This window comes from Nonomuraea monospora (genome assembly GCF_039531895.1).
Classification (GTDB): Bacteria; Actinomycetota; Actinomycetes; order Streptosporangiales; family Streptosporangiaceae; genus Nonomuraea; species Nonomuraea monospora.
The window spans coordinates 57,291-114,084 of sequence record NZ_BAAAQX010000026.1; the positions used below are offsets into that span (position 1 = coordinate 57,291).

Sequence of the window (56,794 nt, forward strand, 5' to 3'; positions counted from 1 at the left end):
CGTCGGTCGAGACGTGCACGAACCGGCTGACGCCGTGCCGCAGCGCCGCCTCCAGCAGCGTCTGCGTGCCGAGCACGTTGGTCCTGACGAAGTCGGTGGCGCTGATGATCGACCGGTCCACGTGCGTCTCGGCGGCGAAGTGCACGACGACGTCCTGTCCCGCCGTCACCTCGTCGACGACGAGCGGGTCGGCGGTGTCGCCGTGCACGAAGCGCAGCCCGGGGTGGCCGGCGACGGGGTCGAGGTTGGCCAGGTTGCCGGAGTAGGTGAGCTTGTCCAGGACGGTGACCCGGGTGCCCGGCTCGTCGCGCAACGTCGCCCTGACGAACTCCGAGCCGATGAAACCGGCACCGCCGGTGACCAGGATCCGCACTTGTCCGTCTCCTCTGAGGAATGAAGGTCGCCGGTCACCTGGCGGCGGCGGTCAACCGCTCCAGGCCGGCGACGATGTCGGTCGGACTCGGCGTGGCCAGCCAGTCCTCGTGGATGCCCTGCGCGCCCTTCTGGAAGGAGGGCTCGTCGAGCACGCGCCGCAGCTCCGCGCGGATGTCCGCGGCGGACTGCGTCTGGTGGTTCAGCCGGACGCCTGCGCCGCGTTCTGTCACGTACCGGGACGTGCGGCCGGCGGTGAGCTGCTTCTGGCACTTCAGGTCCCAGTCGATGCCGCCCTCGACGGGGGTGCCGACGATGCGGCTCGGCTCGTCGGTGTCGCAGATGAGCTGCGGCACGCCGGCGGCGGAGGCCGCCACGAACGTGCCGATGGAGCCGTGGTGGATGATCGCCGAGCAGGTCGGCAGGAGCTGGTCGAGCGGCACGTACTCCAGCACGCGCACGTTGTCCGGTGGCGGGCCCGGCAGGTCGAGGAGCTGGTTGGCGTCCAGCGTGGCGATCACCTCGATGTCCAGGCCGCCGACCGCCTCCATCAGCTTGGCCAGGCGGCCCCAGTCGCCCTTGAAGAACGACCGCATGGACACGCCGAGCGACAGGGCGACGCGGGGGCGGGACGGCGGCCTGCGCAGCCAGTCCGCCATGAGGCCGCCGCCGGTGTAGGGGACGTACCGGGCAGGCAGGCGCGTGACGCCGGTGGGCAGGCGCATGCCGGCCGGGAACGGGTCCACGGTCCAGTGGCCGAGCAGCAGTTCCTCGTCCACCTGCTGGCCGTAGCGCTCCGCCAGCGGTTCGATGACCCCGATGAGGGGGTTGCGCTCGCCGCTTCCCGCGTACTTCTCGGTGGCCCAGGCCGTGTAGTCGGGTGAGTGCAGCACGCGGGCGTGGGCGGCGCCGCAGGCGCGCGCCGCCACCGCCCCGCAGGGGAACCAGGGGTCCCACAGCACCAGGTCGGGCCGCCACTCCTTGGCGAACTCGACGACGGCCACGACGTCCTGGCGCGGCACGGGCGGGTGGTAGTTGCGCATGGTGAGCAGCGCGAAGTGGTGGAAGACGTCCCAGGGCGCGCGTTCGGCGGGGCTGATCCCGAGCGCGGTCACCAGCCGCTCGCTCTCCTCGATCGTGGGGATGAGGCCGGCGAAGCCCGGATAGCCCCTGTCGTGCACCGACAGCGGTTCGGGCTCGCCGCACGACACCGCCGTCAGGCCCGCGGCGGTGACCGCCTTGTGGAAGTCGGGCACGGCCACCCCCGTTGCCACGCCGGGCGGCGCGGCCACGCAGACCTGGTGCCCGGCCGCCTGCAGCGCCCACGCGTAGGGCACGATGGGCAGGAAGTGGGCCGGGGCGGGGAAGACGGTGAACATCACGCGCATCGCGATCACTCCATCGGGGAGTCGGGCGCGGCGACGCCGTAGCGGAGGATGCCGGAGAACTCCGCCACCATCGACATGATCGAGCTCTCGGTGAACAGGTTGCTGTTGTAGGCGAAGTTGCCGTAGATCTCGCCCGACGGGTCGATGTCGAAGGTGAGCAGCGCGCCGTCCGGGATGTCGGTGCCGTTGGGCTGGGAGAACAGCCGCCCGCGCACCTCCTCCACCTCCAGGTCGCCGAACCGCTCGCCCTCCATGACGGTGGCGAACTGCCAGACCTGCAGCGCGCACAGCGCCTTGTCGTCCAGCGCCGCGTCGGCCATCAGCTCCGGCGACTCCGCGGCGATCTGCAGGAACGGGATCTCCCGCGCGTACGCCTCGACGCAGGTGCTCCTGGTCTTGTCGACCACCTGGCGGAAGGTCCGGCATCCGGTGAGGTCGGTGCGCAGCGGCAGGAAGTTGAAGAACGGCCCGACGGTCTCCTGGAACTGCGGCTGGCTGCGGCCCGAGGTGATGGCCGGGATGACCAGGTCGGTGGCGCCGGTGAGGCGGTTCAGCAGCACGTTGTAGGCGGCCAGCAGCACCATGAAGGGTGAGCTGCGGGTGCGCTTGGCGAACGCCAGCGCCTCCGCCGACAGCTCCTGCGTCAGCGTGAACCGGTGGACGGGGCAGACCTTGGCCAGGCCCGCCGACCTGGCGTGGTCGGTCGTGACCGACAGCATGCGCGCGCCGCGCAGCTTCTCGCGCCAGTACGCGCGCGCGGCCACGGCGCTCCTGGACTCGGCGTTCTCCTGCTGCCAGGCGGCGTACTCGTGGTAGGGCCGCGGCGCCGGCTGCTCGGGCACGTCGTGGCCGCGCCGGCGGGCGTAGCAGGTGACGATGTCGCGGATGAGGAGCTGCATGGACCAGCCGTCGCCGGCGGTGTGGTGCACGATCAGCGCGAGCACCGCGTCCTCGTCGTCGAAGCGGCCGAGGACCGCCCGCAGGTGCGGCAGCTCCTGGAGGCTGTAGGAGCCGGACTCGATCTCGGTCAGCAGCTCCTCGGCCTTGCGCCCGCGGTACTCGGGCGACGCCTTCGGCAGGTCGACCACGAGCAGCCGGGCGGGCGAGGGCGGCTGGATGCTCTGGTGGGCGACGCCGTCGCCCCTGGTGATGACGGCGTTGAGCGAGTCGTGCTTGGCGGCGACCTCGCTGATGGCCTGGTGCAGCGTCTCCACGTCGAGCCGGCCGCGCACCCGCCAGCCCACGACGATGTTGTAGCGGGCGCTGAACGGGCCCTGGCCGTCACCCTGGTCGAACAGGCGCAGGAACTGCTGGGTGAACGACAGCGGGTGGCCGGTGGTGGTCAGGGATGCAGTCATGCTGCCGCCTCCGTACGGGTATCGCGGTGGTGGGCGCGCTGGAGCTCCACGGCCTGGTAGAGCGCGGCGATGTTGCCGCTGCCGAAGGAGCGTGCTCCCAGCCGCTCGATGAGCTCGAAGAAGAACGTGCCGCGCGGGTGCGCGGAGCGGGCGAAGATCTGGTAGAGCTGGCCGTCGTGGTCCTCGTCCACGAGGATGTTGCGCCGCCGCAGCTCGTGCGGCGGGTACTTGACGGGCCGCAGCCGCTCGGCGAGCAGGTCGTAGTAGGTGCCGGGGGTGGGCAGGAACTCCACTCCGCCGCCGCCCGCGGCGTCCACGGCCGCGGTGATGTCGACCGTGCTCATCGCCAGGTGCTGGACGCCGGCGCCGCCGTGGGCGGCGAGGAACTCGTCGATGTGGCCGGGCTCCCTGGCGGCGTCCGGCTCGATGAGCGTGAGCGTCACCGACCCGTTCTTGACGACCTCGGTCCGCATGGCCTGGTCGCCGATGGTGATGCTCTCGGCGAAGATGAGCTGGAAGTCCAGGACGTGCCGGTAGAAGGCCACGGTGGCGGCGAGGTCGCCGGAGGGCACGCACACGGCCAGGTGGTCCACCTCGACCAGGCCGGCGTCGAGCGCGCCGGTCGCCGGTGGGAGGGGCGTGCAGCCGGGCAGCGCGCGTTCGTCCGCGCCCGCCGGGCGTTGCACGAACGTGTGCACCAGGTCGCCGGCGCCCCGGATGGTGGCGGTGACGAAGCCGTCCCGGACGGTGGGCGGGGACACCGGGACGGCGCCCCGGTCCACGGCGGTGCGGAAGGCGGTGGCCGCGTCGGTGACGCCGAGCGCGATGTCGGCGACGCCGTCGCCGTGCCGGTCGAGGTAGGCGGCGCCCGGGTGGCCGGCCGTGTCCGGCTGGGTGAGCACCAGCCTGACCAGGCCGCCGCCCACGGCGAGCGCGTCTCCGCCGGTGGACCGGGCGTAGGGTTCGAGGCCGTAGCCGCTGCTCAGCCTGCCCGCCTCGGCCGCCAGGTCGGCGGTGTAGTAGCCGATGTGGTCCAGGCGCAGGTCGTCCTTGCTCATGGCCTAGCTCGCCTCCATCCGGGCGGCGAGGCTGCGCGGGCGCAGGTCGGTCCAGTGCGCGGTGACGTAGGCGACGCAGGACGGCCGGTCGGACGGGCCGTACACGCTCTGCCAGCCGTCGGGGACGTCGGCGAACGCCGGCCACAGGCAGTGCTGGTCCTCGTGGTTGACCAGCACGCGGAAGGTGGTGTCCTGGTCGTCGAAGGGGTTGCTCATCTCGTCTCTTCTCACTGGCTCGGCACGGCGGACCCGAGCCACTCGTCCAGGCTCGCCACGGTGGGGGCGTCGAACAGGTCGCCGATGGTCAGCTCGACGTCCAGGGTCGTGGAGATGCGGTTGACCAGCCGCATCGCCAGCAGCGACTGCACGTCGAGGTCGAAGATGCTGTCGTCCACGCCGATCCGCTCGACGCCGAACACGTCGGCGAACACCGAGCACAGCACCTCCTGGCGGGGGTTGGCCGGCGCGCGGTAGGCGGTGGCGGTGTCCGGCTCGGGGTCGGGCAGCGACGCGCGGTCCACCTTGCCGTTCGCCGTCAGCGGCAGCGCGTCCAGCAGCACGAACGCCGCGGGCACCATGTAGTCGGGCAGCACGGTCTTGACGTGCGCGCGCAGCGTGCCCACGGCCGGCGGCTCACCGGCGGGCACGACGTAGGCGACCAGCCGCTTCTCGCCCTCGTGCAGCTCGCGCGCGACCACGGCGGCGTGGGCGAGGCCGGGGAAGCTCGCGACCGCGGCCTCCACCTCGGCCAGCTCCACCCGGAAGCCCAGGATCTTGACCTGGTCACCGGCCCGGCCGATGAACTCGATCTGCCCGTCGCCGTTGCGCCTGACCAGGTCGCCCGTCCGGTACATGCGCCCGCCGCCGCCGGCGAACGGGTCGGCGACGAACCGCTCGGCGGTCAGGTCCGCCCGGTCGTAGTAGCCGCGGGCCACTCCCCTGCCGCCGATGTAGAGCTCGCCTTCGAGGTCGCCGGGGACCGGGCTGAGGCGGTCGTCCAGGATGTAGAGCCTGACGTCCTGCATCGCCACGCCGACCGGGACGCACGTGTCCGGCGCGGCGCCGGGGCGCAACTCGGCGGTCGTCGAGAACAGGGTGACCTCCGTCGCGCCGTACATGGCGCGGACCACGGTGTCCGGGCAGGCGGCGTGCACCTGCCTGACCGCCGACGGGACGATCACGTCGCCGCCGGTGAGCACCTCGCGCACCCCGGCCAGCCAGCCGGGGCCCTCCTCGGCCACGACGCGGAAGAGCCCGGCGGTCAGGTGCAGGGCGGTGATCTCCTCGCGGGTCACCAGCTCCTTCAGCCCTGCCAGGTCCAGCTCGCCGGGCGGCGCGACGACGATCCGGCCGCCGTGCAGCAGCGGCACCCACAGCTCGTAGGTGGAGACGTTGAAGGCGTACGGGGCGATCATGAGCACGCGCTGGTGGTTGCCGGTGTCCCAGCACCGGTCGAGCGCCAGGCCGAGCACGTCCCCGTGGGTGACGGCCACGCCCTTGGGGCGGCCGGTCGAGCCCGAGGTGTAGATGACGTAGGCCAGGTTGTCCGGCAGCGTGGTGTCCTCGGGCGCCGTGGACGGGCGCGCGTCGATCTCCGCCCGTTCGGCAGGCTCGTCCAGGACGAGCGTCCTGGGCGCGGACGGCAGGCCGGCGCCGGCCTTGGCCAGGTCGGCGAGCAGCACGGGAGCGCCCGACGAGTCGATGATCCACTGCTGCCTGTCGGGCGGGTAGGCGCTGTGCACGGGCAGGTAGCAGCCGCCTGCCTTGAGTATCCCGAGCAGCGCCACGACGAGGCCGGCCGAGCGCTCCATCAGGACCGCGACCGGCGTCTCCGGCCCCACGCCGAGACCGCGCAGGCGGTGGGCCAGGCGGTTGGCCCGCTCGTCGAGCTGCCGGTAGGTCAGGGTGGCGGAGCCGTCGCGGACGGCGATCGCGTCCGGCGTCCGCGCCGCCTGCCCGGCGACGTGTCCATGAACAGATGTCGGCACCATCACGCGCTCCGTCAGTCGGTGTGGAAGATGTCGTGGACGCCCGAGACGCCGGAGAGCATCGTCGCGAAGTCGATCTTCCGGGGGCGCAGCCTGCGCGGGTCGAGCAGCTCCTGCGCCTTCTCCCAGTACTCCTCCTTGTTGCGGGTGCGGTCGTAGAAGAAGCGCACGAACGCCAGCAGGGAGTTGAGGAAGGTGCGGTAGTCCTTCTCGTAGCGCGCCAGCACCTGCTCCTCGCAGGACGGGTCGCGCAGGGCGGCGTCCACGGCGCCCGCCAGCCCGAGCGAGCCGCGCAGGGCGAGGCCGACGCCCGTGGACAGCAGCGGGTCGATGAAGGCCGCCGCGTCGCCCACCAGCGCCCAGCCGGGGCCGTGGAAGCGTTTGCAGGTGTAGGACCAGTCGCGGATGCTGCGGAACGCCGCCGCCCGGGTGGCGCCCTCGGTCAGCGCCCTGACCTCCTCGGCCCCGGCCAGCTCGGAGGTGAACAGCTCCTCCAGGCTCTTGCCCGACTTCTTGTACTCCTCGATCGGGGTGACGTAGCCGACGCTCACCGTGCCGTCGTGCAGCGGGATGAACCAGAACCAGCCGTTCGGCCTGTTCTCGGTGACCGTGTCGCCCGCCCTGGTGCCGCCGTAGCGCTTGCAGCCCTGGAAGTAGGACCAGACGGCGATGTTGCGCAGGTCGTCGTGCCACTCGACGAGGTCGAAGTGCCGGGCCAGCACGTGCTGCTGGCCCGAGGCGTCCACCAGCAGGCGGCAGCGCGCGGTGCGCGGCTCCGGGTCGCCCTTGACCGTGTACGTGACGCCGGCGATGCGCTCGCCCTCGAACAGGAAGTGCTTGACCGTGGCCTCCTCCAGGACCGTCGCGCCCAGCTCCCTGGCCCTGGCCAGCAGGACGGAGTCGAAGTCGGCCCGCCGCACCTGGTAGGTGTGCTCATAGTTGGCCGCCTCGGCGAAGCGGAAGTCCCAGGTGCCCTGGTTCTTGCCCCACAGCAGCGTGCCGCCGTACTTCTTGACGAAGCCCATCTGGTCCAGCTTCGAGCGCAGGCCCAGCTCCTCCAGGGTGGGCATGGACCCCGTGATCAGCGACTCGCCGATGTGGTAACGGGGGAACTTCTCGCGTTCGAGCACCAGCACGCGATGGTTACGTTTGGCCAGCAGTCCGGCCGTGCTCGATCCGCCGGGCCCGCCACCGATCACGACAACATCGAACTCGTCATGGGTACTGATCACCGTGCTCCTCCATTCGCCGCCATGCGACTCGGAGCCAGGGTCACATTTCCCTCGTCGATCACTCATCCTCTGTATTGCTGTCTGGCGCCGGGCAACTGCGCACGTCACGAGATGTGCGGGCGCGGGGCCGTGTTCATGATGAGGCGATGACAACGGTCGTCAACGTCTGGCTGGCGGAGCATCCGCTGCCGGGCTACCTGGATCCGATCAAGAAGATGGCCGCCGGCTTCGAGGCCGCCCATCCGGGCTACCGGATCGAGGTCACCGGGCACGGCTTCCGCGAGCTGCCCGCCGAGGTGGCCAGGGCCGCCGCGCAGGGCCGCGCCCCCGACCTCGCCGAGTACTACGCCACCGCCACCCGGCTGGCCCTGGACACGCGCGGGCCGTCGGGGGCGCCGCTGTTCGTCCCGATCGAGCGGGCCGTCGCGGGTCGCGGGGAGATCCTCGGCGAGCGGGTCGTGCTGGCCGATCTGGAGCCCGCGGTGCGCGGCTTCTACACGTACGCGGGTGAGCTGGCCGCCGCGCCGATGACCGCCACCACGGCGGTGCTGCTCGGCAACACCGCCCTGCTGGAGGCCGCGGGCGTCACCGCGATGCCGCGCACCTGGGGCGAGCTGGAGTCAGCGTGCGCCGCCATCACCACCGGCACCGTCACCGCTGCGCAGGGCGTGACCTGGGCCAACCACGGCTGGCTGATCCAGCAGGCGGTGGCCGGTCAGGGCGGGCTGCTGGCCGACCACGACAACGGCAGGTCGGGGCGGGCCGAGAAGGTCACGCTGGACTCCGCGGAACTGCTGGCCTACGCCACCTGGTGGCGGCGGCTGCACGAGCGGGGCCACTACCTCGACACCGGGACGCCGGAGGACTGGGGCGGCACGCTGCGGGCCTTCACCGAGCAGCGGACGGCCTTCACCATCGCCTCCTCCGTCGTCGTCGGGATGATCGCGCGCGCCTGCTCGGAGGCGGGCTTCGAGGTGGTGGCCGGCCCGCTGCCGTACAACGAGGCCGCGCCGCGCGCCGGGCACCTGGTCTCGGGCCAGGCGTTCTGGCTCGCCGGCGGGCTGCCCCGCGAGCGGGCGGACGGCGCGCTGGCGTTCCTGCAGTACCTGCTCGACGCGGAGAACGTGGCCGAGTGGCACCGCGGCACCGGGTTCCTGCCGGTCACCGGCGCCTCGGTCGAGCTGCTGGAGCGGGAGGGCTGGTACGACAGGCACCCGATCCACCGGGCCGCCACCGACCAGGTCCGCGCGGCCGACGGCTCGCCGGCCGCGCTCGGCGCGATCCTGGGCGACTTCGCCGGGATCCAGGACCTCATGACCGGCGCCATGACCGGCGTCCTGGGGGGCGCCGACCCGGGCACGCGGCTGGCCGAGGCGACAGCCGAGGCGCAGCGCCTGCTCGACGCCTACAACGACGACTGCGCCCGTGGCCGCACGCCGCGGCGGCTGGCCGTCAAGTGAGCAATACGGAAGATGACCGCTCCGGGGTGGAGTTGCCACGCTCGGAGCTGGCGATAGGAGTTCAGCCATGTTGAGCCGACGGCGCTTACTCGTTCTCGGCGGGCTGACGGGAGGCGCGGCGCTGGCCCCGTTCGTCCAGTCGGAGCTGTCCCCGTCCGGGGACGCGCGGCACGTCCACGTCCACGACCACGCGGGGCGGGTCCCCGCGGTCAGGTCGGGCCCCGCCGTCACCCCCTTCTCCGTCAGGATGCCGGTGCCCGCCACCCGCATCCCTTCGGTGCAGACCGCCGACACCGACATCTACCGGCTGTCCGTGCAGCAGGCGACGGCGCAGATCCTGCCGGGGCTGAACACCCCCGTGCTGACCTACGGCGGCTCCTTCTGCGGCCCGACCATCCGGGCGCGGCGCAACCGCAAGACGCTGATCACCTTCGACAACAAGCTCGGCCACGACACCAACGTGCACCTGCACGGTGGGCGCGTGGCCGCCGCGCACGACGGCTACCCGACCGAGGTGATCGCGCCGGGCTCCGGCCGGGCCTACCTCTACCCGAACGCCCAGCCGGGCGCGACGCTGTGGTACCACGACCACGCGCACCACCTGGAGGCCGAGAACGTCTACCGCGGCCTGCACGGGTTCTACCTGATCGACGACGAGGCGGAGCGGAGGCTGGGCCTGCCGTCGGGCGGCTACGACGTGCCGATCATGCTGCGTGACGCGCTGCTGGACGACGCGGGCAACCTGGTCTTCGACCCCGCCGACCCGTACAACCGCCCCACGCTGCTGGCCAACGGCAAGCCGCAGCCGTACTTCGAGGTCGCGGCGCGCAAGTACCGCCTGCGGCTGCTCAACGGCTCCACCCACCGGGTCTTCGAGCTGACGCTCGACGGCGCGAAGATGACGCAGATCGCCACCGACGCCGGCCTGCTGCCCGCGCCGGTCGCGGTGGACCGGCTGGTGCTGTCGTCGGGCGAGCGCGCCGACATCGTGGTCGACTTCGCCAAGGCGCCGCTGGGCGGCCACGTCACGCTCAACGACGTGGCCGGCGCCGTGCTGCGCTTCGACGTCGTACGGCCGGCCGTGGACCGCAGCCGGGTGCCCGCCCTGCTGCGCCCCCAGGCGCCGACGCCGACGGCGGTGCGGGACCGCAAGCTGCTGCTCAGCCTGGACCCGGTCAACATCAGGGCGCTGATCAACGACCAGGTGTTCGATCCGGCCCGGGTGGACATGCAGGTCAAGCGGGGCACCACGGAGATCTGGGAGATCACCAACACCGACACGAACGTCGGCGGCTCAGGGTTCGGCGTGCCGCACAACTTCCACACCCACCTGTCGCACTTCCTGCTCCTCGACCGGGACGGCAAGCCGCCGCTGCCGGGCGAGGGCGGCTGGAAGGACACCGTACTCATCCAGCCGGGCGAGACCGTTCGCCTACAGGTCGACATCGGCCCTCACCTGGGCCGATACGTCTATCACTGTCACATGCTGGAGCACTCCGCCCTCGGAATGATGGGCCAGATGGAGATCGTCGATTAGTTCTCAAGGAGGACTGGATGAGCACCACAGAAAGCACCACCACGACCCGGAAGAAGACGGGCCGCGGCAAGAACATCGCCCTCTGGGTCGGCCAGGTGCTCCTGGCCTACCAGATCGGGCTCGGTGGCGTGCTGAAACTGATCGGCGATCCCACGATGGTCGGCATGTTCGAGGCCATCGGCGCCGGCCAGTGGTTCAGGTACGTGGTCGGCGTCATCGAGATCGCCGGCGCGATCGGCCTGCTGATCCCGCGCCTGACCGGCGTGGCCGCCCTCGGGCTCATCGGCCTGCTGGTGTGCGCCGCCGGCACGAACGCGTTCGTCCTCGGCGGCCCGCCGATCATCGAGGCCGTCCTGCTCGTCGTCGCCGGCCTGGTCGCCTGGGGCCGCTGGTCCAGCGTCAAGGCGTTCTTCGGCGCCAAGTGAGTCCGCGACGCCCGGTACGCGACCCGGCGTACCGGGCGTCGGCCTGTCCGACCGGAAAGCTCCTGGAGGAGACCATGACAGAGACCGTCACCGACAACCCGCAGAACCAGTTCCCCACCCCCGACCCTGCGCTCGGCACGCTCGAACCGCTCGTCGGCACGTGGCGGATGACCGGCAAGGACTTCGGCTCGGGCGACCCCCTGGGCGGCCGGCTGTCGTTCGAGTGGATGGAGGGCGGCTTCTTCCTCGTCCAGCACCACGAGATGGACCACGGGCACGGCACCATGAAGGGCGTGGAGTACATCGGCTACGAGGCCGAGACGTCCACGCTGCGCTCGCGGTACTTCGACAGCACGGGCAACGCCTTCACCTACGTGTGGAAGCTGCAGGACGGCGAGCTGAGCATCTGGTTCGGCGAGGAGGGCTCCCCCGCCGGTTTCACCGGCACGTTCAGCGCGGACGGCGCGACCATCTCCGGCCGCTGGGCGTGGCCGGGCGGCGGCTACGAGGCCACGATGACCAAGGTGAGCTGAGCACACGCGAAGAGGTGGCGGCGGGCCGAGGCCCGCCGCCACCTCTTCGCGTCTGTCAGGCGGGCACGCGGGTCCTCTCCTCCTCCCGCTCGGCCTGCCGCCGCCCGGAGGAGGCCACCAGGCGCTCGCGCAGCCGCATCGCGGGCAGCTCGACCAGGTAGTAGCTGATGGTGGCGATGACCACGGTGCCGACCAGCACGACCGTGAGCAGCTCCCAGAACCCGGCCTTGCCCATCACGGCCGGCATGGGCAGCGGCGCGGCGCCGAAGATGCTGCCGTTCTGCAGCCACAGGTACTGCAGCACGAAGTGCCACAGGTAGACGCCGTAGGAGATGCGCCCGAAGAAGCGCATCGGGCGGTTGGTGAGCACCCCGTCGATGAACGCGGACCGCACGTTCGGCACGACGACGGGCGCGATGATGAGCAGCGCGAAGACGAGGAACAGCACCATCTCCGCCAGCGCCTCCGGCACGGTGGCGTAGTCGGCCATGCCGGGCTTGCCGAACGGCCGGATGCAGTTGACCACGTAGATCACCAGCGCGCCGAGCCAGAACAGCAGCGGCCTGCGGGCGACCGCCCGGTAGAAGCGCGGCGTGGTGTTCGTGGCCTCCGCGTACGCGGCCAGGATCGCCAGCCCCATGCCGATGGCCAGGAAGCCGGTGAAGCCGATCACCCAGAAGTACTCGTACGGGAACGGCCCCATGAACTCCAGGTGGGTGTAGACGGTCCAGGCCAGCCCCACGAGCACGAACACGGCGAGTGGCACGATCAGGCGGCGGGCCTTGCCCGCGGGGGTGGCGGCCTTCCTGGCGTACCTGTCGAAGATCCACGCCAGGATCGGCAGCGCCAGGTAGAAGGTGACCTCGGCGGGGACGGTCCAGGTGGGTTCGAGGCCCGCGTAGCCCAATTCGGGGCCCGGCACGTAGTTGTGCATGAGCAGCAGCGGGCTGAGCACGTACCAGACGCCGTCCACGCTCTTGGCGTTGAGCAGCAGCAGCGCCGCGACGGCCACCAGCCAGTAGGCGGGCAGGATGCGCAGCATGCGCTTGATGAGGTAGCCCTTGATGGCCGGGCGGGGCGTGCCGACGATGGTCGCTCTGGCGAACGGCCGGTACAGCAGCAGTCCGGACATCACGAAGAAGGGCGGCAGCAACACGTTGAATCCCTGGACCAGGACGGCCCAGATGCTGTCGGCGGGTTTGTCGTAGAAGCCGATGACGCCGGCGGCGAAGGCGACGTGCACGATGATCACGCCGAGTGCCAGATATCCGCGCAAGCCGTCGAGCCGTGGCGCGCGTTTCCCGCTGCCACCGCCATTGCTGATGATTTCCGGTGATGTCATGGCATGCTTCCTCGCAGTCCGTTCGTTGGTGGGACCTGGCGCCATAGTCACGCCGCGCTCTTCACGAGCGCATCTCGTGGCGTGCTGGATTCGCCGCGATGGCAGGAAGCGGCCGATCCCGCGCAGGTAGCTGCTGCTCACCGGCATGGCGCGGGCTTTTCGTGAAGCGCACCGTTATGCACATGACGGAAAAAACTGATCTCACGTATTCCTCGTACCTGGCGCTCGACGAGATTCTCGGGGCGCAACGGCCGGTTTCCGACAGCCATGACGAGACGTTGTTCATCGTCGTTCACCAGGTTTACGAGCTGTGGTTCAAGCAGACGCTGCACGAAATGGCGGAGCTGCAACTGGAGCTGGCGGGCGGATTCACCGCGCACGCCATGCGGACCCTGCACCGGCTGCTGCGCATCATGAAACTGGCGGCGGCCCAGATGGACGTGCTGGAGACGATGACGCCCGCCCAGTTCTCCGCCTTCCGCGGCAAGCTCGGCACCAGCAGCGGCTTCCAGTCGGCGCAGTTCAGGGAGATCGAGGCGGTGCTCGGGCGGCGCGACGAGCGCATCCTGCTCGGCCAGCCCGAAGGAGACCCGGCCCGTGACAGGATCGCCGCCGCGATGGCCAAGCCGTCGCTGTACGACTCCCTGATCACCTACCTGTACCTGCGCGGCTACGAGGTGCCCAAGGACAAGCTGCACCGGGACGTGACCGAGCAGCTCGAACCCTCCGAGGACCTGCAGAGCCTGCTGCTGCGCGTCTACCAGGACGACACGGGCGCAGCGCAGCTCTGCGAGCGCATGGTGGACCTCGACGAGAGCATCCAGGAGTGGCGCTACCGGCACCTGAAGATGGTGGAGCGCACCATCGGCGCCAGGCCGGGCACCGCCGGCTCCAGCGGCGGCGGCTACCTCAGGGCCTCGCTGGCGCCCTGCTTCCCCGACCTGTGGGCGATCAGGAGCGCGATGTGATGGACCAGTCCGCGCGGCTCGCGCCCCATTACTCCCGCTTCCGCGTCTCCGAGCGGCTGCTGCTCACCGGCCACTCGCACCAGGCCTGGCCCGACGTGGCGCTGGCCGGGCAGATCGACGCCTTCCTGGACGCCGCCAGGGACGCCGACGACAAGTGGGCGGGCGCGTTCAAGACGGCCGACAGGGTCAGGGACGGGCTGCGCCGCTTCCTCGGCGACCCGCACGCGGAGCTGGCGCTCGGCGCCAGCACGCACGACCTGGTGCTGCGCTTCCTGTCCGCGCTCGACCTGCGGCGCCGCCCCCGGCTGGTCACCTCCGACGGGGAGTTCCACACGCTGCGCAGGCAGCTCGCCCGGCTGGCCGAGGAGGGCGTGGAGGTGACCGTGGTGCCCGCCCGGCCCGCGGGCACGCTCGCCGCCCGGCTGGCCGCCGCGCTCGACGGCGGCACCGCGGCGGTGCTGGTCTCCGCCGTGCTGTACGAGGACGCCCGCATCGTGCCGCACCTGGACGCGCTGGCCGCCGCCTGCCTGCGCCACGGCACGGAGCTGCTGGTGGACGCCTACCACGCGCTCGGGGTGGTGCCGTTCACGACGGCGGGGATCGAGCAGGCCTGGGTGGTCGGCGGCGGGTACAAGTACCTGCAGCTCGGCGAGGGCAACTGCTTCCTGCGCCTGCCCGACCACGCCGACCGGCTGCGGCCGGTGATCACCGGCTGGTTCTCCGAGTTCGCGGAGCTGGCCGGCGAGCGGCTGCCGGGCGGCACGGTCGGCTACCCCGTGGGCGCGCCGCGCTGGGCGGGCGCCACCTACGACCCGACCAGCCACTACCGCGCCGCCCGGGTCTTCGACTTCTTCGCCGAGCAGGGGCTGACGCCCGGCTTCCTGCGGGCGGTGTCGCTGCGGCAGGTCGGGCTGCTCGCCGCCCGCTTCGACGCCCTGGACGTGCCCCCGCACGTGGCCTGCCGCGACAGGTCGGGGCGGCCCGAGGACTTCGGCGGGTTCCTGGCGCTGCGGTCGCCCTACGCGGGGCGGCTGCGGGCCGCGCTGGCGGCGCGGGGGGTGCAGGCGGACAGCCGGGGGGACCGGCTGCGGCTCGGGCCCGCGCCGTACCTGTCGGACGAGCAGCTCGGACGGGCCGTGGAGCTGCTCGGGGAGGAGCTGCACGACCTGGTGCGCACGACCGGCAGGCGCCCGTGAGTGCCCGTCCACGGCCTTCCCGGCCCGCACGGCTTGTCCGTCCGCGGCCTTTCCGGCCCGCACGGCTTGTTCACGGGCGGAACAGGCTCGCGTCCATGAGCGTGACGCCGGGCGCCTTCCTGACCGGGAAGCCGATGTGGGCCAGCACGTCGCGCTCGACGTCCACGCCGGGTGCGACCTCGGTCAGCACCAGCCCGTCGGCGGTCACGTCGAAGACCGCGCGCTCGGTGACGACCAGCGCCGACTGCCCGGCCGCGACGCCCTCACGCAGCCGGTACGTCACGTGATCCACGCTGGGCACCAGCTTGGCCACCCGCCCCTCCTCCAGGATCCGCAGCCGACCGGCCGTGCACTCGGCCCTGAGCCCGCCGGTGGTCAGGGTGCCGGCGAAGACCAGGCGGGCGGCGCCGTGCGCGATGTCCACGAAGCCGCCCGCGCCGGGGTTGGCCGCGCCGAAGCGGCTGACGTTCACCCGGCCGAGCGCGTCGATCTGCGCGAACGCCAGCGCCGCGAACGGGCAGCCGCCGCCGTCGATGAAGTCGAACTGGGCGGGCCCGTCGAGCAGCGCGCGCGGCGCGTAGTTCGCGGAGAACTGCCAGCCGCTCATCACGATGCCGCCGAACGAGCCGTGCTCGGTGGTGAACAGGTGCTCGCGCAGCCCCTCGCCGTCCAGCGCGCCGTCCTCCGCCATGACCAGCACGGCGTCCGAGGAGGCGCCGAACCCGAAGATGGACGTCTCCCCCCTGCGCACCTCCCGCGCCACCCGGCGCGCGATGACCTTGTCAGGCCCGCCGGGCAGCCGGGGCACGCGCGCCACCGCATGCGGCACGTGCCCCAGGTAGCCGGGGTCGTCGCGCACGCCCGTCCCGGTGGGCGCGTCGGGGACCACCACCACCCGGTCGACCAGCGCGCCGGGCACGCGCACCTCGCGCGCCGGCCGCTCCTCCGGCGTCACCAGCCGCGACACCTGCGCGATCACGGTGCCGCCGCACGCCTTCACCGCCAGGGCGATCGCCAGCGCGCTCGACAGCAGCGGCTGGTCCTCGAACGACAGGTTGCCGTCCGCGTCCGCGCTGCCCGCGCGGATCAGGCCCACGTCCAGAGGCCAGGACGGGTACCACAGGTACTCCTGGCCGCCCAGCTCGACGAGCCGGACCAGGTCGTCGGTGGCCAGGCGGGTGAACTTGCCGCCGCCGTGCCGCGGATCGGCGTACGTGCCGAGGCCGACGCGCGTCAGGTAGCCGGGGCCGCGCCTGGCCACCTCGCGCAGCCAGTGCATGGTGGCGCCCATCGGCCAGGTGTAGGCCTCGACGAGGTCGTTCTGGATCAGCTCCGTCAGCGCGGGCCGCGCGCCCGTCTCCGGGTGGCGCGGGTTGATGAACGAGCCCGACACGATGCGGCGCATCAGGCCCTTCACCGCCACGTGGTCCATGCCGCGGATGCCGACGCCGTCGCCCGTGGCGCACGGGAAGTAGAACGTCAGGTCGCGGGGCGTGCCGCCGTTCTGGAAGCGCTCGCCGAGCGCGGCCAGCAGGGCGTCGGGCGTGAGCCAGCCGATCACGCCCGTGCTCGCGACGGCCTGGCCGTCGCCGATGAGCGCCACCGCCTGCGCCGCGTCGCACACCTTACCGATCATGGGGTGCCTCACACCGGTGAGTGGAATCGGGCCAGGCTCCGGCGGGCGGCCTCCGAGCCGCAGTCCGCGCCGAACATCCACGCGGTACGCGCGTCCAGGGTCTCCGCGCGTTCGCCGACGGCGTCGGCCAGCGCCCGCTTCGCCGAGGCCACCGCGTGCGCGGGCAGCCGCGCCAGCCCCCCGGCCACCTCCAGGGCGCGCTCCAGCGCCTCCCCCGGGACGGCCAGCTCGTCGGCGGCGCCCAGCGCGTACACCTCGCCGCCCGTGAGCGGCCGCTCGCCCCACACCAGGCGGCGGGCCGTCACCGGCCCCACCCTGGCGACCAGGCTCTGCACGCCCCACGGCGGCACCCAGCCGAGCTGGACCTCGGGCAGGTGCCAGCGGGCGTCCCCGGCCGTGACGACGATGTCGCAGCTCGTGGCCAGCAGGAAACCGCCGCCCATGGCGAAGCCCTCGACCGCGGCGATCACGGGGATGCCGAGGTGCTGGATCTGCCTGGCCAGCCGTCCCGTGGCGGCCTCGTGCCTGACCATGGCCTCCCTGCCTGCGCCGCCTCCGCTGCCCGCGCCGTTCAGGCGGGACAGCTCCTTGAGGTCGGAGCCCGCGCAGAACCCCGGCGGCGTGCCCGTCAGCACGGCCACGCGCACGCCGGGGTCGTCGTCCAGCTCGGCGAGCACGGCCCCGAGCGCCGCCACCAGCTCGCCGCCGAGCGCGTTGCGGACCCGCGGCCGGTCCAGCCGCAGGACGGCCACGCCGTCGCCGCGCTCCCGCAGCAGGCTCATCTGCCCGCGAGCTCGGGGACCGGCCGCTCAGCCGGCCACTCAGCCGACTGCTCCGCCGGCCACGCCGCCGACTGCTCCGCCGACAGCTCAGCCGACCGCTCCGTGACCGGCCGCGTGGGGGCCGGGCGGTCGGGGGCCAGCCACGCCACGTCCACGACGCCCGGACGCTCGTGCGCCCACGACGCCACCGACCGCCAGCCGTGCGCGGTCATGTGCGCGGCGATGCTGTCCAGCGTCGAACCGCCGTTGTAGCGGGCCGACACGCTGCCCTCGATCACGGCCAGCCGCAGCCTGCTCAGGTCGGTGCCCGCCAGCACGTCCAGCTCGGCGCCCTGGGCGTCCACCACCAGCACGTTGCAGCCGTGCTGCACCTCGCTGACGGGGATGACCGGCACGCTCACCTGCCGCACCACGGCCATCGGCTGCAACGGCTCCAGCATGCTGGACTGCTTGTCATAGGGCGTGATGTTCAACGTCGCCCGGCCGCGCGCGCGGCCCGCCGCCGCGGCCACCACCACGCGCGGCAGGTGCCCGTCGGCCGGCTCGGGCAGCCCGGCGGCCAGATGGTGCACGCGCAACTGCTCACGCAACGCCGACAGATGGTCGAGGTTCGGCTCCATCATCACCAGGCGGCGGAACTTGCACGCCGTGAACGCCGACACCTCCTGCCCACGGTGCGCACCCACCTGCACCACACCCTGCGCCGGCACGCCCACCTGCCCGAGCAGGCCCGGCAGGTGGTCCTCCCACCGGGCGGTCACCTGATCCCGCACGATTACCTGGTTGCGCATCTGCTCGTCTCCTCCCGGTGGATGGCTCAGGCCAGTGTCATCGTCGATCACGCCCCGAGCCCGCCGCATCTCGCGTATTGCGCGGTACGGGCAGCACTCCGCGAGATGCGGCGGGGCCGCCCACCCGCGCACGATGGAGGAACTTCGACTTAAGTGGAGGAGCCATGCGGCGACCCCATGACCGCGACCTGATCACCTACCTCGACCGGCTTGGGCTCGGCGACCCCGGCGAGCCGTCGCTCGACGCGCTGCGCGCGCTGCATCGCGCGCACGTCGAGCGGGTGCCGTACGAGACGCTGGAGGTCCAGCTCGGCCGCCGGACCACCCTGGACCCGCGCGAGTCGATCGACCGGATCCTGCGCGGGCGCGGCGGCTACTGCGTCCAGCTCAACAGCGCGTTCGCCACGCTGCTGACGGCGCTCGGGTACGAGGTGAGCTGGCACCGCGCCGGCGTCCAGGCCGGCCCGCGGGCACCGGCTAGCGGCGTCTCCTTCGCGCCCCACCTGGCGCTCACCGTCACGCTGGACGGGCTGCCGTGGCTGGTCGACATCGGGCTCGGCGACGGGCTGCTGGAGCCGCTGCCGTTGCGTGCGGGCAGCTACCGGCAGGGGCCGTTCGAGTTCCGCCTGTCGGCGTCGGACGTGCAGCCCGGCGGGTGGCGCTTCGACCACGACCCCCGCGGGTCGATCGCCGGGCTCGACATGGAGAGCGAGCCCGCCATGGCGGTGGACTTCGTGCAGTGGCATCCGTACCTGTGCACCTCGCCCGAGTCGCGGCTGGTGCGGGCGGCCGTCGTGCTGCGGCGCGACGCGAGCGGGGCGGACGCGCTGGTGGGGTGCATGTTGCGGCGGATCAGCGGCGGCGGGGTCGATGAGGTCGAGCTGGCCACGCGGGGAGACTGGTACGACGCGCTCAGCTCGGTGTTCGGGCTGCATCTGGGGGACGTGAACACCAAGGATCGGGCCGAGCTGTGGGGGAAGGTGCGGGGGGCGCACGAGGCGTGGCAGCGGCGCAAGGCGGCCGTGGCGGTGGCCTGAGGCTTCAAGCGAGAGGGCTGCGGCTTCGGCCGCAGCCCTCTCGCGTCTCAGGACAGCACCCTGATGCGGCCCTCTTACGTCTCAGGACACCCTGATCAGGAAGCGGCGCAGCCCGCGTCCGACCCAGCGGTCCCGGTGGTCGGGCGGCTCGGCGGCGGCCAGCGCGGGGAACCTGCGCAGCAGCAGCGGCAGCGCGATCCGCGCCTCCATGCGCGACAGCGGCGCGCCCAGGCAGAAGTGCGCCCCGGCGCCGAAGCTGAGCGGCTGGATGTCGCCCCGGTCGGGGTCGAACCGGGTGGGGCCGGGGAAGCGGCGCGGGTCCCGGTTCCCCGCCCCCAGCATGAGCACCACCTTGGTGCCGCCCTCCAGCGGCGTGCCCAGCAGCTCCATGCCCGTCTCCGCCCACCGGCTGGTCGCCTGGACGGGCGTCTCGAAGCGCAGGACCTCCTCGACGTACGCGGTGGCCCGCTCCGGATCGTCGCGCAGCCGCGCGGCCTGCACCGGGTGCTCGAAGGCCAGCCTGAGCCCGTGGCCGAGCAGGAAGCTGGTGGTCTCGAAGCCGGCGGTGAGCAGCAGCATCAGGTTGCCGACCAGCTCGTCGTGGCCGAGCCCGGCGCCGCCGTCGTCGTGCGCGCGCACCAGCGCGGTCAGCATGTCGTCGGCGGGGTGGCGGCGGCGGTGCTCGATGAGGTCGCCGAAGTAGCCGGCCAGCTCGTCCATCGCCTGGTCGGCGGCGCCGAGCCGGGAGATGTTGGTGATCCCTTCGAGGGCGATCGTCAGGTCGGAGGCCATCGCGCGGAACCACTGCTGGTCCTCTTCCGCGACGCCGATCAGCGCGCTGATGACCGCGATCGGCAGCCTGGACGCGAACTCGGCGATGTAGTCCACGGGGGCGCCGCCCGCGCCGAGGCCCTCCAGCCTGTCGAGGAGCCGGTGCACCATCCGTTCGACCGACTCGCGCATGGCCGCCACGCGCGCGGGCGTGAAGCCGCTGCTGACCAGGCGGCGCATGCGGGCGTGGTCGGGCGGGTTGCGGTAGAGCATGGAGTCGGTGTAGCCGCGCAGCGACGAGTGGTTGCGCCAGCGCGGGTAGATGACGTCGTAGCTGGCCGCGTCCTGGACGCGGAGCCGGTTGTCGCGCAGCGCCCGGGAGATCTCGGCGTAGCCGACGACGACCGTGAGGCCCGGCCGCACCGGGATCACGGGGCCGTGGGCGCGCAGCGCCTCGTACAGCGGGTACGGGTCGCGGCGGCCGGCGGGCGACACCAGCGCCGCCACCGCCTCCCCTGGCGCCATCCCGATCACACCGGTGGCGCTCATGCGCGGGCCACCAGACGGACGATCCTCAGGTTGTCGGCGGGATGCACGGACGCGACCTCCAGCCCCACATCGGCGGCCAGCGGACGCAGATCGCCGATCCCCCGCTCCCTGCCCCCGTAGTACACGAGCATCCGCAGGTCCATCCCCGTACGCGGCGACTCGCCGTCCGCGCCGAAGTCCTCGATGACGAACACCGACCCTCCCGGCCGCACGGCCTGCGCGCAGCGGCCCAGGATGACGCGGGCGTCGTCGTCGCTCCAGTCGTGCAGGATCCACGACAGCAGGTACCCGTCGGCCCCGGCGGGCAGCGGGTCGAAGAAGCTGCCGCCCACGGCGCGCCCGCGCTCCGACAGCCCGGCCGACTCCAGCGCCGCCTGCGCGGTGCGCGCGGTGTCCGGCTGGTCGAGCACGGTGCCGTGGAGGGTGGGGAAGGCGGTGAGCAGCGCGACGAGCAGCGAGCCGTTGCCGCCGCCGACGTCCACGAGGTGGCCGAGCGTGCCCCAGTCGTACCCGGCGACGATGGCCGGCGCCCTGGCGGGCATCTCGGCCGCCATGCGGGCGTCGAAGGCGGCGGCGCGGGCCGGGTCGGCGGCCAGGTCGTCCCAGAAGGAGCGGCCGAACTGCAGGGGGAAGGCCGCCTCGCCCGTGCGCACGCTGTGCAGGAGGTGCGCGAACGACAGCTCGGCCCGCCCCTCCCAGCCTTCGAGGTCGAGCATGGCGCGCATGCCGGCCGGATGGTCGTCGCGCAGCTCCTCGCCCAGCGGGGTCAGCGTGTACGCCCCTGAGGGGTCCCTGCCGAACACGCCCCTGGCGGCCAGGTAGCGCAGGAGCCGTTCGAGCGCGCCCGGGTCGGCGCCCACCGCGCTCGCCAGCTCCTCGCCGGTGCCCGGCCCCTTGGCCAGCCGGTCGGCGATCCGCAGCGTCGCGGCCACCCGCAGGGCCATTGGTGTTCCCAGATGGGCCAGCGCCCACAGCCGTTGCTCGCTCACGCGGCCATCGTCACACCGGCCCGCGCGGCCCGGCACCTCCCAGAGTGCCGCAACAGCGCACGACGCGAGATGGCCGCCACGAGCCCGGATGCCAGGCTGGAGGGGCGAAAACGCCGCCTGGAGCAGGGAGATGCCGATGCCCGCGACGCGCCCGATGACCGGCAGCGAGTACGTCGAGAGCCTGCGTGACACCCGGGAGATCTATCTCTACGGCGACCGGGTCAAGGACGTCACCGAGCATCCGGCGTTCCACAACCCGGTGCGGATGACGGCCAGGCTGTACGACGCCCTGCACGACCCGGCGACCCGCGACCAGCTCACCTGCCCCACGGACGGCGGCGGCGAGGGCTACACGCACCACTTCTTCACCACGCCGCGCACCGTGGACGACCTGGTGGCCGACCAGCGGGCGATCGCGACGTGGGCGAGGATGAGCTACGGCTGGATGGGCCGCAGCCCCGACTACAAGGCCTCGTTCCTCGGCACGCTGGGTGCCAACGCCGACTTCTACGCCCCCTTCGCCGGCAACGCCCGCCGCTGGTACCGCGAGTCGCAGGAGAAGGTCCTGTACTGGAACCACGCGATCGTGCATCCGCCGGTGGACCGCAACCTGCCGCCCGACCAGGTCGGCGACGTGTACGTGCACGTCGAGCGGGAGACCGACGCGGGGCTGGTGGTGAGCGGCGCGAAGGTGGTGGCGACGGGTTCGGCGCTGACGCACTACAACTTCCTGGCCCACTACGGCCTGCCGGTCAAGAAGCGGGAGTTCGCCCTGGTGGCGACGGTGCCGATGGACGCGCCGGGGCTGAAGCTGATCTGCCGCCCGTCGTACACGGTGGCGGCGGCGCTGACGGGCAGCCCCTTCGACTATCCGCTGTCGTCGCGGCTGGACGAGAACGACAGCATCCTCGTGCTGGACAAGGTGCTCATCCCCTGGGAGAACGTGTTCATCTACGGCGACCTGGGCAAGGTGCAGCTCTTCACCGGCCGTTCCGGCTTCATCGAGCGTTTCACCTTCCACGGCTGCACCCGGCTGGCGGTCAAGCTGGAGTTCCTGGTGGGCCTGCTGCTGCGCGCCCTGGAGATCACCGGCACGAAGGACTTCCGCGGCGTGCAGAGCCGGGTCGGCGAGGTGCTGGCCTGGCGCAACCTGTTCTGGGCGCTGTCGGACGCCGCCGCCCGCAACCCGGTGACCTGGAAGAACGGCGCGCTGCTGCCCAACCCGCAGTACGGCATGGCCTACCGCTGGTTCACGCAGGTCGGCTACCCGAGGATCAGGGAGATCATCCTCCAGGACGTGGCGAGCGGCCTCATCTACGTCAACTCGGGCGCGGCCGACTTCAAGAACCCCGACATCCGCCCCTACCTGGACAAGTACCTGCGGGGCTCGGACGGGTCGGGGGCCGAGGAGCGCGTGAAGGTGATGAAGCTGCTGTGGGACGCCGTCGGCTCGGAGTTCGGCGGCCGGCACGAGCTGTACGAGCGCAACTACGCGGGCAACCACGAGAACACCAGGGTCGAGCTGCTGTTCGGGCAGATGGCGTCGGGCCAGTTGGAGGAGTACGCGGCGCTCGCCGAGCAGTGCCTCAGCGAGTACGACCTGGACGGCTGGACGGTGCCCGACCTGTCCTCGTTCGCCGGTTTACGACAGACAGACAGCCTCTGAGAAAGGGCGGAAGCATGCGGCCGTTCCGTATCGAGATTCCCGATCACGACCTGCGTGACCTGCACCGCAGGATCGACGACACCCGCTGGCCCGACGAGCTGCCCGGCACCGGCTGGGAGCGTGGGGTGCCGCTGACGTACCTCAAGGAGCTGGCCACCTACTGGCGGCACGACTTCGACTGGCGGGCGGCGGAGGCGGAGCTGAACCGCCATCCGCAGTTCGTCACCGAGATCGACGGCGCCACGGTGCACTTCCTGCACGTCAGGTCGTCGCGGCCGGACGCGGTCCCGCTGCTGCTGACGCACGGCTGGCCCGGCTCGGTGGCGGAGTTCCTGGACGTGATCGGTCCGCTGACGGAGCCGGACGGCGACGAGCCGGCCTTCCACCTGGTGATCCCGTCCATCCCGGGCTTCGGCTTCTCCGGCCACACCAGGGAGGCCGGGTGGCATCCGTACCGGGTGGCGCTGGCCTGGGCGGAGCTGATGCGGCGGCTGGACTACGACCGCTACCTCGTCCAGGGCGGCGACGCCGGCGCGGTCATCTCGCTGGAGCTGGCCAGGCTCGCCCCTGACGCCGTCATCGGCGCGCACGTCAACATGCTCATGGCCTTCCCCTCCGGCGACCCGGCCGAGCTGGACGGGCTGCCGCCTTCCGACCTGGCGCGGCTGGGCGGGCTGGCCCGGTTCGACCAGGAGCTGTCCGGCTACATGAAGCTGCAGTCCACCCGCCCGCAGACGCTCGCGTACGCGCTCACCGACTCTCCGGTGGGGCAGCTCGCCTGGATCGTGGAGAAGTTCCGCGATTGGACGGACTCCGCCCAGGCGCCCGAGGACGCGGTCGCCAGGGACCGCATCCTGACCAACGTGTCGATCTACTGGCTGACCGCGACGGCCGGCTCGTCGGCCCGGTTCTACTACGAGGGCGCGGAGGGGCTGCGGCAGGCGGCCGAGGGGCACACGCCGCCGCCGATCACGGTGCCGGTGGGCGTGGCGGTCTTCCCCCGGGACATCTTCGTGCCGGTACGCAGGCTCGCCGACCGCGACATCCCGACCATCACGCACTGGACCGAGTTCGACCGCGGCGGGCACTTCGCCGCGCTGGAGCAGCCGGAGCTGCTGGTCGGCGACGTCAGGGCGTTCGCGCGGTCACTGACCTGAGCATGGAGAAAGCCTGAGCATGGAGAAAGGCGCCGGCGGTGAGAGACCGCCGGCGCCTTTCTGTTCTGGGCCGTCACCCCCGCAGCACCGGGAGCGGCTGGGCCGCCTCCTCCTGCGCCGGATGCCTGCCGCCGTTGGCCAGCACGCGCAGCATCAGGCCCGGCCGCATGAGCGCCTGCGGCGGATCGACGAGCCCGGCCACCCGCATGAACGCGGCGGTGACCGCGCCGTCGCGGGCCGCCGCGGCGTGCAGCCGTCCCATGTAGGCGTTGGCCATCCGCACCTTCAGCGTGCGCGGCCCGCTCACGCCGGGGAAGGCCAGGTCGGCGCCCGCGGAGATCTCCCACGGCACGTCGATGACGCGGGAGATGTCCTGGAAGAACGCCTTCCACCGCGGCTCGCCGCCCCGCCGCAGGTGGTCGCGCAGGATGATGGACTCCATGGCGGCCACGGTCATGCCCTGCCCGTACACGGGGTTGAAGCTGCACGCCCCGTCGCCGAGCACCAGCAGGCCGTCGGGGAAGCCGGGCAGCCGCTCGTAGCGGCGCCGCACGCTGGCGGGGAAGGTGAAGGTGACCCCCTCGTCCAGCGGTTCGGCGTCGCGGATCGCCTCGTAGACGTCCGGCACGGGCAGCGACTTGGCGAAGGCCAGGAAGCCGTCGTAGTCGGCGGGCGGGTGGTCGCCGAGTATGCCGGTGAGCGAGAGCATGCTCATGTCGCCGGGCAGCTTGGGGAAGAACGCGCCGCGCGGGTTGGCAGGGGAGGCCACGGGGTTGATCGACAGGTCGTCGCCGTACGGGTCGGAGCGCAGCCGGAAGTGGCGGGTGGTGTAGGCCAGGCCGATCTTGACCCGGTCCTCCTCCGGCCGCTCGTAGCCGAGCTCCCGCAGCCACGCGGGCGTGCGCGAGCCCCGTCCTGTCGCGTCGATCACCAGGTCGGCGGCGAGCTGCTCCTCCTGCCCGTCGCTGTGCCGCACCCGCACCCCTGTGACGCGGGCGCCCACCACGGTGGGGGCGAGGATGTCGGTGCGTTCCAGGAACCGCACGTTCTCCAGGGCCGCCACCCTCAGCCTGACCTGCTCCTCCAGGACGGGCCTGGTGGCCGACACGCTGACCAGCCCGCTGGGCGCCTGCCGCAGCCTGCGGCCGTTGAAGTACCAGCGCAGCCGCGTGGCCATGTCGCCCGCGGGCACGCCGTCGTCGATGAGCCCCTGGGTCAGGCCGGGGAACAGCTCGTCGAGTATCTGCTGGCCGCGGGCGAGCAGCGCGTGCGCGTGACAGCCGTGGGGAACGCCTCTGCGCGGGCCGCTCGCCCCCGTCAGCGTGTCCCTGTCGATCACCAGGACCTCGGTGTAGAACTCGGACAGCACGCGGGCCGACAACAGGCCCGCCATGCCGCCGCCGAGCACCACCGCGCGGTCCGCGACGTGGCGGGCCATGTCAGTCACGCGGGCTGTTCTGGTAGGCGGCCAGCCGCCACTGCCCGTCCTGCCGGACGACGAGCCAGGACGCGCGGATGGCCCGCTCGGCGGGGACCTCGCTCTCGCCCGGGGCGAGCACGCCGCCCTGGGTGATCAGCACGCCGCAGTCGTCGTTGAAGAAGCGCACGTCGATGGGCGTGCCGGTGACCCTGGTGCCCTTGTACGGCCCGGCGAAGGCGGCGGTCATGAAGCCGCGGATCTCCTCGCGTCCCTTGCGGTACTGGCCGGGGAGGATCATCGTGGCATCCTCGGTGAAGACGGCGGCGAAGGCGGCGGCGTCGTGCGCCGCCCAGGCCTCGATCACTCGCTGCGGCAGCGCTGCCACGGCTGCCTGGTCGGGGGCGTGTGCGGGTGCGGTGGTCATGGTGTCTCCTCCGGGCGTGTTCAGATGTAGAGCGTGTCGGGCTCGAGGCCGCACAGGATGCGGCCATACAGCTCGGCGTTGGTGTTGGGGTGCATGAGCGCGTGCTGGTTGACGGCGTGGACGTCGCGCGCGATGCGCTGGATCGGCACGTCGCTGTAGATGGACGAGCCGCCGCTCGCGGTGGCCAGGATGTCCACGGCCTCCTTGCCGAGCCTGCACACGGCGCCCAGGTCGGCGCGGGCGCGCACCCGCTCCTCGACGCTCCACGTGGCGCTCTGCGCCGCCTTGCCGTCGACGGTCGCGGCGAGCCGGCCGGCGTGGAACTCGGTCTGGTCGATCTTGAACGTGGCCTCGGCCACCTGGAGGTGGGTCAGCGGCGCGGCGCTCTGGCTCTCGTACCCGGTGTAGGTGATCTTGCGCTGGGGCAGCCGCTCGAAGAAGACCTCCCTGGCGGCCTTGGCCAGGCCGAGCACGGTGCCGACGGACGAGGCGGAGGCCACGGGCAGCAGCGGCGGCCGGTAGATCGCCGAGGCGGCGCTGGCGCCGTCGGCGTGCGCGCCCTCCAGGATCGCGCCGAGCGGCATGACCCTCTCGGCGGGGACGAACAGGTCCTGCGCCACGGTGCTCACGCTGCCGGTGCCGCGCAGGCCGGAGGTGTGCCAGTCGTCGATGACGATCAGGTCCGACATCGGGACGAGCGCCATGATGGGCTCGGGCGGCGCGTCCTCGCTGAGGATGACGGCCACGATCTCCTGCCAGTGGCTGTGGTGGGCGCCGCTGACGAACCCCCACTTGCCGTTGACGACGATGCCGCCGTCGGTGCGCGCGGCCATCGCGGTCGGGCTGAGCGTGCCGCAGATGCGCACGTCAGGCGTGGCGAACACCTCGTCCTGGACCGCCTCGGGGAAGTGGCAGGCCATCCAGGTGGGGATCCAGTAGACGGAGGCGGTCCAGGCGGTGGAGCCGTCCGCCCTGCCCAGCTCGGTGGCCACCTCGACCAGCGTCCTGGTGTCCGCCTCGTGGCCGCCGTAGCGGCGTGGCGTCCTCAGCCTGAAGACGCCCGCGTCGGCCATTGCTGCTATCGACTCCTCGTGGAGCCTGCGGTTCTCCTCAGCCCATGCCGCGTGCCCGCGCAGCACAGGCACGATCTCCGAGGCGCGGCGGACGAAGTCTTCCCGCGCCGGAGCATCGGTCACCAACACGATGTCCTCCCAGACGTCAGTCGAGGAACTGCCCACCTGAACGTCCCATTCGGACGTTGACGTGCGCATCTCCTGACGTGCGTGATTGCGTGGCACGCCAGGAGATGCGGGCGGGCGCGGCGCGGGCGACGCTGGGGAAAAACCCGAGACGAAGGGTCCGCGCAGCATGACAGTCGTCACCGATGCCCCAGGGGCTCCGCCCGAGCCCGGTCTCACCCCCGAGCTGATCGTCGCGCGCGCGGAGGCCATGGTGCCCGACCTGGTCGCGCGCCAGGCCGAGACGGAACAGCGCACCTACTACGCGCAGGACACCCACGAGGCCTTCGCGCGGGCCGGCTTCTACCGCATCCTGGTGCCGCGCCGCTTCGGCGGCTACGAGTTCGGCGTCGAGACGTTCCTGCGCGTGTCGATGACGCTGGCGCGCGGCTGCCCCTCGACCGGCTGGATGTACTCGCTCGGCACGGCCCACGCGCTGGCCGTCGCCACGCTGTTCGGCGAGCGGGCGCAGGCCGAGCTGTTCGCCGGCGGCGACTTCGTCTGCCCCGCGACGGTGGCGCCCAGCGGCGCCGCCACACGCGGCGCCGACGGCCAGTGGATCCTCGACGGCACCTGGAACTACTGCTCGGGCGCCCCCTACGCCACCCACTTCATGGGCCACGTAGTGGTGGACGGCGCGCCCATGCTGTTCGTCGCGCCGCGCGACCGGTGGCGCCGCCTCGACGACTGGGGCAACCAGCTCGGCCTCAAGGGCAGCGGGTCGCACAGCGTCGCCTTCGACCACGCCGCCATCCCGGCCCACTACACGTTGCCGCTGCACCTCAGCCAGACGTCCGTGGACGGCGGCACGCCCGGCCTGTCGCTGCACGGCAACCCCGAGTACGGCGGCGGGCCGCTCAGCTTCATGCTGCTCGACAGCGCCACCGTGATGCTGGGCATGGCCCAGGGCGCGCTGGACGCCTACGAGCAGCTGATGCGGGTCAGGACGACGGTGTTCCCGCCGTTCTCGCTGCGCGCCGAGGACCCCGACTACCAGTTCTGGTACGGCGAGGCGGCCGGTCTCCTCGCCACGGCGGAGGCGGCCTGGTCGGACGCCGTCCGTCAGTGGCGGCAGTCCTGCGCGGACGGCGCGTTCACCAGGGAACGGGACCTGCGGCTCGCCACGATCAGCCGGGAGGTCGCCCGGCTGTCCTGGCGGGCGGTGGAGCGGTGCCTGTTCCCGACGGCGGGGTCCAGCGCGGTGCGCAACGGGGAGCGGATCGAGCGGATCTGGCGGGACATGTCCACGCTGCACAGCCACGCGGGGTTCGCCGTCTTCCTGTCCACGGTGGCCAACAGGGAGCTGGCCCGCGCCCACTTCGGCCTCGGCTGAACCCACAAGGGGGCCCGCCCTGCGGGGCGGGCCCCCTTCCGTATGCGAGCGCAGCCTTGCGAGCGCGGCCTTGCGGTGGTCAGCCTGCGAGGGCGGGCTCCTGCTCCTTCTCCGGCTCCGGGTGGTGGTGGCCCGCGAAGGGCGCCAGGTGGCGGAGCTGGGTCAGCGCCAGCAGGGCGAGCCCGGCGAACAGGACGGCGTTGACCGTCCCGACCGCGTGCAGCCCCGTCGTGAAGGCGGCGCGGGCGGCGTCGAGCAGGTCGGCCGCCTGAGCGGGTGGCAGCCCTGAGGCCACGCCGACGGCGCCGTTGATGCTGTCACCGGCCACGGCGGGCGCGCCAGGCGGCAGGGCCAGCTCACTACGGTAGACGGCGGTCCCGAGGGTGCCCAGCGTCGCGATGCCCAGCGCCACGCCGAACTCACCGCCCGTGGCCACCATCGACGCCGCCGACCCGGCCTTCTCGGGCGGGCTGCTGGCCATGGCGACCTGGTTGACCAGCCCGCCGACGGGGCCAACCCCGAAGTAGCACACGGACAGGAACACGATCAGCAGGATCACCCCGCCCACCGCGACCTGGGTGATGAGGAACTGGCCCAGCACCGCGATGAGCATGCCGCCGCCCAGCACGTACGCCGGCCGCACCTTGGCCGCGACCTTCGGCGTGAGGTTGATCGAGACGATCAGCGCGATCGACGGGATGAGCAGCCACAGCCCGGCCACCAGCGGCGACAGCCCTTCGACCGTCTGCAGGAACAGCGCGACCTCCATGCCCGTGCCCGTCTGCAGCGAGCCGCAGAGCATCCCGATCACGACCGCGGCGGTGAACGCCCGGTGGCGGAAAAGGCGCAGGTCGAACAGCGGATGTTCCAGCCTCCGCTGCCGGTGCACGAAGAGCGCGCCCACGACCAGCCCGGCGGCGACCGCGACCAGCGGCCCGGCCGCCCAGCCGTCCCTGGCCACGGCCTTCAGCCCGTAGATCAGCGGCAGGATCGCGCCCAGCGACAGCACGACGCTGACCAGGTCCAGCCGCCCGCCGTCCGGATCGCGGAACTCCGGCAGCAGCGGCAGCGCCGCGATCAGCAGCAACATGACCGGCACGCCCATCACGAACACCGAGCCCCACCAGAACCGTTCGAGCAGCGCGCCGCCGACGGCGGGGCCGAGCGCGATGCCGACCATGAACGCGGTCCCCCACACGGCCATGGCCTGCCCGAACTGCTTCGGGTCGCGGAACATGACGCCGATCAGCGCCAGCGTCGAGGGCAGCAGCGTCGCGCCGGCGATGCCGAGCAGCGCCCGGCACACGATGAGCATCTCGGGGCTGGTGGACATGGCCGCCACCAGGGAGACCAGGCCGAAGGCCGCGCCGCCGACGAGCAGCAGCCTGCGCCTGCCGATCCTGTCGCCCAGCGAGCCCATGGTGACCAGGAAGCCCGCGGTCATGAAGCCGTAGATGTCGGTGATCCAGAGCTGCTGCGTGGCGTTCGCGCCCAGATCGACGCTCAGGTGCGGCAACGCCAGGAACAGCACGCTGATGTCCAGGGACACGAGCATGGTGGGCAGGGCCAGCGCCGCCAGCCCCATCCATTCCTTCCGCCCCGCGCGCGGGGCGCCGTCGTGGGTCACGTCCTCACTCCTCATCTCTTGCCGGTCATGTGGTCAGCTCGATCCGGGTGTGATCGCCCACCACGAGCCGGTGGTGCGCCTGTCCGGGCGCCACGGTGGTGAAGCGTCCGATGAGCGAGCCGCGCAGGCTGGCCTCCTCGATCGAGGCGCCGTGGAGCACGATCGAGTCGGCGATGCGGGTGGCGCGGACCACGCAGCCCGTGCCGATGGAGGTGTTGGGGCCGACGTGGCTGTCCTCGATCAGGGTGCCCGCGCCGATGATCGCGGGGCCCTCGATCGTGGAGGCGACGATCCGCGCGCCGGGCTCGATGACCACCTCGCCGCGCACGTCGCTGATCGCGTCCAGGTGGCCGGCGATGCCGCGCGCCTGCGTGGCCAGCATCCTGCGGTTGCAGTCGAGGACGTCGTCCACCCGGCCGGCGTCGGTCCAGTACCCGTCGTACACGCTCGCCCTGACCTCGTGGCGGTGGTCGACCAGCCACTGGACGGCGTCGGTGATCTCCAGCTCGCCGCGCCGTCCCGGCGCGATCCGCTCGACCGCCTCGTGCACGGCGGCGGTGAAGAAGTAGACGCCGACCATCACCAGGTCGCTGGCGGGCCGTTCGGGCTTCTCCGTCACGCGCAGGACCGCGCCCGCCGCGTCCGCCTCGACCACCCCGAACGCGCGCGGGTCCGCCACCCGGCGCACCACGACCTGCGCGGCGGGCCGCAGCGCGCGGAACTCCTCGGCGATCGGGCCGATCCCGCCGGCCAGGACGCAGTCGCCGAGATACATCACGAAGTCGTCGTCGCCGAGGAAGCCGCGGGCCAGCTTCACGCAGTGGGCCAGCCCCAGGGGCCGGAGCTGGCGGATGTAGGTGACGCGCGCCCCGAACCGGGAGCCGTCGCCGACGACCTCGGCGATCTGCGCCCGCCTGTCGCCGACGACGAGACCGATCTCGGTCACGCCCAGCTCGCGCAGGCTCTCCAGCACGTGCTCAAGGACCGGCTTGTTCGCGATCGGGATGAGCTGCTTCGGCATGGAGTGGCTCAGGGGGCGCATGCGGGTGCCTGACCCGCCGGACAGCACCAGAGCCTTCATGGTGGCCAGAATCCCAACGCGCGGGTGCCCACATCATCTCTGACCGTGCTGGATGACAAGGGGTGCGGGCCCGTCCCGATTCGGGCTCAGCTCGATGCGGGTCCCGTCCCGGACCGACATCAGCTCGATGCGGGTCCCGTCCCGGACCGACATCAGCTCGATGCGGGTCCCGTCCCGGACCGACATCAGCTCGGTGCGGGTCCTGTCCCGGATCGACATCAGCTCGGTGCGGGTCCTGTCTGAACCAGGCTCAGCTCGGCGGCCAGGATGGGGCCGATGACGCTCAGGGGGCCGGGGCGCATCATGTCCACGTGGCGGCAGTCGACGCGGCGCACGTCCAGGCGGCCCTCGATGTGGCGCTCCCAGGCGCGCGGCGTCAGCGTGCCCCTGCTCTCCCTGGCGGCCTCCAGGTGGAGCACGTCGCCGCGGAAGGTGCCGGGCAGCGCGCGCCGCACGGCGGCGCGGGTGCCGAGCGCGGTGTCCACCAGCTCCGACAGCAGCCGCTCGCTCAGGCCGCTGTCGCGGGCCAGCCGCCGCAGGACTCGCGCGGCGTCCTCTCCCGGGTCCTGGCGCGCGCGGGTGCCGAGGTCGGCGGCGAGCGTGCGGGCCAGGTCCAGCCTGTCGCCCTCGCTGTCCGCCGGACGCGGCTCCTCGCCCGTGCTCGGGAACGAGTCGAGCAGCGCCAGGAACGCGACGTGCGCGCCTTGCCGCTGCAGCTCGCACGCCACCGCGTGCGCGATGCTGCCTCCCGCCGACCAGCCCATGAGCTGGTACGGCCCGTCCGGCTGCGCCTCTCGGATCGTGGCCAGGTAGTCGGCCACCATCGCGGCCAGGTCGCGTGCGGGCCGCCTCCTGGCCTGCAAGCAGTGGACGGGGCGGCGGCCCAGGTAGGGCAGCAGGCCCGCATAGCACCAGCCGAGCCCTGACAGGGGGTGGACGCAGAACAGCGGCACGCCGGAGCCGGTCGTCCGCAGCGGCAGCAGCACCTCGGTGTTCATGAGCGGTCAGTGTCCGTCCGGCCGTCCGCTCACGCACCCTCATGCGTGCGCCGCCGCTCCCCCGCACCCTCAGGAACGGCGGCCCGGCCGGTGGGACGGTCGGTGATGCGGCCGTCGGGGCGGTCGGTGGTGCGGTCGGCGGTGCGGTCGGTAGTGCGGTCGGCGGTGCGGTCAGCGGTGCGGTCAGCGGTGCGGTCGGCGATGCGGTCGGCGATGGCGGCCAGCAGGCCGGCCAGCGGTCCCGGCGTGGAGATCATCGGCCAGTGCCCGGTGTGCAGGGTCTCGAAGTCCCAGGAGGGCGCCATCCGCATGGCCGTCACGTCGGCGGCGATCTGCCCGTCCACGTGCTCCATGGAGCAGACGACATAGGTGGCCCGCTGCTCGGCGAGCGGCCGGGTCAGCTTCACGGGGTCGGCCACGGTCCGCCCGGGGTGACCAACGAAACGCCGGGCGAGCAGGTGCGCCTGCCGCGCCGTCAGCCCCTGCCCGTCCCCCACCACGGACGCGTCGGGCGCCGGCCACCGCCCCTCGTTGTCGGCGATCTGCCGCAACTCGCTCTCCCGCAACCGCTCGGGAAAGGCGTGCAGCAACGACTTGCCGTCGTGCGGCAGGAACCCCTCCACGTACACGGTGTGCGCCACCCGGTCGGGCATCCGGTCGGCGACCTGGCCGACCACCAGCCCCGAGTAGCTGTGCCCCACCAGCACGACGTCCCGCAGGTCCCGCTCGTCCAGCACCTCCATGACGGCTTCCACGTGGCACTCCAGCCCGACGTGGGACACGTCCTCCCGCGCGCTGGCGAGCCCGGGCAGGGTGACGGCCAGCGCGTCGTGGCCGAGCTCACGCAGGCGCTGCGACACCGGCTCCCAGCACCAGGCGCCCATCCACGGACCGGGCACGAGGACGATCTGTGTCTTCATGGCGCTCTCCATTCACCAACTGCGGTCAGTTCACGTCAATGCCTCCTCTCACTGTCGGGCCGGCCGCCGCCCCCCTCCACGGATGCGCGTGGCAGGAAGGTGCAACGCGCCTGCAGCTTGCTGACTCCGTTTTATCTGGTTTGCCGGGCGCCGGGATCGCAAAGTTGGAAGTGCAAGCGAGAACGGCTCCGAAAAACCAAACTTGAGAAAGAGGCAGTGAAATGACGAACGCGATTCTTTCCCCGCGGATTTCCGGCAACATTGTCAAGCTCGCGGCGGCGGTGGCCACCTTCGGTGCGGCTTTCGGAGTGGGCGCCGGCGTGCTGGACCTGGTGGCGGAGCGCGGGATTGACTCGGTGCAGGCCGACCCGAACACCTGGCCGGTTCCCGCCGCCGCCCCTGACCCCAACACCTGGCCGAAGGTGGTCGCGGCCCCCGCCCCCAACACGTGGCCGGTCCCGGCTGACGACCCCGACAACACCTGGCCGGTTCCGGCCGACGACCCCGACAACACCTGGCCGTCCGCCTAGGAAGGAGTTTCCCGAGAATTGCGCCGGACATTGACGATGGAGGGAGCGATATAAAACGAACACCACGGAAAGACCCCCGCGGGCGCCGCGGGGGTCTTCGTTTTCGCGCGCCCGGATGAATGGCCGGAGCGCGCTTATTCGTCGTCCTGCTGTGCAGCCGTTCCCGCGCGCCGTCCTGCCGTGAGCCGTCCTGCTGCGGGGCCGCTCTGGCGCCCGCGGCAACAAGGTGCCACGGCACGCCGAGGGGCTCGCCGTATTCGACGGCGAGCCCCTCGGCGCGGAAGGTGACGCGGTCACCCGGACGGCTGCCGCTCCCACGCCCGGTAAGCCGTCTCCCGCAGCTCCTCATCGGCCGTCCGCTCCACCCGGGCCATCGCCATGCGCAGGAGGGGCGGCGCCATGACGGACGTGACCACGGCCACCAGGATGATCATCGTGTACACCTCGACGCTGACGATGCCCAGCCGCAGCCCCACCATGGCCACCACGACCTCGATGACCCCGCGCGCGTTCAGCCCGGCGCCCAGGGCGAGCGCCTCCCACCGGTTGAGCCTGCTCAGCTTGGCTCCCGCGTACACGCCGAGGAACTTGCCGACGACGGCGACGGCGAGCACCGCGAGCCCCGCCAGCAGCACCGGCGGCTCGGACAGCGCGGTCAGGTCCATGCGCAGGCCCGCCGTGGCGAAGAAGACGGGCGCCAGCGCGCCGAGCACCACGGTGCGCAGCGGCGCCAGCTTGGCGGGGTCCACCTTGCCCGCGCCGCCGATGAGGATGCCCATCACGAACGCCCCGAAGACGGCCTCCAGCCCGAGGGCGTGCGTGGCCGCGCCGGCGAGCACGATGAGCACGACCGTGGTGGCCACCGTGGGCCCGGCCCCCTCGGATCGGGCGGCCAGCCGGAGCGAGCCGCGCACCAGCGGCCTGCCGACGGTGAGGGCGAACACGACGATGGCCGCGAGGTAGGCCAGGGACGTCAGCACGGTGCCGGTCGACACGGTGTGCACGGCCATGGCGCTGACGATCGACAGCATGAACCAGCCGAACGCGTCGTCGATCATCCCGGCGGTGAGCGAGAGCTGGCCGACGTTGCGGTGGATGAGCTTCATGTCCATCAGCGTCTTGGCCAGCACGGGGATGGCGCTGACGCACATGGCCACGCCGAGGAACAGCGCGAAGACCATGGTGTCGGCGCCGTCCGGGATCAGGGAGCCGGGGATGAGGAAGCCCGCGGCGACGCCGAGCCCCAGCGGCACCACGAGCCCGCCCACGCTGACGCCCGCCGCCGTCGCCGCGCGTCTGCGGACCAGGCCCATGTCCAGGTGGATGCCGGTCAGGCCGACCAGGAGGATCACGCCGAGCTGCCCTACCGCGTCGAGCAGGTGGAACTGGCCGGGCTGGGCGGGGAACAGCCACTGCTGGAGGTCCGGCGCGAGGTGGGCCAGCAGCGAGGGGCCCACCAGCACGCCGGCGAGCAGCTCACCCACCACGGACGGCAGTCTCAGGCGGGTCGCGAGGGCGCCCAGGGCAAGCGCCAGGAGCAGCAACGTCCCGATCTGGAGCAGGAAGATCAGCAATTGGTGTGCACCGATGGGCGCGACGGGGGTCATGACGTTCTCCTCAGATCGCGGCGCCGCAGAGTGTGCGGCGCCCAGAAAAAGCCCGAAAAAAGCCGAAAAGGTGATGGAGGGTGGTCGTCAGGCGGCGATGCGCTTGCGGTCCACCTTGCCGGTGGACGTGCGCGGGAACGGGTGCTCGACCAGTCGGATGGCCGACGGGATGGCCGCTCGGGGCAGCCGGGTCGCGCAGTGCGCGCGCAGGCGCAGCCCCGACAGCCCGCTCGTGCGGGTCCTGCGGACGAACGCGGTGAGCCGGACGTCGCCGCCTTCACCGTCCGGCACGACCACGGCCTCGACGACGTCGTCGTGCTCCAGCAGGACGCGTTCGATCTGCTCGGGATTGACGCGGACGCCGCGCACCTTGAGCTGGAAGTCGTCCCGGCCGACGAGGAACAGCCGCCCGCCTGGGTCGCGGCGGACCAGGTCGCCGGTGCGGAACCAGGTGTGCCCGTCGGCGCCGGCGACGAAGCGGCCGTTCGAGGTGCCCGGGCCGGCCGTGAGGTACCCGGTGGTCTGGAACGGCGTGCGGACCAGCAGCTCGGCGGCGTCCATACGCTCCGGATCCGATGGGGGCTCCAGGCTGGCGACGACGCCGGGCAGCGGTTCACCGATCGGCAGGGGGTCGGGCGCGGTGGCCTCGGCCGCGTCGAACTCGTACCAGAAGCTGTCGTTGGTCTCGGTGCAGCCGTAGACGTTGTAGTAGCGGGCGTTGGGGAACCTGTCCGGCAGGGTCGCCCGTACGGAGGCGGGCGCGTGGTCCCCGGTCACGATGACGTGCCTGACTGCGGGGAAGGCGCCCTCCGCGAGGAGCTGGTACAGCATGGGCACGCCCTGGACCACGGTCACGTCGCAGGCGGCGAAGAAGTCGCCGACGTGCCGCGGGTTGGCGGCCACGGCGGGGTCCACGAGGGCGACGCAGCCGCCGTGCCGCAGCGTGGCCCAGATGTCGAGCAGGCACAGGTCGAAGTTGAGCGGCGCGTAGTTGAGCACCACCTCGCCGGGGCCGAGGCCGAAGGCGTCGCCCGCCCAGCGGGTGAAGGCGCTGACGGCGCCGGTGGAGAGCGGGACGAGTTTGGGGGTTCCGGTGGAGCCCGAGGTGGTCAGGATGAAGGCGGTGTGGGCGGCGGTGACCGGCGCGGGCTGGGGCAGCGGCGGCCCCCCTCCGGCGCCGCCCTCGGCAGGGGTCCCGGCACCGCCCGCTGCGCCGTTCCCGGTGCCGCCCCCTACGCCGTTTCCGGCGATGACCCTGGTGACGAGATCAGGGTGCTCCTCGGCTTGCCCGGCGTCGGCGGCGAGCACCTGCGCGCACCCGGCCCGCTCGCACAGCTCGCGCAAGGCGACCTCTCCGAGGTCGATCGGCGGCAGCAGCACCGGCCGTCCCGCCGCGAGGCAGGCGAGCACGAGCGCGATCGCCTCCGGCGACTTCTTGGCCAGGACCGCGACCGGCCCGGGTGGCAGGGTGGTCAGCTCCGCCTGCGCGTGTCCGGCGAGTGCGGCGAGCTCGCCGTAGCTGACCACCCCCTTACGGGTACGCAGCGCGGGCGCGTCCGGGTCGGACTTCGTCCGGGCGAGGAAACCGTTCAGCAGTTCGGTTGTCGTCATGTCTCGAGCTTCGGCGACCGGGGTGCCGGGAACCAGGCGGAGGGGCGTCAGCTACGTGCCGGTGACCGTCAGCTTCCTGCCGTCAGGACCGGACGTCCTCCAGCTCGGGAGCGGCGGCCGGCTCGGCCTCGGCGCGGGTGGCCAGCACGGACCCGGCGAGGATGAGCACGAAGGAGACGACGATCAGCCCGGTCAGCGGCTCCTGCAGGACGAGCACCCCTGCGGCGATGGCGACGGCCGGGTTCACGTACGTGGAGACCAGCGCGCGCGACGGCCCGGCCTCCTTGATGAGCTCGACGTACACGACGAACGCCAGCCCCGTGCAGAGCACCCCCAGCCCGAGCAGCGCGGCCAGCACGGCGCCGCTGGGCATGGTGGCCGGCCAGGTCCAGGCGGCGGCGGGCGCGTAGACGAGCGCGGCGAGGCCGAGGCAGGCCGCCGTGAGCGGGATGGTGGGCACGTCGCGCAGGTAGCGGTCGGCGATCAGCGGGGCGATGGCGTAGGCGAGCACGACCAGCAGCACCTCGGTGATCGACCAGGCGCTCCCGCCGCCCAGGTGCGGCCAGGCGAGCACGGCGGTGCCGACGACGCCGAGCGCCAGCCCGGCCCAGCGGGCCCTGCCCAGGCGTTCCTCGCCGCCGGTCATGCGGGCCAGCAGCACGCCGAGGATGGGCGCGGCGGCGATCAGCAGCCCGGCGGTGGAGCTGGAGAGCTGCCGTTCCGCGTCGGACAGCAGCCACCAGGGCGCGAGGATCTCCAGGAAGGCGAACGCGGCGACCGGCCGCCAGTGCTTCCTGAGCATGCCGAGTTGCCCGCCGCGCAGCGCGAGGGGCAGGAGCAGCGCGGCGCCGATGGCGGTGCGGGCGAAGACCAGCACGGGCACCGGCACCTCGGCCACCGCGACCTTGATCAGCAGGTAGGGAATGCCCCACATGACAGATATCAGGGCGAACAGCACCCAGCCACGGCGACTCATGGGCTACTCCTTCCAGAATTCGCCTGTTCGGCGAATTTCTGCGTGCCGGCACTTCTTCGAGTACTAACACGGGAGCCCGCGCCGGGTCTTCTTCCAACGTGCTCACTTACGCGCGGACAGAGTCATTGACTTTGTTTGATGAATGCGGTCAGGATCGTCATTGCGCAGGTATTGGCGGCCATCTGGCGGCAGTGTACGATCTGGCCCGTAGTCCCCGCCAGTGAAAGGGAGGAGAAACACGATGGCCGACAAAACCCCGAATCCCGCGATGCGGCAGCTCGACGTTCTCGTCGGCACCTGGAAGGTGACGAACTTCGACGAGAGCGGCGAGCAGACCGACGAGGGCACCGTCAGGTTCGAGTGGCTGAACGGGGGTTTCTACCTGATCCAGCACGTCGAGCTGGGCGTGAGCAGGTCGGTGGAGTACATCGGCTACGACCCCGAGACCGGCACGCTCAAGTCACACCTGTTCGGCCAGTCCCACGAGATCCTCAAGTACACCTGGGAGGTGAAGGGCGACACCCTGACGATCTGGTACGGCGACCCGGGCTCGCCCGCCCGTTTCACCGGCACGTTCGACGAGGACCGCAAGTCCAACACCGGGGCCTGGGAATGGCCGGGCGGCGGTTTTCGGTCGACCATGGTCAGGGCCTGACACATTCGACCGTCCGCTGACTGCGCGCGGTGCCGGCTGACCGTCCGGCACCGCGCATTCTGCGAGATGCGCCGGGCTGTGCGCAGAGGTGATGCTGCGATTCGTGGACATCACACAGGTGATTAGAGAATTCGTGGTGACGGAGTATCTTCCGGATACTCCCGCCGACGAGCTCGAGGTCGATTACGACCTTTTCCGCAACGGGGTGATCAACAGCCTCGATCTGCTGAGGCTCATTTCCTGGCTGAAGGATCATTTCGGCATCCCCGTCGACGAGCTCGACATCGTCCCGGAGAACTTCCGCACGGTGGCCAACATCCGCGATTTCGTCGCGTCAGCCCTGCCGGCATCAGCAGAACGGACATTCACATGATCATTCGCAAGATTTCCGACGTGCAGCCGGTCGAGTGGGGCAACGGTCTCAGCCGCCGTTTCCTGGTCGAGGACGACGGCATGGGCTACACGCTCACCGACACGACCGTCTGGGCCGGGACCAGCTCCCCCCTGGAGTACCGCAAGCACCTGGAGGCCTGCTACTGCATCAGCGGCGCGGGCGCGGTGGTCGACGCCGACGGGCGCACGCACGCCCTGGAGCCGGGCACCATGTACGCCCTCGACCAGAACGACCCGCACCACCTGATCGCCTACCCCGGCGAGGACATGCGGCTGATCTGCGTCTTCTCCCCCGCGCTGCGCGGCGACGAGCGCCACGCGCTCGACGAGGCCGCGTTCTCCTGCTACTGACGGATCTGATCTCGCATGTACGAGTGGAGCGAAGAGCATCGCGAGCTCAGAGCCGAGTTCGCGCACTGGTACGAGGCGCTGGGCGAGGACCATCTCGAAGCCGACAGGGCGGCCGGGCCGCCGATGCCCCAGTGGGAGCGGGTGCGGGCCTCCGGGCTGCTGCGCCTGCCGTTCCACGCCGAGTGGGGCGGCCGCGGGCTCGACCTGCTCAGCACCATGTACGTCCTGGAGGGGCTCGGCGAGGGCTGCCGGGACGGGGGCCTGTGCTTCTCGGTCTGCACGCAGATCGTCAGCGCCGGGATCCCGCTGCAGCGTTTCGGCAGCGCCGAGCTGAAGGCCCGCCACCTGCCGGGCATCTGCGACGGCGGCACGATCACCGCGCACGCGATCACCGACCCGCGTGGCGGCTCCGACGTGCTGGGCATGGGCATGACCGCCAAGCCCGACGGCGACGACCACTGGGTGCTCGACGGGGACAAGGTGTTCGTGACGAACGGCCCGGTGGCCGACCTGATCGTGGTGTACGCGGTCACCGACGCGAGCCTCGGCCCGTTCGGATTGACGGCCTTCCTGGTCGAGCGGGGCACCGAGGGGCTGGAGGCCGGCCCCGACGTGCCGAAGATGGGGCTGCGCAGCTCGCCGCTCGGCGAGCTGTCCCTGCGCGACTGCCGGATCCCGGCGGCGAACGTGCTGGGCAGGCCCGGCATGGGGTTCACGGTGCTGGACCACGTGATGCGCTGGGAGATCCTGTGCTCGTTCATCGTCCAGGTGGGCGCGATGCGGCACCGGCTCGACCGGTGCGTGGCGCACGCCACGAGCCGGCGCCAGTTCGGCCGGCCCATCGGCTCCTTCCAGATGATCGCCGACCAGATCGTGGAGATGAAGATCGGCGTGGAGACGGCCCGCCGCTGGCTGTACGACGCGGCGGAGGGCCTGGTGAAGGGCCGGGACGTCACCACCGACATCGCGATCGCGAAGGTGGTGGCCAGCGAGGCGAACGTCAAGTCGGCGCTGTCCGCGGTGCAGATCTTCGGCGGGCGCGGCTACCTGGCCGAGACCGGCCTGGAGAAGGACCTCCGGGACGCGGTCGGCGGCACCATCTACTCCGGCACCTCGCAGATGCAGCGGATCCGCATCGCGCGGATGCTCGGCCTGAAGGAGTCACAGACATGACCGCTGACCTGGCCGCCACCGCGTTCCTGGACACCGGCCACCCCGCGGTGCGGGAGTTCGCCGCCCGTGCGACGGCGGGCGCCGAGACCGCCACCGACCGGGCGGTCCGGCTGTACTACGCGGTCCGGGACGACATCCTGTACGACGTCTACGACATCGACATGTCCCGCGACGGGCTGCGGGCCAGCACGATCATCTCCCGCGGCAGCGGCTTCTGCCTGCACAAGTCGATCGTGTACGCCGCAGCCGCCCGCTCGCTGGGCATCCCGGCCAGGCTGGTGTTCGCCGACGTCCGCAACCACCTGGCCTCCGGGCGGCTCAAGGAGCTGGTCGGCGGCGACGTGTTCCGCTTCCACGGCCTGGTCTCGGTCGGGCTGGAGGGCCGCTGGGTGAAGGCGACGCCGGTGTTCAACAAGACGCTGTGCCGCCTGTACCGGCTCAAGCCGCTGGAGTTCGACGGCGCCGCCGACAGCGTCTACCACCCGTTCGACGAGTCGGGGCGGCGGCACATGGAGTTCCTGCGCTGGCACGGGGAGTTCGACGACTTCCCGTACGAGCTGGTCCTGGACACGTTCAGGACGGACCACCCGCGGCTGCTGGACGGCCACGACCAAACCGTGAAGGGCTCGCTGACAGCCGAGGCGAGCGTCTGAACATCGATCGTGTGAGGTTCACCTTGAACGAGCGCGTGAAGTACACCCTGTCCGAGGACGACATCCCGACCTCCTGGCTCAACATCGCCGCGGACTTCGGGGGCACGGCGGCGCCCATCCTCGACCCGGCCACGGGCGAGCCGGTCAGCCGGGAGGAGCTGGCCAGGTCGATGGCGGAGCCGCTGATCGAGCAGGAGCTGAGCACCGAGCCGGAGTTCGAGATCCCCGGCCCGGTCCGCGACATCTACCGGCAGTGGCGGCCGACCCCGATGTACCGGGCCCGCAGGCTGGAACGGGTGCTCGACACCCCGGCCCGCATCTACTACAAGTACGAGGGCGTCGCGCCGAGCGGCAGCCTGAAGCCCAACTCGGCGGTTCCGCAGGCGTACTACAACAAGCAGGCCGGACGGACGGGCCTGGTCACGGAGACCGGCGCGGGCCAGTGGGGCACCGCGATCGCGTCGGCCGCCGCGATGTTCGGGCTGACCGCGAAGGTGTTCATGGTCGGGGTCAGCTTCCGGCAGAAGCCGTACCGGCGGGCGCTGATGGAGGCGTACGGCGCGGTCTGCTCCGCCAGCCCCAGCCCGGAGACGGCGGCGGGCCGGGCGATCCTGGCGGAGGACCCGGACCATCCGGGCAGTCTGGGCATCGCCAAGTCCGAGGCGATGGAGGTGGCCTGGGCCAACCCCGAGCTGGGGTACACGCGGGGCAGCTCGCTGAATCACGTGTGCGCGCACCAGACGGTCATCGGCCAGGAGGCGATGGCGCAGATGGCGCTCGCCGACGACTACCCGGACATCGTGGTCGGCCCGTGCGGCGGCGGCAGCACGCTGGCCGGGATGTGCTTCCCGTTCCTGCGGGACAAGCTGCGGGGCGGCCGCGAGATCCGGCTCATCGCGGCCGAGCCGGTCGCCTGCCCGACGCTGACGCGCGGGCGGATCGCCTACGACCACTCCGACGCGGCGCGGCTCACCCCGCTGTCGCGGATGCACACGCTGGGCCACCGGTTCGTGCCGCCGCCGGTGCACGCCGGCGGGCTGCGGGCGCACGACAGCTCGCCGCTGATCAGCAGGGCGGTGGAGAACGGGCTGATGGAGGCGGTCGCGCTGCGTCAGGTCGCCGTCTTCGAGGCGGGCATCATGTTCGCCCGCGCGGAGGGCATCCTGCCGGCGCCCGAGTCCAGCCACGCGGTCAGGGCGGCCATCGACGAGGCGCTGCGGTGCCGCGAGGAGGGGCGCTCGAAGGCGATCCTCATCGCGCTGTCCGGCCACGGGCACTTCGACCTGGCCGCCTACGAGAAGTACCTCAGCGGCACGCTGCCCGACGACGAGCCGAGCGAGGAGGTGTTCCAGCAGGGGCTGGACAGCATCCCGCAGCTCGCCACCCTGTGACGCAACGCCCATGACGGGGGTCTCCTGCCGGAGGCCCCCGTTTCTTGCGCTCTGGTCGGCCAAGTGCCGCTCAAGTATCTTTACGAACGGATTGACCGCCAGACGGCTTCGAGGAGCGGCCCATGCGCGTGGTCATCGCCGGCGCCGGCATCGCCGGTCTGACCGCCGCCCTGAGCCTGCACGCCGCCGGCATCACCGACGTGACCGTGCGCGAGGCGGTGCGGGAGCTGCACCCGCTGGGCGTCGGCATCAACATCCTGCCGCACGCCATCCGCGAGCTGATCGAGCTGGGCCTGGGCGAGCGCCTGGCGTCGATCGGCGTGGCGACCGCCGACCTGACCTTCCTCACCTCCCGCGGGCAGCGCATCTGGTCGGAGCCGCGCGGGCTGGACGCGGGCTACCTGTGGCCGCAGTACTCGATCCACCGGGGGCGGCTGCAGCTCATGCTGCTGGAGGCCGTGCGCGAGCGGCTCGGCCCGCAGGCGGTGGTGCTCGGCTCCCCCGTCACCGGCCTCGATCACGACGCCGACCTGCTCGTGGGCGCCGACGGCATCCGCTCCGGCGTCCGGCAGGCGCTCTTCCCCGGCGAGGGCGAGCCGCTGCCCGGCGGCGACGTGCTGTGGCGCGGCACCACGTACGCCAGGCCGTTCATGACCGGCAGGTCCATGCTCATGGTCGGCGACAGCACGCAGAAGCTGGTCATCTACCCCATCGCGCCGCCCGGGGACGACGGCACCCAGCTCATCAACTGGGCCGTCCAGCGCGCGGCCCGCGTGGACGGCGTGCCGCGCGGCGACTGGAACCAGCCCGTCAGCGTGCAGAAGGTGCTCCCGCACGTGGACGGCTGGCACTGCGACGAGCTGGACGTGCGGGCGCTCATCGCCGGCGCGCACCAGGTGCTGGAGTACCCGCTCGTCGACCGTGACCCGCTGCCCTACTGGTCGACCCCGACGGTCACGCTGATGGGCGACGCGGCGCACCCGATGTACCCGACGGGCTCCAACGGCGGCACCCAGGCCGTGATCGACGCGCGGGTGCTGGCGTACGCGCTGGCCAACGGCCTCGGCCTGGAGTTCTACGAGGAGCAGCGGCGGCCGGTCACCAACGGGGTGGTGCTGGCCAACCGGGGCGACGGGCCCGAGGTGATCCTGCGGCTGACGCACGAGCGGGCGCCGGACGGGTTCGCCGACATCGAGGACGTCATGCCGCTGGCGGAGCGCGAGGAGATCGCGCTGCGGTACAAGAAGCTCGCCGGGTTCGAGCCGGCCACGCTGAACGCGCGCCGAAGCTGGTCGGTACACCCGCCCGAACCCTGACCTCCCCGCCGCCGCCTCGGGCCCCCGCGTGCCGGAGGGGCTCAGCTCAGGACGACGCCTCCGGCCAGGCGCGCCACGAGGCCGGGCGTGTCGCCGCGCTCGACCTCCAGCTCCGCCCCGAACGCCCGCAGCCGGGTGCGCGCGTGCCCGGGGTCGGGATGCCGCCCCGTGAGGGACAGCAGCGACACCTCCGGCAACCCCCGGTCGGCGGGATGCACGGTGGTGCCCCAGTCGATGAGGAAGGGCACCAGCGGGTCGCGCGACGGCATGGTCAGCCGCCATTCCAGCAGGTCACCGTCCGTGGTTCGGCGGGACATGGCCCGGGGCTCGCCCGGGTCGACGCCGTGCCGCCGCGCCTCGGCGACGGTGGCGTCCAGGTCGGCGGGCCGCATGCACCAGTTGACCAGCCGCGGCCCGCTCAGCTCGTCGATCATGAACCAGCGCGGCCCGTCCGGCTCGGGCTGCTCGGGATCCGGCCCGATGATCTCCAGGTAGCGGCGCCCGCCCAGCCCGTACAGGTAGTTGCGGGTGCCGAGGCCCGGGTGCCGGCCGCCCTCGGCGGCCCGCACCCCCAGGGCCTTCTCCAGCGCGGCGACGGTGTCGTCGAGGGTCGGGGTGGCGTAGGCGAGGTGGTCGAGCATGTGTCAGACCTTAGTGAGATCGCGGTCGCGCGTCTCCGGCAGGGCGAGCACGCACAGCAGTGACAGCAGCGCCATGCCGCTCATGAACCAGCCCGCCCCGGCGGTGCCCGCGCTCTCGCTGATCTGCGCGACCAGCAGCGGGGCGACGCCGCCGCCGAGCACGCCGCCCAGGTTGTAGGCGACGCCCGCCCCGGAGTAACGCACGTCCGTGGCGAACAGCTCGGGCAGGTACGCGCCCATCGGCCCGTACACGATGCCCATGCACAGCAGGGCGCCGCTCAGCGCGACCGCGATGAGGAAGTAGTTCTTGGTGTCGAGCAGCGGGAAGAGCAGGAAGCCCCACACGACGCCGAACGCCGCGCCCGCGATGACGAGCTTGCGCCGCCCGAGCCGGTCGGACAGCCGGGCGACCAGGAACGTGCTCACGCCGAGCACGACCACGGCGACCAGGGTGAGCGCCAGCATGGTCGGCCGTGGGATGCCGAGCGTCTTGGTGGTGTAGGTCAGGCAGTAGGTGGCGGCGGTGTAGAACATCACGTACACCACGACGATGGCGCCCGCGCCGAGCAACAGCTCCTTGGGGTTGCGGCGGACGACCTGGGCGATCGGCAGCTTGGCCGCCTCGGTCTTGGCGGTGAACGCGGCGAAGGCCGGGGTCTCGGCGATCTGCAGCCGGATGCGCAGGCCGATGACGACCAGCACGAACGAGAGCAGGAACGGCACCCGCCAGCCCCACGACTGGAAGGCGTCGGCGGGCAGCCAGGTCGACAGCGCCCAGAAGACGGCGGTCGCGACGAAGTACCCGACCGGTGAGCCGAGCTGCGGGGCGGAGGCGAACAGGCCGCGGCGCCCGCGCGGGGCGTACTCGGTGGCCAGCAGGGCCGCGCCGCCCCACTCGCCGCCCAGCCCGATGCCTTGCAGGATGCGCAGCAGCACGAGCAGGATCGGCGCGGCCACGCCGATCGTGGAGAAGTCGGGCAGCAGCCCGATCACCGCCGTGGACAGGCCCATGAGCAGCAGCGACACCACCAGGACTGCCTTGCGCCCGACGCGGTCGCCGAAGTGGCCGAACAGGATCGCGCCGAAGGGCCGGGCGATGAAGCCGATGGCGAAGGTGGCCAGCGACGCCAGGGTGCCCGCGAGGGGCGACAGGCTGGGGAAGAACGCCTCGTTCAGCACCAGCGCGGCGGCGGTGCCGTAGATGTAGTAGTCGTAGAACTCGATCGCGGTGCCGATGAAGCTCGCGCTTGCGACCTTGCGCATCTCTTGCGGAGACGCCGTGGGGACAGCGGTCACGGGTGGCCTGCCATGAAGTCGGTAATCGGATGCATTGTCGGGCAAGGGTAGGTTGCGGCCCCCTGGCCGGGCATTGTCCGATCGGACATCGCATGGCGGGTCCCGTTGTCCTGCCGGGACAACGGGCTCAGGTGGCCGTTCTGAGCTGGATGAGCGCGGCCAGCCGGTGCTCCGGGTCGTTCAGGTCGAGCTCCGTCATCGCGGTCACCCTGCGCATGCGGTGGCGCAGCGTGTTCGGGTGGACGTGCATGACGGCGGCGGCCTCGTTCACGTCGCCGAACCGCTCCAGGTAGACGCGCAGCGAGCGGGCGAGGTCCGGGTGCTCGGCGGCCAGCCGGTCGATGGCCGGGTCACGCACGTCCGGCCGCTGGGCGAGCGCCTCGGCCACCCCGTCGAGCAGCAGCGCGGCCCGCATCCGCGACTCGGTCGCGACCCGCAGGCCCGGCTCCCCCGCCATCAGCCGCAGGATGCGGGAGGCGCGCTTCTTCACGGCCGGGATGTCGTCCAGCCGCTCGGCCACCCCCGCCACGGCGGCCTGCACGGGGGTGCCGGTGCGCCGGCGCAGCACGTCCACCAGCTCCTCCAGCCAGTCGCCCGCGCGGGACGGGCGCGGCAGCAGCACGTAGATGTTGCCGCAGGCCGGGATGACCAGCGCGCCCCGGTGGAAGGCGGCGGCGTGCACCGAGATGATGTCCGTCAGGCGGTCGCGCCTGATCTCCAGCGCGGAGCGGTCCTCCTCGCGCATGCGCAGGTCCAGGCCGATGACCGTGGTGGGCGCCGCCGGGTCCACGCCCAGGTGCGCGGCCAGCGCCGCCGTGTCGAACTCGCCGGTGAGCAGGCCGACGGCCAGCTCGTCGGTACGCGAGGCGCCGCCGTCCGCGCGTACCAGCCACAGGGCCGCCATGCGGGCGGCGCCGCGCAGCACCTCGGCGCTCCGCCCGGCCAGCGGGCGGCCCGCCTCCTGCACCCAGATGCTGCCGAGCGGCCGGTCACCCGCGCTGACGCCCGCCACCATCCGGCGGCGCAGCCCCAGCTCGGGCCGCCCTGGCACCTCCACGACCTCCTCCTCGCTCCAGATCCGCCCGAACACGCCGAGCCGCTGCAGGTGCGAGAGGTAGTCGTCGGGGCAGGTCCGGCCCAGGATCGACTGGCGGCGCACCTGGTCCACCTCGTCGTCGGAGTGCGAGTAGGCCAGCACGCGGTGCGCCACGTCCTCGATCGTCACCGGGCCGCCGGTGAGCGTGGCGACCGTGTCGGCCAGCGAGAACAGGTCGGGGTGGCTCTGCTCGCCCTGGCTGTCGCGGGCCCGCTCGACCAGCGCGCCCGCCAGCGCCTCCACCTGCTGCCAGCGCACCCCGTCCGCCACCGCCAGCACCGCCACGCCCGCCTCCACGGCGGCCTTCTCCACCTCCGCCGTCTCCCCCTCGCGATCGAGCTTGATCGCGACGGCGGTCGCGGCGGCGGCCTCGATCGCCGGTACGGCGGCGGCGCCGCGCACGCCCACCAGGAGCGCGAGGTCGCCCGCCTCGGTGGCGTCGCCCGGCTCCACGATGACCACGCGGCGGATCGGCACGTCGGCGCCCGCGGGGGCGGCGAGCAGCTCTACCAGCGGGCTGCCCAGCGTGCCCGCCAGCTCCTGGAGGCGGACCCCGCCGTGGTGCGCGTTCGTCATGCGCACAAGGGTAGGCGGGGGCCGGAACGCTCCGGCACACCCGGCCACCGGCGGCCCTCTACGCCTGACCGGCCACGCGTTCCTGCCCGGGAAGCTCCACGACGACGTTGGTCGACTTGATCACCGCTACCGCCACCACCCCGGCCTCCAGCCCCAGCTCGTCGGCCGCCTGCCGGCTCATCAGCGACACCACCCGGAACGGCCCTGCGGCGATCTCCACCTGCGCCATCACCCCGTCGCGGAGCACCTCGGTGACGATCCCCCGCATGCGATTGCGAGCCGACGAACGGCCACCGTCGCCGCTCTCCTCGACCTGCGCGCGGGCGAAGGCGGCCAGGTCAGTGCCCTTCACGCGCCGATGCCCGTGCTCGTCGCGCTCGGCCCCGAGCCTGCCCGCGTCGACCCAGCGGCGGACGGTGTCGGAGCTGACCCCGAGCAGCGCCGCGGCCTCACTGATCCGGAACGTCGTCACGAGATCTCACCCTATGCGCGGATCAGCACACCAGATCCGCCCATGGACCCGGGATCACGTCCGGCGGTGGTAGGTGAAGGCGAACAGCCCGGCGCCGCCGGCCGCGTACAGCGCCGAGCCGTCCGGGTGCCAGGCGCAGCCGTACAGGTCGCCGTCCACGACGACGCCGCACTCGGTCGCGTGGCCGGCGACGTCCCAGACGCGCAGGCAGCCGTGTTTGCCGGCGGTGGCCAGGCGGGTGCCGTCCGGGGAGAAGGCCAGGCCGACGAGCCAGTCGTCCTGGCCGAAGCGGGCCGTTCTGGTTCCCGTCAGGTCGAACAGCTCGACGCGGCCGTCGATGGTGCCCGCCGCCACGTGGCCGCCGCCGGGGGCGACGGCCAGCGCCTCGACCAGGCTCTCCGTCTCCGCCGGCGGGCCCAGCGGGCGGCCGTCGCGGGTCCAGCGCCGCACCTGGTGGCCGGACGCGATCGCGAGCCAGGACGCGTCAGGGGCGATGGCCAGCGCGGTCACCTCCTCGTCGTGCGGGCCCAGGGTCGCGATGGGTTCGAGGTCGGGGGTCAGGACGCGTACGGTGCGGTCCGTGGCGACGGCCAGCCACGTGCCGTCAGGGGCGATGGCCGAGGACAGCTCCACCATGGAGTCGGTCTCGGGCGGGGTCTCGGTGACGCGTACCGTGCCGTCCCGGTCGTACAGGCGGATGCCGCCCTCGGGGTCGAGGCCCAGCACGTACGCGCCGTCGGGGGCCACGGCCACGCTCCTCAGCCACTCCCGCGGGCCCCGGGCGCGTGCGGTGCCGTCGGGGTTCCAGAGGGTCAGGCCGGACACGCTCACCGTGGCCAGGTACGAGCCGTCGCCCGCCACCGCGATGCCGCGCAGGTCGTGGCGGGCGGGCGGCTCCCCCGTGGTTTCCGGCACGTCCCAGACGCGGACCGTGCGGTCGCCGCTCGCCGAGACCAGGAGGGAGCCGTCCGGGGTGATGGCCAGGCCGGTGATCGTGGCGGTGTGGCCGTGGAGGCGGGCGCGCACTGTGCCGTCGGGGGTCAGGACGGCGATGTTGTCGTCGAAGTCGGAGACGGCCAGCCAGGTGCTGTCGGGGGCGATGGCCAGGCCGGTGCCGTGGGTGAAGACGGTGTCCAGCTCGGCGCGGGGGGTGCCGTCGGGGTTGAGGAGGCGGAGGGTGCCGTGCGGGCTGAGCAGCGCCAGCCACTCGCCGGAGGGCGCGATGGCGACCGCCTCGGCGCCGTTGACACCAGCATCCTCGCTGGTCAGTTCCTGCCCGTCCCCGTCCCCGTCCCCGTCCTCTCCGTCCCCGTCGTCCTCGTCCCACGCCCACACCGCCTCGACGACCGTCCGGCGGCTCCCGTCCGCCGTCCACAGCTCGGTGGCGTCCAGGCCGGCCGCCACCACCCACGTGCCGTCGGGCGCGATGGCCACGTCCTCGTACTCCTCCACCGCCTCCTCCGGCGCGGCGCGCACCGTGCCGTCCGCGTCGAAGAACCACAGGAACCCCTGCCCGCCGACCACTCCCCACCCGCCGCAGGGCGCGATGGCGACCGCCTCGGGCGTCCCCGGCAGGTCGTCGAGGACGGCGCGCGGGTGACCGTCCTCCTCCCACAGCCGGACGGTCCCGTCCCAGCTCCCGGTGGCCAGCCACGCGCCGCCGGGCGCGACGGCCACGCAGGTGACCTCGTTCTCGTGCCCGAGCAGGGTCCGCATCCCCCTGCCGTCCAGGCCCCACCGCGACACCCGCCCCTGGTCGCCGGCAGCGGCCAGCCAGGCGCCGTCCGGGGACACGGCCAGGCCCGTCAGCCGTTCAGCGGGGGTGTGGTGGGTGCGCAGGAGCGCCTGGTGCGGCAGGTCGGGCGGGGTGCCGCGGTGCTCCAGCCAGGGCGATCCCCGTTCGGCCAGCCACCGCCGCAGGTCCTCGCCCGCGCCGGGTGTGGCGTGCAGGCGGGCGGCGAGCGTGGGCAGCACGCCGACGCCCAGCTCACGCGCGCTCTCCAGCAGATGGGACGATCCCGTCAGGACGCGCACAAGGGACTCGACGGCACTGTCATCCACCCTGTCCAGGTCTTCGAGGGCGGCGTCCACCCCCGAGTGGTGGACGCGGGACGCCAGCCAGGCCACGTCGCACACCATCTCCCGCAACGCGTCCGCGTCACCCGCCTCCGCATACAGCCGGGCCAGGTTCCGCATCATCCACTCCCCCGTGCCCGGCAGGTCGGCCCAGCCCTCGGGCGTCTCGCCGGGATCGGCGTCGACCAGCGCGCGGCGGGCCCGTTCCAGCCCTTCGGCCCCGAGCAGCTCCCGCACCCGCTCCGCCACCCCGTCGGCCAGCCCCAGCACCGGATGGTCGGTACGCCGCCGCACCAGCCGCATGCCCTCCAGCCGGGCGATGAGCGCACCGATCTGCCCGCCGGTGACGCCCCCGCCCGCGCTCCACAGCAGGGCGGCCACCCCGATGGGGATGCCCTCGCCGGGGCCGAACAGGCCGAGCTGGAGGAACCGTCCGGCGGCAGCCGGGTCCACGGTGCGCAGCCAGTCGAGCGAGTGATCGACGAGCGCCCCGATCAGGGCGGCCCTGGACGCGGGCGCGGCCAGGTCCGTGCGGCAGGGCAGCCGGGCGGCCAGGCGGGTGGCCGCCTCGGTGGCGGGCTCGCCCGTGACGACCTGGCTGACGATGAGCCCGTGCGCCATGGTGAGGGCGAGCGGCCAGCCTCCGGCGCGCTCCGCGAGCAGGGCGGCCGTGTCCTCGTCCAGGGCGGGCAGGTCGCGGCGCAGCAGCGCCGTGCCCTCCGCGACGCTCATCGGCCCGACGCCCACCGTCGTCACGAACGACGGTTCCTCGCCGACGGCCCGCACCGTGACGAGCCACGTGCAGCCGGGCACCGTGAACGCCAGCGGCACCACCAGACCGGCGTGCCGCAGCCCGTCCAGCACCATCAGCCGCGGACCCGGCCGGAAGATCTGCCCCCGCAGCAGCTCGTCGGCGGCCTCCTCGTCGTGGGCGGCGCTGATCAGGTCGTCCGGGTCCACGTGCGAGAACGGCTCGACGTCCGCGCCGTGCAGGTTCTCCAGCACCTCGGTGAACTCGGCGGCCTGCTCGTCCGGGTGGGAGCCGCCGGCGTTCAGCCAGCCGACGCCCTCGGGGAAGCGCGCGACCACCTCGGGACGGCGCAGCGCCGCCGCCACGACCGCGGTGACCCCGAGCCCCTCGACGCCGTCCAGTTGGGGCGCCACCACGATCAGCCCGCTGTCGTCCGAGGTCAGCGCGGCCACGACCCGGTCCACGTCCGCCTCCCGCCCGATCCAACCGTCGATGCTCGCGATCGCCCCGGCCTGCGCCACGTACGCTCCCCTCCCGTGCCTGCTCCTGTGGATCAACGAAGGGACGGGCCGGTGAGTTCGCGACGGCGGTGGGAAACGTCCGGACGCTTCGCGCGGACCACGGTCGCCGCCGGTCCGGGGTGATCGGGGGTGGACGGCCGGCGCGGTGAGGCGGACGCTGCTCGTACGGCCCCGCGCCGCAATCCGGGGGCCGGCCGTACCACCCATCGCACATCCGAGGAGGAAGCATGCCCGCGACACCCCATGCCGAGCACGTTGGCAGCCTCCTGCGCCCGCCCGAGCTGCTGCGGGCAAGGCAGGCGCGCGAGAGCGGCGAGCTGAGCGCGCAGGAGCTGGCCGAGCTGGCGGACGAGGCCGCGCTGGCCGCGATAGAGCTGCAGCGCCAGGCCGGGATCGAGGTGTTCACCGACGGGGAGATGCGGCGGCAGACCTGGCTGGCGGGTCTGCTGGAGTCGCTGGGCGGCGTGTCGCCCGTGCCGCTGCCGTCCACCGAGTGGTGGCGCGGCGACGGCGAGCCGGTCCCGCCGGAGGAGACCTCGTGGGACATGGTGGTGGCCACCGGCAAGCTCACCCAGAAGACGAACCTGACCGCCGTCGAGGCCGCCTTCCTGGCCCGGCACGCCCCCGGCCCCTACAAGATCACCATGGTGAGCTGCTCGATGGGCAGCCTGCTGTGGCGTCCCGACCTCAGCGCCGCCACCTACCCCAGCCCCGCCGACCTGCTGCGCGACCTGGTCGAGCTGCGGATCGAGGAGATCAGGGGCCTGATCGCGCAGGGCGTGCGGTGGATCCAGCTCGACTCGCTGGCCTACGACTTCGTCATCGACGCGGGCTTCCGCGCCCGCGTGCTCGGGCCGGACGCGCCGGACGGCAAGGCGCTCCTGGACGCGGCCGTCGCCGTCGACGCCGAGCAGGTGCGCGCCGCCAAGGCGCTGGACCCGGGCGTCACCGTCGCGCTGCACCTGTGCAGGGGCAACAACCGCAGCGCCTGGTCGGCCAAGGGCGGCTACGACCCGGTGGCGGAGCGGCTGTTCGGCGAGGTGCCGGTGGATCGGTTCCTGCTGGAGTACGACACGGAGCGGGCGGGCGGGTTCGAGCCGCTGCGGTTCGTTCCCGAGGGGACGGCCGTGGTGCTGGGGCTGGTGTCCTCCAAGGTGCCCGTGCTGGAGTCGCAGGACGAGCTGCGGCGGCGCATCGACGAGGCGGCCAAGTTCGTGCCGATGGAGAACCTGGCGATCAGCCCGCAGTGCGGGTTCGCCTCCACCGTCAGAGGCAATCTGCTCACCGTGGACGAGGAACGGCGCAAGCTGGAGCTGGTGGTGGAGACGGCTCGGATGGTCTGGGGCTGAGCCGGGGTCGCGTCGGGCATCACCGGCGGCACACGTCGCGGAACGGCAGGCCGGGCACGTGCGCCGCCCACTCCTGGCGGGTGAGCGAGCGGGCCGCCTGGGCGCAGGCGGTGGTGGTTGGGTCGGTGGCGAGGGTGGTGGTGTCCCACCTCCAGACGGCGTAGGCGTCGCCGGTCACCTGCACGAGATCGGCGGCGGCGGCGACCAGCGTCCTGCCGTCGGCCGTGAACGCCAGCGCCCGCACCTCGCCGCCGTGCCCGGCCAGCGGCGGTCCGAGCGGCTGTCCCGTGGCGGTGTCCCACAGCCTGACCGTGCGGTCCTGCCCGGCGGTGGCGAGGTACGCGCCGCCAGGGGCGAAGGCCACGGCGTGGACGCGCCCGGTGTGACCGGTGAGGGGTGCGCCATGCGGGCGGCCAAGGGCCCCGTCATGCGCGTCGGGCGGGCGATCCGTCGCCGCGTCTCGCGCATCGGGCGGGCCGTCCGTGGCCGCGTACCCCGCATCGGGCGGGCCGTCCGTGGCCACGCTCCGCGCGTCGGGCGGCCCTGTGGTCACGTTCCAGAGCCGGGCCGTCTGGTCCTCGCTGGCCGTCACCAGCAGCCCGCCACCCGGCGCGAAGGCCACCGCGGTGACCGGCAGGCTGTGGGCGCGCAGCAGGCCGAGCCGCCTGCCCGTGGCCGTCTCCACCAGCAGCACGGTGCCGTCCGATGCCCCGGCGGCGAGCACGGCGCCCGTGGCGGAGAAGGCCGCCGCGGTGATCCGCCCCGACTGCCCGGCAGCGGGCTCGCCCCTGGCCCGGCCCTCGGGCAGCGTCCAGACCTGCACCTCGGCGTCCGGCACGGTGGCGGCCTCCTGCACGGCGGTGGCGAGCAAGCGACCGTCCGGGCTGTAGGCGAGGGGACGGCCGCGCACGGTCGAGGGGCCGCCGAGCACGGCGGTGGCGAGCCCGTGCCCCGCGTCGTCGCGGCCGGAGGCGGCCACGGAGCGGCCGTCGCGGCTGACCGCCACCCCGTCCACGAGGTCGTCGGGCCGGATGCGCAGCCGTTCGCCGCGCCAGCGGGCCGCGCGCACGTCCCACGACCAGAGGCTGCCGAAGCCGGGCCGGGTGCCGTCGTACGGCTGGACCACGAGCCGGCCCGCGTCGGCGCTGAGCACGGCCTGCGTGTCGTCGGAGCGGTCGTACCAGCGCTCGGGAACCGGCCGGTCGGCGGGAACCGCGCCGCCGCCGCCATCGCCGCCGCCAGTGCCGTCGCCAGTCTCGGTTCCGGGGAGGGTGAGCGGGTGGCGGGTGGCGCGCGGGATCCGCCATAGGCGGACGGTGGCGTCGGCGCCCGCGCTGGCGAGCAGCCCCCCGCCCGGGCCGAAGGCGACGGCGTTGACGGCGTGGGTGTGCCCGGTCAGCGGCTCGCCCAGCGGCCTGCGCCCCCGCACGTCCCACAGCCTGACCGTGTGGTCCTGGCCGGCGGTGGCCAGGACGCGGCCGTCCGGGCTGAAGACCGCCGAGGTGATCAGCCCCGTGTGGCCGGTGAGCGGGCGGCCGGCGGGGCGGCGGGTGGTGACGTCCCAGAGCTGGATCTGCTCGCTGCCCGTGGTCCCGGCCAGCAGCCCGCCGCCGGGGCTGAACGCGAGCGCGGCCACCTCCTCGCGGGGCTCGGGCGTGAGGCTGCCGGCGGGCGGTTCGAGCGGGTCGCCGGTCAGCATGCCGGACGCGGCCTCGAACGTCCTGATCGGCCCGCCCGGGTAGGCGGCGGCGATGAGCGTGCCGTCGGGGCTGAACGCGACGGGCCCTGGAGCGCCTTCGAGCGAGCGCAGGGCGGCGACCTGCGTGCCGGTGCCGGCGTCCCACAGCCGGGAGGCGCCGCCTGAGCCGCCGGTGGTGGCGAGGAGGTTCCCGTCGGGGCTGAACGCGGCCCACTGCCTGGCCCAGGCCGCGCCGCCGCCGCCGGTCCAGCCCTGGCGGGTGGCGGTGTCCCAGACGCGTACGCCGCCGTCGGCGCCCGCGACGGCCAGGCGATCGCCGTCGGGGCTGTAGGCCACGGCCATGCCGTCGGCCTGCCCCTCCCCCGTCGGCCAGGGGACGGGGGCGAGCCTGGCCACGTCCCACAGGCGCAGCGGCGCGGCCCGGCCGGCGGCGGCGAGGGTGGCGCCGTCGGGGCTGAAGGCGACCGCGTGCACCTCGCCCGGGAAGCCGCGCAGCACCGCGAGCTGCGGCCGGGCCACCGCCGCCCGGACGGCCGACCGCGTCTCGGCGGACTGCGGGGCGACCCTGGTCGCGGCCACGGCGAGCAGCCTTGCGGTCTGGGGGTCGGTGGTGGCCAGGACCTGGCTCTGGGCGACGAGTGCGCGAGCCAGGGCCAGGTCGCGCTGGGCGAGGGCGCGGTCCCGTTCCGCGCCCGCCCGCACGTTCGTGACGGTCAGCACGGCAACGGCGGCCACGAGCACTGCCACCAGGGCGATCGCGGCGGGTCTGGCCGATGAGCGCAGCCGGTCGAGCACCGCGGACCTCCACGAACGACAGGGGGCACCCGTCACGCTAGACCGGCGGCGGCCCGCCCGCCCTCACCACGGACGTCTCGGTTCCGTTCTCAACGGAAGGCGCCACAGGTCCTGCCACGCCACCCCATCCGGAACGGTCATTCCTCCTGGCGGGCCGCGCGGCGGGCGGCGTCGATGGCTTCGGCGGGCGCCGAGGAGGCGGGCCTGGTCAGGATGCGCCGCACGACCTCCACCGGCAGCTTGAAGTCGCGCCCCGCGGTCAGCAGCCCGTTGGTCTCCTGCTCGGTGTCGGTGAGCTGAGTCCAGCAGAACCCGGCCAGCTCAGGGCTGTCCAGCACCGCGTCCACGAACTGCCGGAACTCCTCGGCCAGCTCCCCGGTGCCGGCCACGGCGGCGTACCCGTGCCAGGCCTCCCCCGCCTCCGGCCGCAGGCTGAGCCCGCCGATCTCGGACAGCACGACCGGCTGCCCCCGCCTGACCGGGTCGCCGAGCAGGGCGACCCTGCGGGCGGGCGGCCGATCGCCGAGGACGCGGGCGACCGCGTCCCTGGAGGCGTAGCGTTCGCGGATGGACGCGCCGGTCGGCGCGTAGTCGTGCAGGCCCCAGATGTCGCTCTCGGTGTGCTCCCACCCGTCGTTGGAGATCACCGGCCGGGTGCCGTCGAGCGCCTTGGTCAGGTGATAGAGCGCGGCGGTGGCGTGCCGCTGCTCCGGCACGTCGGCGGCGTGCCAGACGCCCCAGCTCTCGTTGAACGGCACCCACGTCACCACGCACGGGTGGCTGCGGTCGCGGGCGACGACCTCGAGCCATTCGCGGGTGAGCCGCTCGACGGTTCTGGGCGCGTACTCGTAGGCGCTGGGCATTTCGCTCCACACCATCAGCCCGAGCCTGTCGCACCAGGCGAGGAAGCGTGGGTCCTCGACCTTCTGGTGGACGCGCACGCCGTTGAACCCCAGCTCCTTGACCAGCTCCACCTCCCTGCGCAGCGCGCCGGCGGGCGCGGCGAGGTGCGAGTCGGGCCAGTAGTTCTGGGCCAGGACCAGTCGCAGGAAGCGGGGCTGGCCGTTGAGCAGGAAGCGGCCGTCGCGGACGCCGGTGCTGCGCAGCGCCGTGTACGAGGTGACCGCGTCGATCGTGCGGCCGTCGCGCAGCAGCTCGACGCGGGCGTCCAGCAGGGTGGGGCGTTCGGGCGTCCACAGCAGCCGCGCCTGTTCGAGCTGGTGCCTGGCGGCCGGGATCGCGATCGTCCAGCGGCCGTCGCGGCGGCCGGTGCGGCAGGTCTGGTCGGCGAGGACCTCCTCCCCCAGGGTGAGGACGACGTGCACGTCCACGTCCGGCTCGGGCGCGCGGGACAGCTCGACCTCGACGGTGACGGCGGCGCCGGGCACATCGGGCGTCCAGTGCAGGCCCCGCACGTGCAGATCGGGCACGACCTCGGCCCACACCGGCTGCCAGATGCCGGTGGTGCGGTGGTACCAGACGTCGTGCGGCTCGGCCCGCCAGTCCTGCTTGCCGCGCGGCTGGGTGGCGTCGTCGCACTCGTCCTCCGCGCGGACCACGACGACCTGCTCGGCGCCGGGCACGAGCGCG

General features: G+C 72.8%; 50 protein-coding genes (2 of these 50 only partly in view). 19 read left to right on the forward strand and 31 right to left on the reverse strand.

The genetic code is table 11. The features are described from left to right. The 7 genes in view from rfbB to ABD331_RS38875 are tightly spaced (at most 34 nt apart) and all read right to left on the reverse strand, a layout consistent with a single transcriptional unit that may run on beyond the window. Positions 1–373, reverse strand: the beginning of a protein-coding gene (gene rfbB, locus ABD331_RS38845; protein ID WP_344486768.1) for a dTDP-glucose 4,6-dehydratase. 611 nt of this gene lie to the left of the window's left edge; only the first 373 of its 984 coding nucleotides appear in the window; the start codon lies at positions 371–373; its stop codon lies beyond the left edge, outside the window. 34 nt (positions 374–407) lie between these two features. Then, positions 408–1,760: a nucleotide disphospho-sugar-binding domain-containing protein gene (locus ABD331_RS38850; RefSeq protein WP_344486771.1), complete on the reverse strand. Its 1,353-nt coding sequence runs from the start codon at positions 1,758–1,760 to the stop codon at positions 408–410. A 5-nt stretch (positions 1,761–1,765) separates the two neighbouring features. Beyond that, positions 1,766–3,118 carry a condensation domain-containing protein gene (locus tag ABD331_RS38855; protein ID WP_344486774.1) on the reverse strand — a complete coding sequence of 451 codons (1,353 nt, stop codon included), beginning with the start codon at positions 3,116–3,118 and terminating at the stop codon, positions 1,766–1,768. Next, a complete protein-coding gene (gene hppD / locus ABD331_RS38860; protein ID WP_344486777.1) occupies positions 3,115–4,176 on the reverse strand; it encodes a 4-hydroxyphenylpyruvate dioxygenase in 1,062 nt (353 codons plus the stop codon). The genes ABD331_RS38855 and hppD overlap by 4 nt, the downstream gene beginning before the upstream one ends. A gap of 3 nt (positions 4,177–4,179) precedes the next feature. Then, positions 4,180–4,392, reverse strand: coding sequence for an MbtH family protein (locus ABD331_RS38865; RefSeq protein ID WP_344486780.1), 213 nt, complete (start codon positions 4,390–4,392; stop codon positions 4,180–4,182). 11 nt (positions 4,393–4,403) lie between these two features. After that, positions 4,404–6,167 carry an amino acid adenylation domain-containing protein gene (locus ABD331_RS38870; RefSeq protein WP_344486783.1) on the reverse strand — a complete coding sequence of 588 codons (1,764 nt, stop codon included), beginning with the start codon at positions 6,165–6,167 and terminating at the stop codon, positions 4,404–4,406. 11 nt (positions 6,168–6,178) lie between these two features. After that, entirely contained in the window at positions 6,179–7,396 is a 1,218-nt protein-coding gene (locus ABD331_RS38875; protein WP_344486786.1) for an NAD(P)/FAD-dependent oxidoreductase, read from the reverse strand. Positions 7,397–7,542: 146 nt separating this feature from the next. Here ABD331_RS38875 and ABD331_RS38880 point away from each other — a divergent pair, with 146 nt between their 5' ends. The 4 genes from ABD331_RS38880 to ABD331_RS38895 all read left to right on the forward strand — a co-directional run bounded on the left by ABD331_RS38880 (position 7,543) and on the right by ABD331_RS38895 (position 11,351). Further along, positions 7,543–8,856, forward strand: coding sequence for an extracellular solute-binding protein (locus ABD331_RS38880; protein ID WP_344486789.1), 1,314 nt, complete (start codon positions 7,543–7,545; stop codon positions 8,854–8,856). Positions 8,857–8,923: 67 nt separating this feature from the next. Continuing rightward, positions 8,924–10,393 carry a multicopper oxidase family protein gene (locus tag ABD331_RS38885; protein WP_344486792.1) on the forward strand — a complete coding sequence of 490 codons (1,470 nt, stop codon included), beginning with the start codon at positions 8,924–8,926 and terminating at the stop codon, positions 10,391–10,393. Positions 10,394–10,410: 17 nt separating this feature from the next. After that, positions 10,411–10,818, forward strand: coding sequence for a DoxX family protein (locus ABD331_RS38890; RefSeq protein WP_344486795.1), 408 nt, complete (start codon positions 10,411–10,413; stop codon positions 10,816–10,818). Between the two features lie 74 nt (positions 10,819–10,892). Further along, entirely contained in the window at positions 10,893–11,351 is a 459-nt protein-coding gene (locus ABD331_RS38895) for a DUF1579 family protein (protein ID WP_344486799.1), read from the forward strand. Between the two features lie 55 nt (positions 11,352–11,406). Here ABD331_RS38895 and ABD331_RS38900 read toward each other — a convergent pair whose 3' ends face one another. Then, complete coding sequence (locus tag ABD331_RS38900; RefSeq protein ID WP_344486802.1) at positions 11,407–12,693, reverse strand: acyltransferase family protein; 1,287 nt, start codon at positions 12,691–12,693, stop codon at positions 11,407–11,409. A gap of 182 nt (positions 12,694–12,875) precedes the next feature. Here ABD331_RS38900 and ABD331_RS38905 point away from each other — a divergent pair, with 182 nt between their 5' ends. Next, the gene (locus tag ABD331_RS38905; RefSeq protein WP_344486805.1) at positions 12,876–13,661 is read left to right on the forward strand and encodes a tryptophan 2,3-dioxygenase; all 786 of its coding nucleotides are present in this window, start codon (positions 12,876–12,878) and stop codon (positions 13,659–13,661) included. Next, positions 13,661–14,857, forward strand: coding sequence for a kynureninase (locus ABD331_RS38910; protein ID WP_344486808.1), 1,197 nt, complete (start codon positions 13,661–13,663; stop codon positions 14,855–14,857). The genes ABD331_RS38905 and ABD331_RS38910 overlap by 1 nt, the downstream gene beginning before the upstream one ends. A 70-nt stretch (positions 14,858–14,927) precedes the next feature. On the opposite strand, the gene ABD331_RS38915 is transcribed toward ABD331_RS38910, so the two are convergent. The 3 genes from ABD331_RS38915 to ABD331_RS38925 are packed head-to-tail and all read right to left on the reverse strand — an operon-like array spanning position 14,928 to position 18,066. Further along, a complete protein-coding gene (locus ABD331_RS38915; protein WP_344486811.1) occupies positions 14,928–16,493 on the reverse strand; it encodes a CoA-transferase in 1,566 nt (521 codons plus the stop codon). 8 nt (positions 16,494–16,501) lie between these two features. Beyond that, on the reverse strand, positions 16,502–17,275 hold the full coding sequence (locus tag ABD331_RS38920; RefSeq protein WP_344486814.1) for an enoyl-CoA hydratase/isomerase family protein: 774 nt from the start codon (positions 17,273–17,275) through the stop codon (positions 16,502–16,504). Then, positions 17,272–18,066: an FkbM family methyltransferase gene (locus tag ABD331_RS38925; protein WP_344486817.1), complete on the reverse strand. Its 795-nt coding sequence runs from the start codon at positions 18,064–18,066 to the stop codon at positions 17,272–17,274. The genes ABD331_RS38920 and ABD331_RS38925 overlap by 4 nt, the downstream gene beginning before the upstream one ends. A 164-nt stretch (positions 18,067–18,230) precedes the next feature. Between ABD331_RS38925 and ABD331_RS38930 the strand changes: the two genes are divergently transcribed. Further along, entirely contained in the window at positions 18,231–19,103 is an 873-nt protein-coding gene (locus ABD331_RS38930) for an arylamine N-acetyltransferase family protein (RefSeq protein ID WP_344486820.1), read from the forward strand. Between the two features lie 81 nt (positions 19,104–19,184). On the opposite strand, the gene ABD331_RS38935 is transcribed toward ABD331_RS38930, so the two are convergent. Together ABD331_RS38935 and ABD331_RS38940 are read right to left on the reverse strand one after the other, a co-directional pair. Then, positions 19,185–20,423: a cytochrome P450 gene (locus tag ABD331_RS38935; protein ID WP_344486822.1), complete on the reverse strand. Its 1,239-nt coding sequence runs from the start codon at positions 20,421–20,423 to the stop codon at positions 19,185–19,187. Next, the gene (locus tag ABD331_RS38940) at positions 20,420–21,412 is read right to left on the reverse strand and encodes a methyltransferase (RefSeq protein WP_344486825.1); all 993 of its coding nucleotides are present in this window, start codon (positions 21,410–21,412) and stop codon (positions 20,420–20,422) included. The genes ABD331_RS38935 and ABD331_RS38940 overlap by 4 nt, the downstream gene beginning before the upstream one ends. 136 nt (positions 21,413–21,548) lie before the next feature. On the opposite strand from ABD331_RS38940, the gene ABD331_RS38945 reads away from it, so the two are divergent. Next, entirely contained in the window at positions 21,549–23,078 is a 1,530-nt protein-coding gene (locus tag ABD331_RS38945; RefSeq protein WP_344486828.1) for a 4-hydroxyphenylacetate 3-hydroxylase family protein, read from the forward strand. Positions 23,079–23,092: 14 nt separating this feature from the next. Continuing rightward, positions 23,093–24,235 (forward strand): epoxide hydrolase family protein, encoded by a 1,143-nt coding sequence (locus tag ABD331_RS38950; protein ID WP_344486831.1) that lies wholly within the window; start codon positions 23,093–23,095, stop codon positions 24,233–24,235. A 73-nt stretch (positions 24,236–24,308) separates the two neighbouring features. Here the strand turns inward: ABD331_RS38950 and ABD331_RS38955 are convergent, their stop codons facing one another. From ABD331_RS38955 to ABD331_RS38965, 3 genes are read right to left on the reverse strand one after another with little or no spacing between them, the layout of a single operon-like run. After that, positions 24,309–25,673, reverse strand: a complete 1,365-nt coding sequence (locus ABD331_RS38955) for an FAD-dependent oxidoreductase (protein ID WP_344487058.1) — start codon at positions 25,671–25,673, stop codon at positions 24,309–24,311. Position 25,674: 1 nt separating this feature from the next. Then, positions 25,675–26,079, reverse strand: a complete 405-nt coding sequence (locus tag ABD331_RS38960; protein ID WP_344486834.1) for an SgcJ/EcaC family oxidoreductase — start codon at positions 26,077–26,079, stop codon at positions 25,675–25,677. Between the two features lie 20 nt (positions 26,080–26,099). After that, positions 26,100–27,281, reverse strand: a complete 1,182-nt coding sequence (locus ABD331_RS38965) for an acyl-CoA dehydrogenase family protein (protein ID WP_344486837.1) — start codon at positions 27,279–27,281, stop codon at positions 26,100–26,102. A gap of 166 nt (positions 27,282–27,447) precedes the next feature. Between ABD331_RS38965 and ABD331_RS38970 the strand changes: the two genes are divergently transcribed. Next, complete coding sequence (locus tag ABD331_RS38970) at positions 27,448–28,650, forward strand: acyl-CoA dehydrogenase family protein (RefSeq protein WP_344486841.1); 1,203 nt, start codon at positions 27,448–27,450, stop codon at positions 28,648–28,650. A 79-nt stretch (positions 28,651–28,729) separates the two neighbouring features. Here ABD331_RS38970 and ABD331_RS38975 read toward each other — a convergent pair whose 3' ends face one another. Genes ABD331_RS38975 through ABD331_RS38995 form a run of 5 tightly spaced genes read right to left on the reverse strand, consistent with a single transcriptional unit; the run spans position 28,730 to position 33,276 of the window. Then, positions 28,730–30,277, reverse strand: coding sequence for an MFS transporter (locus tag ABD331_RS38975; RefSeq protein WP_344486844.1), 1,548 nt, complete (start codon positions 30,275–30,277; stop codon positions 28,730–28,732). A gap of 25 nt (positions 30,278–30,302) precedes the next feature. Continuing rightward, positions 30,303–31,358: a glucose-1-phosphate thymidylyltransferase gene (locus ABD331_RS38980; RefSeq protein ID WP_344486847.1), complete on the reverse strand. Its 1,056-nt coding sequence runs from the start codon at positions 31,356–31,358 to the stop codon at positions 30,303–30,305. 33 nt (positions 31,359–31,391) lie between these two features. Continuing rightward, positions 31,392–31,577, reverse strand: coding sequence for a hypothetical protein (locus tag ABD331_RS38985; RefSeq protein ID WP_344486850.1), 186 nt, complete (start codon positions 31,575–31,577; stop codon positions 31,392–31,394). After that, positions 31,577–32,356 carry an alpha/beta fold hydrolase gene (locus ABD331_RS38990; RefSeq protein WP_344486853.1) on the reverse strand — a complete coding sequence of 260 codons (780 nt, stop codon included), beginning with the start codon at positions 32,354–32,356 and terminating at the stop codon, positions 31,577–31,579. Before ABD331_RS38990 ends, ABD331_RS38985 begins: the two co-directional genes overlap by 1 nt. A gap of 29 nt (positions 32,357–32,385) precedes the next feature. Continuing rightward, the gene (locus tag ABD331_RS38995; protein ID WP_344486856.1) at positions 32,386–33,276 is read right to left on the reverse strand and encodes an alpha/beta fold hydrolase; all 891 of its coding nucleotides are present in this window, start codon (positions 33,274–33,276) and stop codon (positions 32,386–32,388) included. 221 nt (positions 33,277–33,497) lie between these two features. On the opposite strand from ABD331_RS38995, the gene ABD331_RS39000 reads away from it, so the two are divergent. Then, positions 33,498–33,806 carry a hypothetical protein gene (locus ABD331_RS39000; protein WP_344486859.1) on the forward strand — a complete coding sequence of 103 codons (309 nt, stop codon included), beginning with the start codon at positions 33,498–33,500 and terminating at the stop codon, positions 33,804–33,806. A gap of 293 nt (positions 33,807–34,099) precedes the next feature. Here ABD331_RS39000 and ABD331_RS39005 read toward each other — a convergent pair whose 3' ends face one another. The 3 genes from ABD331_RS39005 to ABD331_RS39015 all read right to left on the reverse strand — a co-directional run bounded on the left by ABD331_RS39005 (position 34,100) and on the right by ABD331_RS39015 (position 38,000). Continuing rightward, positions 34,100–35,413 carry a cation:proton antiporter gene (locus ABD331_RS39005; protein ID WP_344486862.1) on the reverse strand — a complete coding sequence of 438 codons (1,314 nt, stop codon included), beginning with the start codon at positions 35,411–35,413 and terminating at the stop codon, positions 34,100–34,102. A gap of 87 nt (positions 35,414–35,500) precedes the next feature. After that, positions 35,501–37,024, reverse strand: a complete 1,524-nt coding sequence (locus tag ABD331_RS39010) for an AMP-binding protein (protein WP_344486865.1) — start codon at positions 37,022–37,024, stop codon at positions 35,501–35,503. Between the two features lie 82 nt (positions 37,025–37,106). Further along, positions 37,107–38,000 (reverse strand): DMT family transporter, encoded by an 894-nt coding sequence (locus ABD331_RS39015; RefSeq protein ID WP_344486868.1) that lies wholly within the window; start codon positions 37,998–38,000, stop codon positions 37,107–37,109. Positions 38,001–38,241: 241 nt separating this feature from the next. Between ABD331_RS39015 and ABD331_RS39020 the strand changes: the two genes are divergently transcribed. From ABD331_RS39020 to ABD331_RS39050, 7 genes are all read left to right on the forward strand, one after another. Then, entirely contained in the window at positions 38,242–38,655 is a 414-nt protein-coding gene (locus ABD331_RS39020) for a hypothetical protein (protein ID WP_344486871.1), read from the forward strand. 103 nt (positions 38,656–38,758) lie between these two features. Continuing rightward, positions 38,759–39,028: an acyl carrier protein gene (locus tag ABD331_RS39025; RefSeq protein WP_344486874.1), complete on the forward strand. Its 270-nt coding sequence runs from the start codon at positions 38,759–38,761 to the stop codon at positions 39,026–39,028. Further along, on the forward strand, positions 39,025–39,399 hold the full coding sequence (locus ABD331_RS39030) for an ectoine synthase (protein ID WP_344486877.1): 375 nt from the start codon (positions 39,025–39,027) through the stop codon (positions 39,397–39,399). Before ABD331_RS39025 ends, ABD331_RS39030 begins: the two co-directional genes overlap by 4 nt. Before the next feature lie 15 nt (positions 39,400–39,414). Continuing rightward, positions 39,415–40,572, forward strand: coding sequence for an acyl-CoA dehydrogenase family protein (locus tag ABD331_RS39035; protein WP_344486880.1), 1,158 nt, complete (start codon positions 39,415–39,417; stop codon positions 40,570–40,572). Further along, a complete protein-coding gene (locus ABD331_RS39040) occupies positions 40,569–41,225 on the forward strand; it encodes a transglutaminase-like domain-containing protein (protein ID WP_344486883.1) in 657 nt (218 codons plus the stop codon). Before ABD331_RS39035 ends, ABD331_RS39040 begins: the two co-directional genes overlap by 4 nt. An 11-nt stretch (positions 41,226–41,236) precedes the next feature. Further along, positions 41,237–42,616, forward strand: coding sequence for a TrpB-like pyridoxal phosphate-dependent enzyme (locus ABD331_RS39045; protein WP_344486886.1), 1,380 nt, complete (start codon positions 41,237–41,239; stop codon positions 42,614–42,616). A gap of 122 nt (positions 42,617–42,738) precedes the next feature. Further along, complete coding sequence (locus ABD331_RS39050) at positions 42,739–43,932, forward strand: flavin-dependent oxidoreductase (RefSeq protein WP_344486889.1); 1,194 nt, start codon at positions 42,739–42,741, stop codon at positions 43,930–43,932. 41 nt (positions 43,933–43,973) lie between these two features. On the opposite strand, the gene ABD331_RS39055 is transcribed toward ABD331_RS39050, so the two are convergent. The 5 genes from ABD331_RS39055 to ABD331_RS39075 all read right to left on the reverse strand — a co-directional run bounded on the left by ABD331_RS39055 (position 43,974) and on the right by ABD331_RS39075 (position 51,361). Further along, positions 43,974–44,573, reverse strand: coding sequence for a VOC family protein (locus tag ABD331_RS39055; RefSeq protein ID WP_344486892.1), 600 nt, complete (start codon positions 44,571–44,573; stop codon positions 43,974–43,976). A 3-nt stretch (positions 44,574–44,576) separates the two neighbouring features. Continuing rightward, positions 44,577–45,836 carry an MFS transporter gene (locus ABD331_RS39060; protein ID WP_344486895.1) on the reverse strand — a complete coding sequence of 420 codons (1,260 nt, stop codon included), beginning with the start codon at positions 45,834–45,836 and terminating at the stop codon, positions 44,577–44,579. A gap of 160 nt (positions 45,837–45,996) precedes the next feature. Next, on the reverse strand, positions 45,997–47,541 hold the full coding sequence (locus ABD331_RS39065; RefSeq protein WP_344486898.1) for a PucR family transcriptional regulator: 1,545 nt from the start codon (positions 47,539–47,541) through the stop codon (positions 45,997–45,999). 58 nt (positions 47,542–47,599) lie between these two features. After that, on the reverse strand, positions 47,600–48,013 hold the full coding sequence (locus ABD331_RS39070) for a TOBE domain-containing protein (protein ID WP_344486901.1): 414 nt from the start codon (positions 48,011–48,013) through the stop codon (positions 47,600–47,602). Between the two features lie 54 nt (positions 48,014–48,067). After that, entirely contained in the window at positions 48,068–51,361 is a 3,294-nt protein-coding gene (locus ABD331_RS39075) for a hypothetical protein (protein ID WP_344486904.1), read from the reverse strand. Between the two features lie 227 nt (positions 51,362–51,588). On the opposite strand from ABD331_RS39075, the gene ABD331_RS39080 reads away from it, so the two are divergent. Then, the gene (locus ABD331_RS39080) at positions 51,589–52,710 is read left to right on the forward strand and encodes a cobalamin-independent methionine synthase II family protein (protein ID WP_344486907.1); all 1,122 of its coding nucleotides are present in this window, start codon (positions 51,589–51,591) and stop codon (positions 52,708–52,710) included. Positions 52,711–52,729: 19 nt separating this feature from the next. On the opposite strand, the gene ABD331_RS39085 is transcribed toward ABD331_RS39080, so the two are convergent. Together ABD331_RS39085 and ABD331_RS39090 are read right to left on the reverse strand one after the other, a co-directional pair. Next, complete coding sequence (locus ABD331_RS39085) at positions 52,730–55,204, reverse strand: WD40 repeat domain-containing protein (protein WP_344486910.1); 2,475 nt, start codon at positions 55,202–55,204, stop codon at positions 52,730–52,732. A 137-nt stretch (positions 55,205–55,341) separates the two neighbouring features. Beyond that, positions 55,342–56,794, reverse strand: partial view of a glycoside hydrolase family 2 protein gene (locus ABD331_RS39090; protein ID WP_344486913.1) — the 3' portion only. The gene runs 368 nt beyond the window's last position; only the last 1,453 of its 1,821 coding nucleotides appear in the window; the start codon falls outside the window, past its right edge — the gene reads right to left on this strand; it ends in the stop codon at positions 55,342–55,344.

Coding starts and splice junctions, on each gene's coding strand:
- ABD331_RS39000 (WP_344486859.1), top strand. CDS start 33,498: ATGACGAACGCGATTCTTTCCCCGCGGATTTCCGGCAACATTGTCAAG.
- ABD331_RS39015 (WP_344486868.1), bottom strand. CDS start 38,000: ATGAGTCGCCGTGGCTGGGTGCTGTTCGCCCTGATATCTGTCATGTGG.
- ABD331_RS38880 (WP_344486789.1), top strand. CDS start 7,543: ATGACAACGGTCGTCAACGTCTGGCTGGCGGAGCATCCGCTGCCGGGC.
- ABD331_RS39030 (WP_344486877.1), top strand. CDS start 39,025: ATGATCATTCGCAAGATTTCCGACGTGCAGCCGGTCGAGTGGGGCAAC.
- hppD (WP_344486777.1), bottom strand. CDS start 4,176: ATGAGCAAGGACGACCTGCGCCTGGACCACATCGGCTACTACACCGCC.
- ABD331_RS38955 (WP_344487058.1), bottom strand. CDS start 25,673: ATGGCCCGCCACGTCGCGGACCGCGCGGTGGTGCTCGGCGGCGGCATG.
- ABD331_RS39005 (WP_344486862.1), bottom strand. CDS start 35,413: ATGACCCCCGTCGCGCCCATCGGTGCACACCAATTGCTGATCTTCCTG.
- ABD331_RS38970 (WP_344486841.1), top strand. CDS start 27,448: ATGACAGTCGTCACCGATGCCCCAGGGGCTCCGCCCGAGCCCGGTCTC.
- ABD331_RS39035 (WP_344486880.1), top strand. CDS start 39,415: ATGTACGAGTGGAGCGAAGAGCATCGCGAGCTCAGAGCCGAGTTCGCG.
- ABD331_RS38980 (WP_344486847.1), bottom strand. CDS start 31,358: ATGAAGGCTCTGGTGCTGTCCGGCGGGTCAGGCACCCGCATGCGCCCC.
- ABD331_RS38850 (WP_344486771.1), bottom strand. CDS start 1,760: ATGCGCGTGATGTTCACCGTCTTCCCCGCCCCGGCCCACTTCCTGCCC.
- ABD331_RS39020 (WP_344486871.1), top strand. CDS start 38,242: ATGGCCGACAAAACCCCGAATCCCGCGATGCGGCAGCTCGACGTTCTC.
- ABD331_RS38960 (WP_344486834.1), bottom strand. CDS start 26,079: ATGACCACCGCACCCGCACACGCCCCCGACCAGGCAGCCGTGGCAGCG.
- ABD331_RS38985 (WP_344486850.1), bottom strand. CDS start 31,577: ATGTCGATCCGGGACAGGACCCGCACCGAGCTGATGTCGGTCCGGGAC.
- ABD331_RS38990 (WP_344486853.1), bottom strand. CDS start 32,356: ATGAACACCGAGGTGCTGCTGCCGCTGCGGACGACCGGCTCCGGCGTG.
- ABD331_RS38915 (WP_344486811.1), bottom strand. CDS start 16,493: ATGATCGGTAAGGTGTGCGACGCGGCGCAGGCGGTGGCGCTCATCGGC.
- ABD331_RS38935 (WP_344486822.1), bottom strand. CDS start 20,423: ATGAGCGCCACCGGTGTGATCGGGATGGCGCCAGGGGAGGCGGTGGCG.
- ABD331_RS38910 (WP_344486808.1), top strand. CDS start 13,661: ATGGACCAGTCCGCGCGGCTCGCGCCCCATTACTCCCGCTTCCGCGTC.
- ABD331_RS38855 (WP_344486774.1), bottom strand. CDS start 3,118: ATGACTGCATCCCTGACCACCACCGGCCACCCGCTGTCGTTCACCCAG.
- ABD331_RS39060 (WP_344486895.1), bottom strand. CDS start 45,836: ATGCGCAAGGTCGCAAGCGCGAGCTTCATCGGCACCGCGATCGAGTTC.
- ABD331_RS38995 (WP_344486856.1), bottom strand. CDS start 33,276: ATGAAGACACAGATCGTCCTCGTGCCCGGTCCGTGGATGGGCGCCTGG.
- ABD331_RS39050 (WP_344486889.1), top strand. CDS start 42,739: ATGCGCGTGGTCATCGCCGGCGCCGGCATCGCCGGTCTGACCGCCGCC.
- ABD331_RS39010 (WP_344486865.1), bottom strand. CDS start 37,024: ATGACGACAACCGAACTGCTGAACGGTTTCCTCGCCCGGACGAAGTCC.
- ABD331_RS38870 (WP_344486783.1), bottom strand. CDS start 6,167: ATGGTGCCGACATCTGTTCATGGACACGTCGCCGGGCAGGCGGCGCGG.
- ABD331_RS39040 (WP_344486883.1), top strand. CDS start 40,569: ATGACCGCTGACCTGGCCGCCACCGCGTTCCTGGACACCGGCCACCCC.
- ABD331_RS38950 (WP_344486831.1), top strand. CDS start 23,093: ATGCGGCCGTTCCGTATCGAGATTCCCGATCACGACCTGCGTGACCTG.
- ABD331_RS38905 (WP_344486805.1), top strand. CDS start 12,876: ATGACGGAAAAAACTGATCTCACGTATTCCTCGTACCTGGCGCTCGAC.
- ABD331_RS38945 (WP_344486828.1), top strand. CDS start 21,549: ATGCCCGCGACGCGCCCGATGACCGGCAGCGAGTACGTCGAGAGCCTG.
- ABD331_RS38920 (WP_344486814.1), bottom strand. CDS start 17,275: ATGAGCCTGCTGCGGGAGCGCGGCGACGGCGTGGCCGTCCTGCGGCTG.
- ABD331_RS38925 (WP_344486817.1), bottom strand. CDS start 18,066: ATGCGCAACCAGGTAATCGTGCGGGATCAGGTGACCGCCCGGTGGGAG.
- ABD331_RS38895 (WP_344486799.1), top strand. CDS start 10,893: ATGACAGAGACCGTCACCGACAACCCGCAGAACCAGTTCCCCACCCCC.
- ABD331_RS38900 (WP_344486802.1), bottom strand. CDS start 12,693: ATGACATCACCGGAAATCATCAGCAATGGCGGTGGCAGCGGGAAACGC.
- ABD331_RS38885 (WP_344486792.1), top strand. CDS start 8,924: ATGTTGAGCCGACGGCGCTTACTCGTTCTCGGCGGGCTGACGGGAGGC.
- ABD331_RS38930 (WP_344486820.1), top strand. CDS start 18,231: ATGCGGCGACCCCATGACCGCGACCTGATCACCTACCTCGACCGGCTT.
- ABD331_RS39065 (WP_344486898.1), bottom strand. CDS start 47,541: ATGACGAACGCGCACCACGGCGGGGTCCGCCTCCAGGAGCTGGCGGGC.
- ABD331_RS38890 (WP_344486795.1), top strand. CDS start 10,411: ATGAGCACCACAGAAAGCACCACCACGACCCGGAAGAAGACGGGCCGC.
- ABD331_RS38865 (WP_344486780.1), bottom strand. CDS start 4,392: ATGAGCAACCCCTTCGACGACCAGGACACCACCTTCCGCGTGCTGGTC.
- ABD331_RS39055 (WP_344486892.1), bottom strand. CDS start 44,573: ATGCTCGACCACCTCGCCTACGCCACCCCGACCCTCGACGACACCGTC.
- ABD331_RS39080 (WP_344486907.1), top strand. CDS start 51,589: ATGCCCGCGACACCCCATGCCGAGCACGTTGGCAGCCTCCTGCGCCCG.